Genomic DNA, 57219 nt, shown 5'->3' with positions numbered 1-57219 from the left:
GGTCACCACCTTGTCGGTGTTGTGCATATCCGCCGACAACACCGCCGCCATAAACGGCGATGGGTAGTGGGCCTTCAGCCAGGCGGTCTGGTACGACACCAGGCCATAGGCGGCGGAGTGGGATTTGTTGAAGCCGTAACCGGCGAATTTCTCTACCAGGTCGAAAATGTTACCGGCCAGGTCCGCGTCGATATTGTTCTTCGCGCAACCGTCAATAAAGCCGCCGCGTTGCTTGGCCATTTCCTCGGGCTTTTTCTTACCCATGGCGCGGCGCAGCATATCCGCCTCACCGAGGGTGTAGCCGGCCATCACCTGGGCGATCTGCATCACCTGTTCCTGGTACAGGATGATGCCGTAGGTCGGCAGCAGCACCGGCTTGAGGCCGTCGTACTGGTAGTCCGGATGCGGGTAGGCCAGCTCGGCACGACCGTGCTTACGGTTGATAAAGTCATCCACCATGCCGGACTGCAGCGGGCCCGGACGGAACAGCGCCACCAGTGCGATAAGGTCTTCCAGGCAGTCGGGCTTGAGCTTTTTGATCAGCTCTTTCATGCCGCGCGATTCGAGCTGGAATACCGCAGTGGTTTCTGCCTTCTGCAACAGCGCGTAGGTCGGCTTGTCGTCCAGCGGAATAAAGTCGATGTTCAGCGGGCCGTCGCCAACTTTGGCGCGGTCGCGGTTAATGGTTTTCAGCGCCCAGTCGATGATGGTCAGGGTGCGCAGGCCGAGGAAGTCGAACTTCACCAGGCCAGCGGCTTCCACGTCGTCTTTGTCGAACTGGGTTACCAGACCGCCGCCTTCGTCGTCGCAATAGATCGCGGCAAAGTCGGTGAGTTTGGTCGGGGCGATAACCACACCACCGGCGTGCTTGCCGACGTTACGGGTAACGCCTTCAAGCTTCTTGGCCATCTCCCAGATTTCAGCGGCCTCTTCGTCGACCTTGAGGAAGTCACGGAGGATTTCTTCCTGCTCGTAGGCTTTTTCCAGGGTCATGCCCACTTCAAAGGGAATCATCTTCGACAGGCGATCCGCCAAGCCGTAAGACTTGCCCTGCACCCGCGCCACGTCGCGCACCACCGCTTTCGCCGCCATGGTGCCGAAGGTGATGATCTGGCTAACCGCGTTGCGGCCGTACGTTTGGGCCACGTATTCGATTACGCGGTCGCGGCCGTCCATGCAGAAGTCGATATCGAAGTCGGGCATGGATACCCGTTCCGGGTTCAGGAAACGTTCGAACAGCAGGTCGTACTGCAGGGGGTCGAGGTCGGTGATCTTCTGCACGTAAGCCACCAGGGAACCGGCACCTGACCCCCGGCCCGGGCCGACCGGAATGCCGTTGCGCTTGGCCCACTGGATAAAGTCCATCACGATCAGGAAGTAACCGGGGAAGCCCATCTGGATGATGATATCCAGCTCGAAATTCAGCCGGTCGACATAGACCTGGCGTTTCTCTTCATAGTTGGGCGTGGTCTCTTTCGGCCACAGCACCGCCAGACGCTCTTCCAGCCCCTCGAAGGAGATCTTGCGGAAGAACTCGTCCATGGTCATGCCGTCCGGCACCGGGAAGTTGGGCAAGAAGCTCTTGCCCAGCAGGATTTCGATATTGCAACGCTTGGCGATTTCGACGGTGTTTTCCAGCGCCTCGGGGATATCGCTGAACAGCTCCCACATTTCTTCCGGCGATTTCAGGTACTGCTGGTCGCTGTAGCTGCGAGCGCGGCGCGGATCATCGAGGGCACGACCCTCACCGATGCACACGCGGGTTTCGTGAGCTTCGAAGTCGCCCTGCTTGATAAAACGCACGTCGTTGGTGGCCACCAGCATGGCGTCACAACGGCCAGCCAGTTCGACCGCCAGGTGCAGGTATTCTTCGTCGTTGACGCGGCTGGTGCGTTGCAGCTCGAGGTAGAAACGGTCGGGGAACACGTCCTGCCACTCACGCAGCGAGGCTTCGGCTTCCTGGATATTGCCGGCCAGCAGATTGAGGCCAATTTCGCCTTCTTTGGCACCGGACAGGGCAATCAGCCCCTCGGACGCTTCCTTGACCCACTCACGCTCAATGATCACTTCGCCATTGCGCTGACCTTCGGTGAAGCCGCGGGAGATCAATTCAGTGAGGTTGCGGTAACCCTTGGCATTCATTACCAGCAGGGTCATGCGGCTGAGCTGGCCGTCTTCGTCTTTGCTCGCCAGCCACAGGTCGGCACCGCAGATCGGCTTGATGCCAGCGCCCATCGCCGCTTTATAGAACTTCACCAGGGAGCACAGGTTGCGCTGATCGGTAACCGCCACCGCTGGCATACCTGAACCGGCGGCCGCCTTGACCAGCGGTTTGACCCGCACCAGGCCGTCGATCAGGGAGAACTCGGTATGCAAACGCAGGTGAACAAAGGTGGCCGGCATGCTGATCCTATAAAGCGCAAAAACGACAAGGCCCGGATTGTACCGGGCCTTGGCGCAAACATCAGCTCAGAGCTTTAAACGTCTTCCAATAAGCGCCGCACGGGGGCGAAGGAGCGCCGGTGGATCGGCGTCGGACCCAGACGCTGCAACGCTTCCAGGTGTACTGGTGTTGGATAACCTTTATGCCCACCAATGCCGTAACCCGGATACAGCGCTTCCATTTCCTGCATCTCGCGGTCACGGCTGACCTTGGCCAGAATCGAGGCCGCAGCAATGGCCGGCACCTTGCTGTCGCCCTGCACCACCGAGGCGCTGGGCACCTGCAGTTTTGGGCAGCGGTTGCCGTCGATCAGCGCCAGGCGCGGTGTCACGCTCAAACCTTCGACCGCACGCTGCATGGCCAGCATGGTGGCGTGCAGAATATTCAGCTGGTCGATTTCTTCGACCTCGGCGCGAGCGATGCACCAGGCCAGGGCTTTCTCTTTGATTTCGTCGAAGAGCTTTTCGCGCTTGGCTTCGGTGAGCTTTTTCGAGTCATTGAGGCCGAGGATCGGCCGCGCAGGGTCGAGAATCACCGCCGCCGTCACCACCGCACCACAGAGCGGGCCGCGACCCACCTCGTCAACGCCGGCAACCAGCTCCTCCACCAGAGTGAAATCCAGACCCAACTGCATCAGCGCGCTCCCACCAGTTCAAGCACGGCCTTGGCCGCTTCGGTGGATGCGTCGCGACGCAAGGTGCGGTGGATCTGATCGAAAAATTCGGTTTGCGCCTGGCCGCCAGTCAGAAGCGGTGCCAGTGTTTGCGCCAAGGCTTCCGGGGTGGCGGCGTCCTGCAATAGCTCAGGCACCAACAGGCGGCCGGCAAGCAGGTTGGGCAGCGACACATAGGGGCTTTTCAGCATGCGCTTGAGAATGCAGTAGGTCATCGGCGCTACGCGGTACGCCACCACCATCGGCCGCTTGTACAGCAGCGCCTCCAGCGTGGCGGTACCCGAGGCGATCAGCACGGCGTCGCACGCCGCAAGGGCGGTGTGCGAGTGGCCGTCGAGCAGGGTCACGGGGATATCGTGACCGACTAGCTGCGCTTCGATTTGCATACGACGCTCCGGGCTGGCGCAAGGCAGCACAAACCGCACGCCAGGGCGCAAGGCCCGCAGGCGCACCGCGGCATCGAGAAACAGACTGCCCAGACGAGACACTTCACCGCCACGGCTACCCGGCATCAAGGCCACCACCGGACCGCTCTCCGGCAGATTCAGCTCGGCACGGGCTGCTGCACGGTCGGCTTCCAGCGGGATGGCGTCTGCCAGGGTATGACCAACGAAACGTACGGGCACTTGATGCTCGTCGTAGAACTTCGCCTCGAAGGGGAACAGGGTCAGCATCAAGTCGCAGGCTTCGCGGATCTTCAGCACGCGCTTCTGCCGCCAGGCCCAGACCGAGGGGCTGACGTAGTGCACGGTCTTGATGCCGGCGCGGCGCAGCTTTAGTTCGAGGTCGAGGTTGAAGTCGGGCGCGTCGATACCAATAAACACATCGGGCTTGGCCGCGATCAGGGTCTGGAGCAGACGCTTGCGCCGCGACAGCAGCTCCGGCAGCCGGCCCAGCACTTCCACCAGGCCCATTACGGCCAGGCGCTCCATAGGGAAATAGGCGTTCATGCCTTCGGCCTGCATACGCGGGCCGCCGACACCAATGAATTCAACCTGAGGATGCTGCGCCTTGAGGGCATGCATCAGACCCGCGCCGAGGATGTCGCCTGACGCCTCACCGGCAACGATGGCGATACGCACTGGAGCGCCCATGGTTAGCGGGTAATGCCGCGCGACGAAGCTTTGATCGAGTCGATAAACACCGCGACTTCGGGGTACTGGGCCGCGGACTCTGCCAGCTCGGCCAGCGCCTTGTCGACGGTCAACCCTTGGCGATACACCACTTTATAGGCACGGCGCAGGGCCTGAATCGCCTCTTCGCTGAAGCCCCGACGGCGCATGCCCTCGAAGTTCATGCTGCGCGCTTCGGCCGGGTTGCCGAACACGGTGACATAAGCCGGTACGTCCTTGCCGATGGCAGTGCCCATGCCGGAAAAGCTGTGGGCGCCGATATGGCAGAACTGATGCACCAGGGTGAAACCGGACAGAATCGCCCAGTCATGCACATGCACATGACCGGCCAGGGCGGTGTTGTTAACCAGAATGCAGTGGTTGCCGATCACGCTGTCATGCCCGACATGGGCATAGGCCATGATCAGGTTGTGGTCGCCAATGGTGGTTTCCGCGCGATCCTGGATGGTGCCACGGTGAATGGTCACGCCTTCGCGAATGACGTTGTGATCGCCGATCACCAGGCGGGTGTCTTCGCCCTTGTACTTGAGATCAGGGGTGTCTTCGCCCACCGAGGAAAACTGGTAGATGCGGTTGTGCTTACCAATGCGCGTCGGCCCTTTGAGAATCACATGGGGGCCGATAACCGTACCCTCGCCGATTTCCACACCGGGACCGACGATCGACCAAGGACCGACTTCTACGTCGTCGGCGAGCTTGGCAGTCGGATCGATGATCGCGCGAGGGTCAATCAAACTCATAGTTTCCTTTCCGCACAGATGATTTCTGCCGAGCACACTTCTTTGCCGTCAACACTGGCGCGGCAGGCGAACTTCCAGATACTGCGCTTGGAGCTGATGAACTTGGCTTCAAGAATCAGCTGGTCGCCCGGGGTCACGGGCTGGCGAAAACGCAGCTTATCGGAGCCGACGAAGTAGTAAAGCGTGCCATCGGCCGGCTTCACGTCAAGCATCTTGAAACCCAGGATGCCGGCGGCTTGGGCCATGGCTTCGATGATCAGCACACCCGGCATGATCGGGTGTTCAGGGAAGTGACCGTTGAAAAAAGGCTCGTTGATGCTGACATTCTTGTAGGCGCGAATGGTCTTGTCTGCCACATCCAAATCGACCACACGGTCTACCAGCAGGAACGGGTAGCGGTGCGGCAAGTATTCGCGGATCTGGTTAATGTCCATCATGTTCGGAAAAGCCTGTAATAGAGGAAGGGGACTGACGAATGCCGTCAGTCACGCATCAGATGAAGCATCGTCGGCCGGGGTCACGGCGGCCAGACGCTTTTCTAGCTGCTGCAGACGACGCGCCATGTCATCGAGATTACGGAAACGGGCAGCGCTCTTGCGCCATTCCGCAGCCGTTTGCATGGCGGTGCCGGAAGAATAGGAACCGGGCTCGGTAATCGAGCGGGTCACCATGGTCATGCCCGTGACGAACACGCCATCACAGATATCAATATGCCCCACCAGGCCCACGCCGCCGGCAAGCATACAGTGCTTACCGATCTTGGTGCTGCCGGAAATCCCGACACAGGCGGCCATGGCAGTGTGATCACCGACCTGAACGTTGTGCGCGATCATGATCTGGTTATCCAGCTTCACCCCGTTACCAATGATGGTATCGGCCAGCGCGCCACGGTCGATGGTGGTGTTGGAACCCACTTCGACGTCATCACCCAGGGTGACGCCGCCGATCTGGGCGATCTTCTGCCACACGCCTTTTTCATTGGCAAAGCCGAAGCCTTCGCCGCCGATCACGGCACCCGACTGAATCACCACCCGCTTGCCGATCTGCACGTCGTGGTACAGCGTGACGCGTGGTGCCAACCAGCCGCCCTCGCCGATCACGGTACGCGCGCCGATAAAGCACTGCGCACCGATGGTCACCCCGGCACCGATCTGCGCACCACTCTCGATCACTGCATAAGCACCGATACTGGCAGTGGCATCGACCACAGCATCCGCCGCAACGATGGCAGTGGCGTGAACGCCTGCTGTCGCGCGGGGTTTGCGATCGAACAGATGGGAAAGCTCGGCATAGGCCAGGTAGGGATTGGCTACCACCAAGGCCGCGCCGGCATAACCTTCGGCATCTGCCGCGGTCAGCAACACCGCGCCGGCTTTGCAGTCGGCGAGGAATTTGCGGTATTGGGGGTTGGCCAGAAAACTCAGCTGATCCGGACCTGCCTCATGCAAGGTGGCCAGCCCGCTGATGCGGGTGTCCGCAGCGCCACGCAGGGTGGCACCTAGACGCTCGGCCAACTGGCCGAGGGAGAAAACCGAAGCCGTCATGATTAACGCGACTGGTTCATGCGCTCGATGACTTGGCGAGTGATGTCGTACTGAGGTTTGACATCGATCACCGCACCACGCTCGAGCACCAGGTCGAAGGCGCCGTTCTTGATGACGTCTTCAACAGCCTTGTCCAGAGTCGGCTTCAGCTTCTTCAGCATTTCACGGTCAGCAGCGGCTTTGGCTTCGTTCAGCTCTTTGGACTGGAACTGGAAGTCGCGGGCCTTTTGCTTGAATTCAAGCTCCAGACGCTCACGCTCGCCTTGCTGCAGTTTGTCGCCTTCTTTGACCAGGCGGTCCTGAATGCCTTTGGCGCTGGTTTCCAGGGCCTTGAGCTTGGTCAGTTGCGGACCGAATTTCTTCTCGGCATCGACTGCGTACTTCTTCGCAGCGTCCGACTCGAGCAGTGCCTGCTGATAGTTCAGCACGGCAATTTTCATGTCGGCGAAGGCCGGGCCTGCCAGAACGGCAGCGCTTAACAGTACCAATTGGATCAACTTGCGCACGATGTACTCCTGCAAAACTGTTGTTTGATCAGGTAATTAGAAAGTCTGACCGAGAGAGAACTGGAACACTTGGGTGTCGGCGTCGTCCGGCTTCTTGATTGGCATGGCCAAGCTGAAGCTGAGCGGGCCCAACGCGGTAATCCAGGTCACGCCAACACCTACGGAGCTGGCCAGACTGTTCAGGTCGAGATCACAACCGCTGTCGCCACGTTTTTTCTGCGTGGAGCTGCAGTTGGTATCGAACACATTACCCACATCCCAGAACAACGAGGTACGCAGGGAACGCTGGTCTTTCACGAAAGGCAGCGGGAACAGGTATTCCGCACCACCCTGGATCAACACGTTACCGCCGAATGGCAGCGGATCTTGGTCCGGGTCAGTGTAACGACCGTATTTGTCCTGACCGCCACCGGCTACATAACTCGGGGTACTGCGTGGGCCGAGACTGCTGTCTTCGAAACCGCGCACCGAGTTGAAACCACCGGCGTAGTAGTTCTCATAGAACGGCAGGCCGGAGGTGGAGCCGTAACCGTCGCCATAACCGAGTTCGGTATGGAAACGCATGGTGGTATTGGTGGTCAGCGGCGCGAAGATCTGCGCGCGGTAGTCCAGCTTGTAGAAGGACAGGTCGCTACCTGGAATGGTGCTTTCCAGAACCAGGCTTTGCGAGTGACCACGGTTGGCCAGTACGCCACGGTTGAGGGTGGACTCGGACCAGCCGATGGAGCCTTTGAAGTTGAGGAAGTTATCCCCTTCCTGATCGAGGAAGTTGATGATCTCGTCAACGGTGTAGTCACCGGTCTTGATTTCGTCTTCCTGAACAGTCAGGCCGAAGGTCAGACGCGAGGTTTCGCTGATCGGGTAGCCGATGCTCACACCACCACCGTAGCTGTCTACCGCGTAGCTGGAAACGTCGGTGTCCAGTTCGTCGTAGTCAGTGGTGCGGTAGAAGGCGTTGTAACCCAGGCTCACGCCGTCAACTGTCCAGTAGGGGTCAACGAAGCCGAAGTTGTAGCGGGTTTGGTATTCGCTGCGGGTCAGGCCGATGCTGACCTTGTTACCGGTACCGAGGAAGTTGTTCTGGCTGATCGAACCACCAAGAATCAGACCGGCGTTCTGGGCGAAACCGACGCTGGCGGTGATCGAACCGGACGCTTGCTCTTCTACGCTGTAGTTCACGTCAACCTGGTCGTCGGTGCCCGGCACTTGCGGAGTTTCGACGTTCACTTCCTTGAAGAAGCCCAGACGTTCCAGACGGGTTTTCGACTGATCGATCAGGTAGGTCGATGCCCAGCCGCCTTCCATCTGACGCATTTCGCGGCGCAGCACTTCGTCTTCGGACTTGGTGTTGCCTCGGAAGTTGATGCGGTTGACGTAGGCACGCTTGCCCGGGTTAACGGCAAAGGTGATGGAAACGGTGTGATCGTCGTCATGTGCTTCTGGCACGCCGTTGACGTTAGCAAAGGTGTAACCCTCGTTACCCAGACGGCGGGTGATCAGCTCGGAGGTCGTGGTCATCAGCTTGCGCGAAAACACCTGGCCTTTCTTCACCAGCAGCAGGGCTTTGACTTCTTCTTCCGGAACCTTGAGGTCACCGCTCAGCTTCACTTCACGAACGCTGTACTTCTGGCCTTCATCTACGTTGACAGTGATGTAGACGTGCTTCTTGTCCGGGGTGATGGATACCTGGGTGGAGGAGATATCCATGTTGATGTAGCCGCGGTCCAGGTAGTAGGAACGCAGACGCTCAAGGTCACCGGAGAGTTTTTCGCGGGCGTACTTGTCGTCGTTCTTGAAGAAGGACAGCCAGTTGGTGGTCTTCAGTTCGAACAGATCAACCAAGTCTTCATCCGGGAATACGGTGTTACCCACTACGTTGATGTGCTCGATGGCCGCTACTGTGCCTTCGTTGATGTTGATCTTCAGGGCTACGCGGTTGCGTGGCTGAGGAATCACTTCAGCTTCGATCTCGGCCGAGTAGCGACCCTGGGCCACGTACTGGCGTTGCAGCTCGTTACGCACACCTTCGAGGGTGGCCCGCTGGAAGATCTCGCCTTCGGACAGACCGGACTGGTTCAGACCCTTGAGCAGGTCCTCACTGGTGATGGCCTTGTTGCCTTCGATCTCGATGCTGGAGATCGACGGACGCTCAACCACGGTCACGACCAGCACGTTGCCGTCACGACCCAGATTGATGTCCTGGAAGAAACCGGTTTTGAACAGCGCGCGGGTCGCTTCGACCAATTGGCGGTCATCGGCCGTCTCGCCCACGTTCAGGGGCAAGGCGCCGAACACGCTGCCGGCGGAAACCCGCTGCAGGCCGTTGACGCGGATATCGGAGATGGTGAAGGACTCGGCGTGAACTTCGGCGATCATCAGTGCGAAGAGCACCACAGGTAGCAGCAGCAGACGTTTCATGAAGTCCTTTCTTATTCCAACTGACGATAAAAAATCTGCCGCAGGTTGCGGCACTTTTTGTAATTCGGTGAACAGTACTGCGATGAAACTCAGAACCGGCTCAGGTCATTGACCAGCGCCAGCAACATCACCCCAACCACCAGACTGATGCCGATTTGCATCCCCCACCCCTGCACTCGCTCCGATACAGGGCGACCACGCACCCATTCGATCAGATAGAAAAGCAGGTGACCCCCATCAAGCACGGGAATCGGCAAAAGATTGAGAACCCCCAAACTGATGCTCAGATAGGCCAGGAAATTCAGAAAATCCCCTACCCCGGACTGGGCTGAAGCGCCCGCCACTTTAGCAATGGTTATCGGCCCGCTCAAGTTTTTTACCGACAGCTCGCCAAAGAGCATTTTCTTCAGCGAATCAAGGGTCAAGAGGCTCATCGTCCAGGTGCGCTTCAGCGCTTCAGAGACCGATTCCAGCGGCCCGAAACTCACCTCGCGGAGCATATCGGCCGGCCATTCGCCAACCAGCGGCCCCGCGCCAAGGTAGCCGGAATGGGCCTTGTCATTACCTTTGGAGACCAGCGTGACCGGAATCTCGACCTGTTTGCCGTCACGCTGCACCGCCAACAGCACGCGCTGCCCGGCACGCGGACGCACGTAATCGATCAATTGCTGCCAATCGGCCAATGCCACACCATCCAGACTCAGCACGCGGTCACCGACCTTCAGCCCTGCCGCCTGCCCTGGGCCTTCCGGATCAAGGGTGGTCAGCACCGGCTCTACAGCAGGGCGCCACGGACGAATCCCCAGGGAAGCAATGGGATCGGGCTCTTCGGCACCCTTGAGCCAATCCTGCAGTTGTACTTGATAGGTGGACTCGGTACTGGAGCCCGGCTCACGCACCTGCACCGCAACCTGCCCGCTTTCACCCAGGCGGCGTACCAGTTGTAGACCGATACCACTCCAACCGGTGGTCTTCTCGCCATCGACAGCAATGATTTCCTGCCCGGCAGCCAGCCCCGCCTGCGCGGCGAGGCCCTGCGGCTCGACCGCACCAATCACCGGACGCACCTGCTGGCCGCCCATCATGGCGAGAATCCAGAAGAAGAAGATGGCGAGCAGGAAGTTGGCGATAGGGCCAGCAGCAACAATGGCGATACGTTGCAGCACCGGCTTGCGATTGAATGCGAAAGGGAGGTCTTCGTGGGCGATCTGCACGTCGGTTTCGCGCTCGTCGAGCATCTTCACGTAGCCGCCCAGGGGAATGGCGGCGACCACAAACTCAGTGCCATGACGGTCCGACCAGCGCACCAGCGGGGTGCCAAAGCCGACAGAGAAGCGCAGCACCTTCACACCGCAGCGGCGAGCGACCCAGAAATGGCCGAACTCATGGAAGGTAACCAGCACGCCCAGGGCGACCAGCAGGCCGCACACCATATACAGCATATTCATTTGCATCCTCCGAGCTAGCGCCCGTGGTGACTCAACCAGTGTTCAGCCTGGGCTCGCGCACTGGCATCGGCCGCCAGCACGGCATCGAGACTGTCTACCGGCTGGGCCGGCTGAGCATTCAAGACCGCGTCAATCATACTCGCGATCTCGGGGAAACGAATGCGCCGCTCGAGAAACGCCGCCACTGCAATCTCATTGGCCGCATTGAGCATCGCGGGTGCCGTACCACTCACCTCGACAGCCTGCCGCGCCAGGCGTAGACAAGGGAAGCGCTGCTCATCGGGTGGCAGAAAATCCAGACGGGCAATGGCGAACAGATCCAGCGGCAACACCCCGGAGTCGATCCGCTCCGGCCAGGCCAGGGCGTGACTGATGGGTGTACGCATATCCGGGTTACCCAACTGCGCCAACACCGAGCCATCGACATAGTCGACCAGCGAGTGAATAACGCTTTGCGGATGAATCACCACTTCGACCTTGGAGGGTGGCGCGTCGAACAACCAGCAGGCCTCGATCAGCTCCAGGCCTTTGTTCATCATGCTCGCCGAGTCGACGGAGATCTTGCGGCCCATGGACCAGTTGGGGTGCGCGCAGGCCTGCTCCGGCGTCACATGCTGCAGATCACCCAGCGGCGTTTGCCGGAAGGGACCGCCAGAGGCGGTCAGCAGAATGCGCCGCACGCCCACGGCATTGAGGCCGCGGGAATAGTCGGTGGGCAGGCATTGGAAAATCGCGTTGTGTTCACTGTCGATTGGCAGCAGCACCGCGCCGCTTTTGCGCACCGCCTGCATAAACAGCGCACCAGACATCACCAGCGCTTCTTTATTGGCCAGCAACACCTTCTTGCCAGCCTCGACCGCCGCCAGAGTCGGCTTCAAGCCGGCCGCACCGACAATGGCCGCCATCACTGCGTCCACTTGCGGATGGGCTGCGACCTCGCAGAGACCGCCCTCCCCTTCCAGCACCCGGGTCGCCAGACCAGCAGCCCGCAAGGCATCACGCAGCTTGCCGGCAGCCGCCGCATCGGCGACTACCGCATAGCGCGGACGATGCAGCAGACAGAGCGCTTCCAGCTCGGCCAGACGCGAGAAACCACTAAGGGCGAATACCTGATAACGCTGGGGATGACGGGCAATTACATCCAGAGTACTGAGACCGATGGAGCCGGTAGCCCCCAGTACGGTGATCTGTTGCGGCTGACTCACAGCGAACCCCAGCCTGCGCCCCAGAGCAACACGGTGAACATTGGAATGGCAGCGGTAAGGCTGTCGATACGGTCGAGCACGCCGCCATGCCCCGGCAGCAGATTGCTGCTGTCTTTGAGCCCGGCTTGGCGCTTGAACATGCTCTCAGTCAGATCACCCACCACCGACACCGCGACGATCAGCGCGACGCCAGCCAAGCCGAGTACGAACTCACCGGCACTCCAGCCACGGAACAGACCCACACCGACAGCGATCAGCAGACAGGTGAGCAAACCACCAATCACGCCTTCCCAGCTTTTGCCCGGACTGACCTTGGGTGCCAGCTTGCGCTTGCCAAAGGCTCGACCAGAGAAATAGGCACCGATATCCGCGCCCCAGACCAGAATCATCACGGCAAAAATCAGCCAGTTGGCCAACGGCCATTGCTTGATCAGCACCAGGCCTTGCCAGGCCGGCAGCAGAATCAGCAAACCGATCACCAGCTTGACCGGCGTAGCCACCCAGTAGCGGCTGCTCTCAGGAAAGTTGATAACCAGAAAGGTAGCTGCCAACCACCAGACAATGCCGACCAGCAACACAACCGGCACCAGCGCTGGCACCTGATACAGCACGAACAGCAACACGGCGACGGCCGCAGCATACGCCACACGCACAGGCTGCGCTTCAAAGCCCGCCAGACGCGCCCACTCCCACGCCCCCAGGGTTACCACCGCACCGATAAACAGGGCGAAGGCCGCACCGCTGAGCAGAAAAAAACCACCAAGGGCGATGGGTGCCAGAATCAGGGCGGTGATGATGCGTTGCTTCAACATTGTGCGCGAGCCTCAGCCGCCACCTGCTCGCTGGTCTTACCAAAGCGACGCTGGCGGGTAGCGTAATCGGCCAGCGCTTTGCGCATGGCGTCGTGTTTGAAGTCCGGCCAGAACAGGTCGGAGAAATACAGCTCGGAATACGCCAGCTGCCACAGCAGGAAGTTGCTGATGCGATGCTCGCCACCGGTACGGATGCACAGGTCCGGCAACGGCTGATCGCCAGTGGCCAGGTGTCCCTGGAGCAAACGCGGAGTGATGTCTTCCGGACGCAAATGACCAGCCTGCACCTGATGCGCCAACTGTTGCGCAGCCTGGGCGATATCCCACTGGCCGCCATAGTTGGCCGCCACTTGCAGGACAAAGCGGTCGTTGCCGGCAGTCAACGCCTCGGCTTCACGCATGGCGCTTTGCAGCTCCGGGTGAAAGCGCGAGCGGTCACCAATGATGCGCAGGCTGATGCCGTTGGCATTGAGCCGTTTCGCTTCGCGCCGCAGGGCGGAGAGAAACAGCTCCATCAAAGCGCCCACTTCGTCTGCCGGCCGATCCCAGTTCTCACTGGAAAAGGCGAACAGGGTCAGCACTTCGACGCCTTCCTCGGCACACACCTCGATCACCGCGCGAACCGCATCGACGCCCGCCTTGTGCCCAGCAACACCAGGCAGCAGGCGTTTCTTGGCCCAGCGGTTATTGCCATCCATGATGATCGCCACATGTCGTGGCACGCCCGGCGAGCCGGTCTTGACGGTCTTTTCCATGACGAGACCGGCCGTTAAACGGCCATCAGATCCGCTTCTTTCTGCTTCACAGCCACTTCAATCTCACCAACGAACTTGTCCGTCAGTTTCTGGATATCGTCGGCCGCACGGCGTTCTTCGTCTTCGCTGATCTCTTTCTCTTTGACCAGGTCTTTGAGCTGGCTGAGCGCGTCACGGCGGATGTTGCGCACAGCGACACGACCGTCTTCAGCGGCATCACGGGCCTGCTTGGTGAAGCCCTTGCGGGTTTCTTCGGTAAGTGCCGGCATGGTCACCAGCAGCAGCTCGCCGAGGTTGGTCGGGTTCAGACCCAGGCCGGAGCTCTGGATAGCCTTGTCGACGGCGCTGAGCATGTTGCGCTCGAACGCGACGATCTGCAGTGTGCGGGAATCTTTAACGGTGACGTTGGCGACCTGGTTCAGCGGGGTATCAGCGCCGTAGTAAGGCACCATCACGCCGCCGAGCACGCTTGGGTGCGCCTGACCGGTGCGAATGCGACTGAAGGCGTGGACAAGCGATTCCAGGCTCTTCTGCATACGTTCTTGGGCATCTTTCTTGATTTCGTTGATCATTGCTCGCCTTCCTCGATCAGGGTTCCTTCCGCGCCGCCCACTACGATATTCAGCAGTGCGCCGGGCTTGTTCATATTGAAGACCCGCAGCGGCATCTTGTGATCGCGGCACAGACAGATGGCCGTAAGGTCCATCACGCCGAGCTTGCGATCCAATACTTCGTCATAGGTCAAACGGTCGAATTTTTCGGCATTCGGGTCTTTGAACGGGTCGGCGGTGTAGACGCCATCCACCTTGGTCGCCTTCAGCACCACATCGGCATCGATTTCGATGGCACGCAGGCAGGCTGCGGAGTCGGTGGTGAAGAACGGGTTACCGGTACCGGCGGCGAAAATCACCACATCCCCGGAGTTCAAATGACGGATGCCTTTGCGGCGATCGTAATGATCGGTGACACCGACCATGGAAATCGCCGACATCACGATAGCGGGGATATTCGAGCGCTCCAGCGCATCGCGCATGGCCAGGGCGTTCATTACCGTAGCCAGCATACCCATATGGTCACCGGTGACACGATCCATGCCGGCAGCGCTCAAGGCGGCACCACGGAACAGGTTACCGCCACCAATCACCAGGCCTACCTGCACGCCAATGCCAACCAGTTGGCCGACTTCAAGGGCCATGCGGTCGAGCACTTTAGGGTCGATACCGAAGTCTTCCGAGCCCATCAAGGCTTCGCCGCTAAGTTTGAGCAGAATGCGTTTGTAGCGAGGTTGGCGACCACTCACCTGCTGAGCCATGCGTATCTCTCCTGCGGCGTTTGAATTCTGAACAGGCGATATGCCCGTATTGATCGAGCGCTTGGACAGCGCTCATGGCATTTGGTGCAGCACAGTGCACCAATACCTCTTACACATGCAATTGTCGGCCCCATTTCGACAAAGAGGCTGCGCGCGTGAGCGGGCAGCCTCTTCGGGGCGACAGGTAAAAACCCGTCTTTTACTGCTTGCTGGCAGCCAGCTGAGCCGCTACTTCGTCTGCGAAGTTCGATTCAACTTTCTCGATGCCTTCACCAACGCCGTAACGTACGAAGGAAACGATTTCAGCGCCGGCTTTCTTGGCCAGAGCACCAACGGTGACTTCTGGATCCTTAACGAAAGACTGCTCTACCAGGCTGGCTTCGGCCAGGAACTTGGAGATACGGCCTGCAACCATCTTCTCGACGATCTCGGCTGGCTTGCCTTTGATCTTGTCTTCGTTCAGGGACAGGAAAACGCCCTTCTCGCGCTCGATGGCTTCAGCAGAAACTTCCGATGGCAGCAGGAACTCAGGGTTGCTGGCAGCAACGTGCATAGCGATGTCACGAGCCAGCTCCGGAGTACCGCCTTTCAGCGAAACGATCACGCCGATTTTGTTGCCGTGAACGTAAGCACCCAGCACGTCGCCTTCAACAGCGGTCAGACGGCGAATGTTGACGTTCTCACCAACCTTGGCAACCAGCTCAACGCGAGCGGTTTCACGAGCAGCGATCAGCGGCTCAACGGTGGTCAGGTTTTCGGCCAGGGCCTGGTCGATGCTGTCCGCTACGAATTTCTTGAAGTCGTCTTGCAGAGCCAGGAAGTCGGTCTGCGAGTTCACTTCCATGATCACGGCACGCTTGTTGTCAGCAGTAACCTTGACCGCGATGGCGCCTTCGGCAGCCACGTTACCGGCTTTCTTGGCGGCCTTGATGGCACCCGAAGCACGCATATCGTCGATGGCTTTCTCGATGTCGCCGCCAGCCTTGGTCAAGGCCTTTTTGCAATCCATCATGCCTTCGCCAGTACGCTCACGCAGTTCTTTAACCAGCGCTGCAGTAATCTCTGCCATTTCGAAATCCTCTTGGATAAGTCCCACCCGGCGAGCCGGATGACGATCAATTCTAAGGTGGCAAAAAGGGGGCCTAGCCCCCTTTTTGCTAACCGAGAGACGCTAGACGCAGTCTACTCAGCCTTCAGCTTGTTCAGCAGCAACAGGAGCTTCGACGAATTCGTCGGTGCCGCCGTTGGCGTTGCTGCGGCCACGCACTACTGCGTCAGCCATTGCACCCATGTACAGCTGGATGGCGCGGATGGCGTCATCGTTGCCTGGGATGATGAAATCAACACCTTCCGGGCTGCTGTTGGTATCGACTACGCCGATAACCGGGATGCCGAGCTTGTTAGCTTCGGTGATAGCAATGCGCTCGTGATCAACGTCGATTACGAACAGGGCATCAGGCAGGCCGCCCATGTCCTTGATACCACCCAGGCTGCGATCCAGTTTTTCCAGATCACGAGTACGCATCAAAGCTTCTTTTTTGGTCAGTTTGGTGAAAGTGCCGTCTTGCGACTGAACTTCCAACTCACGCAGACGCTTGATCGACTGGCGGATGGTTTTGTAGTTGGTCAGCATGCCGCCCAACCAGCGGTGATCGACGAACGGCGAACCGCAACGTGCTGCTTCTTCAGCAACGATCTTGCCAGCGGAACGCTTGGTGCCGACGAACAGAATCTTGTTTTTGCCCGAAGCCAGTTTCTCAACGAACGACAGAGCGTCGTTGAACATCGGCAGGGTTTTTTCCAGGTTGATGATGTGGATCTTGTTGCGCGCGCCGAAAATGTACTTGCCCATTTTCGGGTTCCAGTAACGGGTCTGGTGGCCGAAGTGCACACCGGCCTTCAGCATATCGCGCATATTGACTTGGGACATGATAGTTCCTTGATAAGTCGGGTTAGGCCTCCACGTATCCCAATGACCAACCCCCAGCTGTTCTTGTTAGAGAGAACTACTGAGAGGCACCCAGGCCATCGTGTCGATACGTGTGTGGGGTTTAGGCTTTCAGGCTAGTGCCCGGAAAGCGGCGCATTTTATACCACAGCAGGCAGGGAAACGGAACCCAAAAGTACGCTGCAAGCTACCCACCGATCAGACGCAAATCTCCCTCTACTATAAGGAAAGGACCATGAGCCCGTAGGAATCACCCCTTAACTGGCTAGTTAGCCCCCTTGGAATGCTAGAATCGCGCTTTCCGTATTTTTGCCGAGCGCCGAACGGGCGCTGAGAGAGTTCGTATGACCGTCACTATCAAGACGCCCGAGGAAATCGAAAAAATGCGCATCGCCGGCCGTCTGGCCAGTGAAGTGCTGGAAATGATCGGCGAATACGTCAAACCCGGCGTCACCACCGAAGAACTCGACCGCATTTGCCACGACTACATCGTCAACGTTCAGCAGGCCATTCCCGCGCCGCTGAACTACAAGGGCTACCCCAAGTCGATCTGCACCTCGATCAACCATGTGGTGTGCCACGGCATTCCGAACGAGAAGCCGCTGAAAGATGGCGACACGCTGAACATCGACGTCACCGTAATCAAAGACGGCTACCACGGCGACACCAGCCGCATGTTCCACGTCGGCAGCGTGCCGGTGTGGGCCGAGCGCTTGTCGCAAGTCACTCAAGAGTGCATGTACAAGGCCATTGAGCTGGTCAAGCCCGGTTGCCGCCTGGGCGACATCGGCGAAGTGATTCAGAAGCACGCGGAAAAGAACGGCTTCTCGGTGGTGCGCGAGTTCTGCGGCCACGGCATCGGCAAGGTCTTCCACGAAGAGCCACAGATTCTGCATTACGGTCGCGCCGGCACCGGCATGGAGCTGAAAGAAGGCATGACCTTCACCATCGAGCCGATGATCAACCAGGGCCGCGCCGACACCAAGGTGCTGGGCGATGGCTGGACCGCTATCACCAAGGACCGCAAGCTGTCGGCGCAGTGGGAGCACACCCTGGCGGTAACCGCCACCGGCTACGAGATCTTCACCCTGCGCAAAGACGACACCATTGCGCGCACCTCGGCCTGAGTGAATTCCGTCTCTCGTCCTCGTATATAAATAGAAAGGAAAGCTGCTGAATGCCGCAGGTGGACCCCGAGTTGTTCGACCGCGGCCAGTTCCAGGCGGAACTGGCGCTGAAAGCCAGCCCCATCGCGGCGTTCAAAAAAGCCATCCGCCGCGCCCATGAGGTGCTCGATGCGCGCTTCAAGGAAGGCCGCGATGTGCGGCGCCTGGTTGAAGACCGCGCCTGGTGCATCGACCAGATCCTGCGCGAAGCCTGGGCCCAGTTCGACTGGAGCGAAGACGCCGATATCGCCCTGCTGGCCGTCGGCGGCTACGGCCGTGGCGAGCTGCACCCCTACTCGGACATCGACCTGCTGCTGTTGCTCGACAGCGCCGACCACGAAATCTTCCGCGATTCCATCGAACGTTTCCTCACCCTGCTGTGGGACATCGGCCTGGAAGTGGGGCAAAGCGTGCGCTCGGTGGATGAATGCGCCTCCGAAGCCCGCGCGGACCTGACGGTGGTCACCAACCTGATGGAAAGCCGCACCATTGCCGGCCCCGAGCGTTTGCGCCAACGCATGATCGAGGTCACCAGCACCAGCAAGATGTGGCCAAGCAAGGAATTCTTTCTGGCCAAGCGCGACGAGCAAATCGCCCGCCACGCCAAGTACAACGACACCGAATACAACCTGGAGCCCAACGTCAAAGGCTCGCCCGGGGGCCTGCGCGATATCCAGACCATTCTCTGGGTGGCCCGCCGGCATTTCGGCACGCTGAATCTGCACGCCATGGTCGGCCAGGGCTTTTTGCTGGAAAGCGAGTATTCGCTGCTGGCCTCGTCCCAGGAATTTCTCTGGAAGGTGCGTTACGCGCTACATATGCTCGCCGGCCGCGCCGAAGACCGCCTGCTGTTCGATCACCAGCGCGCCATCGCCAAGCTGCTGGGTTTCGAGGACAGCAACGGCAAGCTGGCCATCGAACACTTTATGCAGAACTACTACCGCGTGGTGATGAGCATCTCCGAGCTGAGCGAGCTGGTGGTGCAGCACTTCGAAGAGGTGATTCTGCGCAGCGGCGAAGAAAGCCAGGTGTCGCCGATCAACAGCCGCTTCCAATTGCGCGACGGCTATATCGAAGTCACCGCTTCCAACGTATTCAAACGCACGCCGTTCGCCATTCTCGAAGTGTTCGTGCTGATGGCGCAGAACCCCGAGATCAAAGGTGTACGCGCCGACACCGTGCGCCTGTTGCGCGAACACCGGCACCTGATCGACGACGAGTTCCGCAAGGACATTCGCAATACCAGCCTGTTTATCGAGTTGTTCAAGTGCGAGATCGGCATTCACCGCAACCTGCGGCGGATGAACCGCTACGGCATTCTCGGCCGTTACCTGCCGGAATTCGGCGATATCGTCGGGCAGATGCAGCATGACCTGTTTCATATCTACACCGTCGATGCGCACACGCTGAACCTGATCAAGCATCTGCGCAAACTGCAGTACACGCCGATTTCCGAGAAATTCCCGCTGGCCAGCAAGTTGATGGGCACCCTGCCCAAGCCGGAACTGATCTACCTGGCCGGCCTGTATCACGACATCGGCAAAGGCCGTGGTGGCGACCATTCCGAGCTCGGCGCGGTGGACGCCCAGGCCTTCTGCGAACGCCACCAACTGCCAGCCTGGGATTCCCGCCTGATCGTCTGGCTGGTACAGAACCACCTGGTGATGTCGACCACCGCGCAGCGCAAGGACTTGTCCGACCCGCAGGTGATCCACGACTTCGCCCAGATGGTCGGCGACCAGGTGCACCTGGATTACCTCTACGTGCTCACCGTGGCCGACATCAACGCCACCAACCCGACGCTGTGGAACTCCTGGCGCGCCAGCCTGCTGCGCCAGCTCTACAGCGAGACCAAACGCGCCCTGCGCCGTGGTCTGGAGCACCCGGTGGACCGCGAAGAGCAGATCCGCCAGACGCAGAACGCCGCCCTCGACATTCTGGTGCGCAGCGGCACCGATCCGGACGATGCCGAACAACTGTGGTCGCAACTCGGTGATGACTACTTCCTGCGCCACACCGCTGGCGACGTGGCCTGGCACACCGACGCGATCCTGCAGCACAGCTCGGCCCACGATCCGCTGGTGCTGATCAAGGAAACCACCCAGCGCGAATTCGAAGGCGGCACGCAGATTTTTATCTACGCCCCCGACCAGCACGATTTCTTCGCGGTAACCGTGGCCGCCATGGACCAGCTCAACCTGAACATCCATGACGCCCGGGTGATCACTTCCAGCAGCCAGTTCACCCTCGATACCTATATCGTGCTCGACGCCGACGGCGGCTCGATTGGCGACAACCCGGCGCGTATCAAGGAAATCCGTGAAGGCCTGGTCAATGCCCTGAGCCACCCGGACGACTACCCGGCCATCATCCAGCGCCGGGTGCCGCGCCAGCTCAAGCACTTCGCTTTTGCTCCGCAGGTGGTGATTTCCAACGACGCCGGCCGCCCGGTTACCGTACTCGAACTCACCTCCCCGGACCGCCCCGGCCTGTTGGCGCGGATTGGCAAGATCTTCCTCGATTTCGACCTGTCGCTGCAGAACGCCAAGATCGCCACCCTGGGCGAGCGCGTGGAAGACATATTCTTCGTCACCGATGCGCACAACCAGCCGCTGTCCGATCCCGATCTGTGTGCCCGGTTGCAGGACGCGATCATCCAACAGCTCTCCGATGCCGACGGCAACCGGGTCGAACTCTCCCGTATCAGTATTTGAATAGCGACGCCCGAACATGAATGACGCCCTGAACCACCTGCAGCCCTACCCGTTCGAGAAGCTCCGCGCCCTGTTGGCCAGCGCCCAGCCACCGGCTGAGAAGAAGGCGATTGCGCTGTCGATTGGCGAACCCAAACATCGCTCGCCGGACTTCGTCGCCAAGGCCCTGAGCGATAACCTCGACCAGCTCGCCGTGTACCCGACCACCTTGGGTATTCCAGCCCTGCGCGAGTCGATTGCGAAATGGTGCGAACGCCGCTTCAACGTCCCAGCCGGCTGGCTGGATGCCGCCCGCCATGTGCTGCCGGTGAATGGCACCCGCGAAGCACTGTTCGCCTTTACCCAGACCGTGGTGCAGCGTAGCGACGACGGCCTGGTGGTCAGCCCCAACCCGTTCTACCAGATCTACGAAGGTGCCGCCCTGCTCGCCGGTGCCAAGCCGCACTACCTGCCGTGCCTGGAAGAAAACGGCTTCAACCCGGACTTCGACGCCGTCTCGGCTGACGTCTGGCAGCGCTGCCAGATCCTGTTTTTGTGCTCCCCCGGCAACCCCACCGGTGCGCTGATTCCGCAAGACACCCTGCAAAAGCTGATCAAGCTGGCCGACCAATACGACTTCGTGATCGCTGCCGACGAGTGCTACAGCGAGCTGTACTTCGACGAAGCCAACCCACCGGCCGGCCTGCTCAGTGCCTGCGCCGCCATGGGCCGCAGCGACTTTGCCCGCTGCGTGGTATTCCACAGCCTGTCCAAACGCTCCAACCTGCCGGGCCTGCGCTCCGGGTTCGTGGCCGGTGATGCCGCAATCCTGAAATCATTCCTGCTGTACCGTACCTACCACGGCTGCGCCATGCCGGTACAAACCCAGCTGGCCAGTGTGGCCGCCTGGAATGACGAAGCCCATGTACGCGCCAACCGCGACCTGTACCGGGAAAAATACGCCGCCGTGCTGGATATCCTTGAGCCAGTCATGGACGTAAAACGTCCGGACGGCGGCTTCTACCTGTGGGCGAAAACTCCAGGTGACGATGCGGAATTCACCCGTGATCTGTTCGCCCAGGAGCACGTCACCGTGGTGCCGGGCTCGTATCTTTCGCGCCAAGTCGATGGTTTCAACCCTGGCGCCGGCCGTGTACGCATGGCCCTGGTCGCGCCGCTGGCCGAATGCGTGGAAGCCGCCACGCGGATTCGCGCCTTTATTCAGAACAAGGCAAACGCATGAGCATCACCCTGTACGGCATCAAAGCCTGTGACACGATGAAAAAAGCCCGCACCTGGCTGGAAGAGCACAAGATCGACTACGTCTTTCACGACTACAAAGCCGTGGGCATCGACCGTGAGCACCTGCAGCAGTGGTGCAGCGAACATGGCTGGGAAAGCGTGTTGAACCGCGCCGGCACCACCTTTCGCAAGTTGAGCGACGCTGACAAAAGCGACCTCGACCAGGCCAAGGCGATTGAACTGATGATGGCCCAACCATCGATGATCAAGCGGCCGGTACTGGATCTGGGCAGCCAGACGCTGCTGGGTTTCAAACCCGAGCGCTACGAAGCCGCCTTCAAATAAATCGCGGCCCGGCAACGCCCGGGCACGCGGATAAAACACCGTGACAGCCGCCGCCAACCGGCGCGAGTCAACCTAATTCAGCAAGAGGAAACACCATGTCCAATTCCCTGTTCAGCCTGGCCTTCGGCGTCGGCACCCAAAACCGCGAAGGCAACTGGCTGGAAGTGTTCTACGCCCTGCCCCTGCTTAACCCAGGCGCCGATCTGGTAGCCAAGGTCAGCGAAAAGCTCGGCTACAGCGGCGGCAATCAGGCCATCAGCTTCACCAGCAACCAGGCCACCGAACTGGCCGACCTGCTGAAGAACGTCGATAGCGCCCAAGCCGCCCTGCTCACCCGCCTGGCGGAAAGCCACCGCCCGCTGGTGGCTACCCTGCTGGCTGAAGACGCGGCGCTGACCTCCACCCCAGAGGCCTACCTGAAGCTGCACCTGCTCTCCCATCGCCTGGTCAAACCGCACGGCCTGAGCCTGGCCGGCATCTTCCCGTTGCTGCCGAACGTGGCCTGGACCAGCCAGGGTGCCGTCGACCTCAGTGAACTGGCCGAGCGTCAGCTGGAAGCCCGCCTGAAAGGCGAGCTGCTGGAAGTGTTCTCGGTGGACAAGTTCCCGAAAATGACCGACTACGTGGTCCCGGCTGGCGTGCGTCTGGCCGACAGCTCGCGCATCCGCCTGGGTGCCTACGTCGGCGAAGGCACCACAGTCATGCACGAAGGTTTTATCAACTTCAACGCCGGCACCGCTGGCCCGGGCATGATCGAAGGCCGCGTATCGGCAGGCGTGTTTGTCGGCAAGGGCTCGGACCTGGGCGGCGGTTGCTCGACCATGGGCACCCTGTCCGGCGGCGGCAATATCGTCATCAGCGTTGGCGAGGGCTGCCTGATCGGTGCCAACGCCGGTATCGGCATTCCGTTGGGCGACCGCAACACCGTGGAGTCCGGCCTGTACATCACCGCCGGCACCAAAGTGGCACTGCTGGATGATCAGAACCAACTGGTAAAAGTGCTCAAGGCCCGCGACCTGGCAGGCCAGCCAGACCTGCTGTTCCGCCGCAACTCGCAGACCGGCGCGGTTGAAGCCAAATCGCACAAGACCGCGATCGAGCTGAACGCAGCCCTGCACGCCCATAACTGATAGCGCCATCACGCCGGACGCTGCTCCGTAGGAGCGGCTTTAGCCGCGATGCTTCTAAAATCACAAGCATCGCGGCTAAAGCCGCTCCTACAACAAGCACGCCTCCCAGGGTTCCCCGATGTCTATCCAATCCCCCTGGCGCAACGACTTCCCTGCCCTCGCCGCTCTCGCCGCCGAAGGCCAGACCTATCTCGACAGCGCCGCCACCTCGCAGAAACCCCAGGCCATGCTCGATGCCCTGCTGGGTTACTACAGCGCCGGCGCTGCCAATGTGCACCGCGCCCAGCACCTGCCTGGCGAGCGCGCCACCCGGGCGTTCGAAGACGCTCGCAGTAAAGTTGCCACCTGGCTGAATGCCGCCAGCCGCGATGAAATCATCTTCACCCGCGGTGCCACCGAAGCGCTGAACCTGCTCGCCTATGGCCTGGAAGAACACTTCCACCCTGGCGACGCGATCGTCATCAGCGCCCTCGAACACCACGCCAACCTGCTGCCCTGGCAACAGCTGGCGCAGCGCCGCGACCTGGCGTTGATCGTGTTGCCGATCACCGCCGCTGGCCAGGTCGACCTGGTGGCCGCCCAACATCTGATCGGCCCACGCACCCGCCTGCTGGCGGTCAGTCAGCTGTCCAACGTGCTGGGTACCTGGCAGCCCGTGGCCGAACTACTGGCCATGGCCCAGGCCCACGGTGCGATGACTGTGGTCGATGGTGCCCAGGGCGTGGTCCATGGACGTCACGATATGCAGCAATTGGGCTGCGACTTCTATGTCTGCTCCAGCCACAAGCTCTATGGACCGGATGGCGTCGGCGTGCTCTATGGCCGCGCCGCCACCTTGCAGCGCTTACTGCCCTGGCAGTTTGGCGGCGAGATGCTGCTGCAAACCGACTACCACACCGCCAAATTTCGCCCGGCACCGCTGGGTTTCGAGGCCGGCACCCCAGCGGTATCCGCAGTCATCGCGTTGGGCGCGACGCTGAGCTATCTGGCGGGCCTGGACCTGGCGGCCGTGCAGCGCCATGAAACGGCCTTGCATCAGGAACTGCTCGCAGGCCTTAACGCCCGCGCCGGGGTGAGGGTGCTCGGTGCACCACACACGGCCCTGGCCAGCTTTGTGGTGGACAACGTGCACAGCGCCGACCTCGCCCATTTGCTCACCGAGCAAGGCATCGCCGTGCGCGCCGGGCATCACTGCGCCATGCCGCTGTTGCGTGGCCTGGGGTTGCCGGGAGCGATTCGGGTGTCGCTGGCTATGTACAACGACAGCAGTGATCTGCAGCGTTTCTTTGCCGCGCTGGATCAAGCCCTGGAGATTCTCCAGTGAGCCTGCCCGTCGCCGCCGAAGCGGCCCTGCAAGCCTTCGCCGCGCCATCCAGCTGGGAGCAACGGGCACGCCTGCTGATGAGCTGGGGTGAGCAGCTTGAAGCCCTGAGCGAGGACGAGCGCTGCGAAGCCAACAAGGTCAGCGGGTGTGAAAGTCAGGTGTGGCTGGTGGGCGACCAGCAAGATGGCCGCTGGCAGTATCGCGCCACCAGCGATGCCCGCCTGATTCGCGGGCTGCTGGCGCTGCTGCTGGTCCGGGTCAATGGCCTGCCCGCCGCCGAGTTGCAGGCGCTGGACCTGAGCAACTGGTTTACCCAGCTGGGCCTGGCCCGCCACCTCTCACCGTCGCGCAGCAACGGCCTGCAGGCCGTGCTGACGCGAATGGCCGAGTTGACCGCTTAACGCGCTTCCAGCGATGCGGCCGGGCCGATGGCCTGGGCGGCGTCCTGGCCAAGCCAGGTTCTGGCCTCAGCGGAGCGCCGCACAGTGGCATCCAGAAACGCGGTGCTGACCGTCTGCACATTGGCGATCTGCCGGGCATCGAACCAGTTCAGGCTGTCCTGACCGTGACCCATGGTGTCCGGATGCGGCCGCCGTTTCGGCGCTTCGCCGCCATCGGCACCCGGAATGCCACTGGTGCCGTCCCTGCCGCCCGCACCCGGGGACAAATCGGCATCCCGTTGCGGACGGGGATGGCCGCCCTCATCCGGCCCTGGCAACTCATCCAGCGAGCCGCTGAACATCTGATGCTGGGCATTCTTGGAAATCAACTGATAGCTGCCCGGGTTCGGGTTGCCGCGCCACATGGCCAGGCGCCGCTCGGGGGAGTCCACCCAACTGAACGGGTCTTCGTCATGGGGGCCCGTCACACTCAACAGCGGAACATCCAGGCGCGCCACCGGGCTGCCGGGGCCGACATAAGGGCTGAGCAGCAGCACCGCTTTCGGTTGCCAGCCCTTGAGCATGCTGTCCCCCGCCAGGGCGGCGGCGGTCTGCGCACCCAGGTCAAAGCCGGCGATGACCAGGTTGTTCCAATCGACGCCCGCCACTTGCGGATCGCTGGCCTGCCCGCGCACCCGCAGTTGGTTGAGCACCTGCTGAACCACCGCGATGCGCTCGCTCAGCGCCTTATCGGAGTAGGCACGCTGGGCGATGCCACGGAAGGTACCCGCTTTCGCCTCACTGCTGGAGTAGACGGCACGACCATATTCCTGCGGCTGGATCGACACCACCGCGTAGCCTGCATCGGCCCAGGTGCGGCGCCATTGCAGACCGGCACTGGCTCCCTCGCCCAGCCCCGGCAGATACACCACCAACGGTGCGCTCTGGGCCTGCGCGGGGGCCAGCCAACTGACTTCCACCGGCTGCTCGGCCACGCTGAACTCAGCGTCCCAGCCCTGGCTCGGGCCCTGTTGCGGTGCCTGGTAAGACTTCTCGGCAAAGGCCGCGATGGCTTCATGGGGATTGCGCAAATCGTTGGGTTTGCTGGCGCAGGCACCTAACAGCGCACTGCTCAGCAGCAGGGCCAGCGGCAGACGGCCGGCCTGAAAAGGACGTTTGGACATGCAGGGTATCCGCAAAGAAATCCGGCGCACCGGAGACCCGCGCAGTGTGCCTCAAGTGCCGGGAAAAACGGGTAATGACTGGGTAATCGACAGGTAAATTTCCGGATACATAGGCCTATTGATCGGTAGCAGCGGCTTCAGCCGCGATGCTTTTGACCTTGGAACCATCTGCGACTTTAAAAGCATCGCGGCTGAAGCCGCTTCTACGGGGATGATCGTAGAGGTCAGCCCGGCATGCGCTCCGACGGCCTGCGAATGCCGGCCAGCAACTTATCCACTGCCTTGGCCGCCGCCACCATACCGAAGGTGGCGGTCACCATCATCACCGCGCCAAAGCCGCCGGCGCAGTCGAGCTTGACCCCGTCGCCAACGAACTTTTTCTCCAGGCAAATGCTGCCATCAGGTTTCGGGTAGCGCAGTTGCTCGCGCGAATACACGCAGGGCACGCTGTAGTGACGGCCCGGCGTGCGGGAAAAGCCGTAATCGCGACGCAGCGCCGAGCGCACGCTGGAAGCCAGAGGGTCGTTGGTGGTTTTGTTCAGATCGCCGACCTGGATCAGCAATGGATCGATCTGCCCGCCAGCACCGCCGGTGGTGATGATCTGGATCTTGCGCCGCTTGCACCAGGCGATCAGCGCCGCCTTGGCGTTGACGCTGTCGATGCAGTCGATCACGCAGTCCAACTGCACGGTGATGTACTCGGCCATGGTCTCGCGGGTGACGAAGTCGCTGACCGCATGCACCACGCAGGCGGGGTTGATGGCGCGGATGCGCTCGGCCATCACCTCGACCTTGGACTGGCCAATGGAACCCTGCAAAGCGTGAATCTGCCGGTTGGTATTGGTTACGCAGACATCGTCCAGATCGAACAGCGAAATCTCGCCGACGCCACTGCGCGCCAACGCCTCGGCGGTCCACGAACCGACACCACCAATGCCGACCACCGCCACATGGGCGGCCGCCAGGCGGGCCAGGCCGTCGCGGCCGTACAGGCGGGCTATGCCGCCAAAGCGTTGTTCATCTGTACTCATCACACACCTCTATACGGCACCCTCTGTCAGGGGAGCACCCGGCAAATCGGCGCGCATTATATGAAGCGCCGTCGCCAGGCCCAAGCCTTGTCTCACGCGTACCTCAGTTTGCTACTGGCAAGTATGGTCCAGAGCGTGCGCAGCGGTGCCTGCCTATGCTTAACTGCCACCGGTATCGGCAACTCGTCGATGCCAGTAAAACGCCAGCGCACCCTGGCCATGACCGAACTAAAAACAGGCGGTGATGACCAAGGTTGGCGGGCAATAAAACCGGGCAAATCGCTGGAGCTATACAGCTATTTGACGCCGGAGTAGGATGCGCGCCGACCGGCGCTCGCCGGCATCTCTCCGTTCCACCCTTTGGAACCTGAAACGTCTATGTCATCGCGTAAATTTGGACTCAACCTGGTGGTATTCGTGGCAATCGCCGCGCTCTTCACCGGCATATGGGCGCTGTACAACCGTCCGGTGACTGCACCTGACTGGCCCGAACAGATCTCCGGTTTCTCCTTCTCGCCGTTCCGGCTCGACCAGAACCCGCAGAAGGATCAATACCCCACCGACGAACAGATTCGAGAAGACCTCGAACTGCTGAGCAAACACACCGACAACATCCGCACCTACTCGGTGGATGGCACCCTCGGCGACATCCCGAAAATCGCCGAAGAATTCGGCCTGCGGGTGACCCTGGGTATCTGGATCAGCCCGGACGAGGAGCGCAACGAGCGCGAAATCGCCCGCGGTATCGAGATTGCCAACTCCTCGCGCAGTGTTGTCCGGGTAGTGGTAGGTAACGAGGCGCTGTTCCGCCGCGAAGTCACCACCAAGCAACTGATCACCTTCCTTGACCGCGTCCGCGCGCAAGTGAAAGTGCCGGTGACCACCTCCGAGCAATGGCACATCTGGGAAAAATACCCGCAGTTGGCCAAGCACACTGACCTGGTGGCCGCGCACATCCTGCCGTACTGGGAATTCATTCCCATGGAAGACTCCACCCAGTTCGTGCTCGACCGCGCGCGCGACCTGAAACGCATCTTCCCGAAAAAGCCGCTGCTGCTCTCCGAAGTGGGCTGGCCGAGCAACGGCCGTATGCGCGGTGGTGCAGACGCCACCCAGGCGGACCAGGCGATCTACCTGCGTACGCTGGTCAATACGCTGAACGCCAAAGGCTACAACTACTTCGTCATCGAAGCCTTCGACCAACCGTGGAAGGCCAGTGACGAAGGCTCGGTAGGCGCTTACTGGGGCGTGTTCAACGCCGCCCGGCAACAGAAATTCGCCTTCGAAGGCCCGGTAGTGGCCATTCCGCAATGGCGCGTGCTGGCCATCGGCTCGGTGGTGCTGGCCATGCTCGCCCTGGCCTTGCTGCTGATTGACGGCAGCGCCCTGCGTCAACGCGGCCGTACCTTCCTGACTTTCGTCGCGTTTGCCGGCGGTTCGGTGCTGGTATGGATCGGCTACGACTACAGCCAGCAATACAGCACCTGGTTCAGCCTGACAGTGGGCCTGTTGCTCGGTGTCGGTGCCATCGGCGTGTTTATCGTGCTGCTTACCGAAGCCCATGAACTGGCCGAGGCCGTCTGGGTACACAAACGTCGCCGGCCTTTTATCCCGGTCAGCGGCGACAGCAACTACCGGCCGAAAGTGTCGATCCACGTGCCCTGCTACAACGAGCCGCCGGAGATGGTCAAACAGACCCTCGACGCGCTGGCAGCACTGGATTACCCGGACTTCGAAGTGCTGATCATCGACAACAACACCAAAGACCCGGCCGTGTGGGAACCAGTGCAGGCCTACTGCGAAAACGTACTCGGGCCGCGCTTCCGTTTCTTCCACGTGGCCCCGTTGCATGGTTTCAAGGGCGGCGCGCTGAACTACATCCTGCCGCACACCGCGCCGGATGCTGAAGTGGTGGCAGTGATCGACTCGGACTACTGCGTCGACCCGAACTGGCTCAAGCACATGGTGCCGCACTTCGCCGACCCGAAAATCGCCGTGGTGCAATCGCCGCAGGACTACCGCGACCAGGACGGCAGCGCCTTCAAAAAGCTCTGCTACGCCGAATACAAAGGCTTCTTCCACATCGGCATGGTGACCCGCAACGACCGCGACGCGATCATTCAGCACGGCACCATGACCATGATTCGCCGTACCGTGATGGACGAGCTGAAGTGGGCCGACTGGACCATCTGCGAAGACGCCGAGCTGGGTCTGCGGGTGTTCGAGAAAGGTTATTCCGCCGCCTACGCCTACGACAGCTTCGGCAAGGGTCTGATGCCAGACACCTTTATCGACTACAAGAAGCAGCGTTTCCGTTGGGCCTATGGCGCCATTCAGATCATGAAGGGCCACGCCCGCGAGCTGTTCCGCGGCAAGGACACCGAGCTCAAGCGCGGTCAGCGTTACCACTTCGTGGCCGGTTGGCTGCCGTGGGTGGCGGACGGTCTGAATATCTTCTTCACCGCCGGTGCCCTGCTGTGGTCGGCGGCGATGATCATCGTGCCGCAACGGGTCGACCCGCCGCTGCTGATTTTCGCCATCCCGCCACTGGCGCTGTTTTTCTTCAAGTTCGGCAAGATCGTGTTCCTTTACCAGCGCGCCGTCGGCGTCAACCTGAAGGATGCGTTCTGCGCGGCACTGGCAGGCCTGGCGTTGTCGCACACCATCGCCAAGGCGGTGCTGTACGGCTTCTTCACCACCAGCATCCCGTTCTTCCGTACGCCGAAAATGCGTTCCAGCCACGGCTTTATGGTGGCCATGGCCGAGGCGCGGGAAGAGGTGTTCATCATGCTGCTGCTGTGGGGCGCGGCGGTGGGCATCGGCATCGTCCAGGGCTTCCCGAGCAATGACGTGAAGTTCTGGGTAGCAATGCTGCTGGTGCAGTCCCTGCCCTACCTCGCAGCGCTGATCATGGCGTTGCTGTCGTCCTTGCCCAAGCCGCCGGAAACCCCGGAAGTGGCCTTGGCCGAGTGATCCGCCGGAAATGAACAAGCCCCGCCCAGTGCGGGGCTTTTTATTGGCCGAGGGGTGGCGCTGCCAGCGCGTGGTTTTCTACCTCATCTCGCTGCCGACTCAAGAGCCAACTGACAGTGGGCAAAGATCGGCGCTGCATTCCCCGCATTTGCTGTCCTTTAGCCTTATCCATCGTTCACCCGCGAAGGAGCAGGGCCATGGATCGTCACAGGCTTTTGGCAAATCAACGCAACATGCGAAGGTGCTCTTACCTTGCACCGTTACTGCTTGCCGCCAGCTTCCCAGGGCTGGCAGCAGCGGAAATTCAGGTAGATACCAACGCCGCACCCAACCAGCAGGCCACGGTACTGGTAGCCCCCTCCGGGGTACCGGTGATCAATATTGCCGCACCCGACAGCAAGGGGCTGTCCCGTAACCAGTTCAGCCTGTTCAACGTCGACCAGCCCGGGGCGGTGTTCAACAACAGCCTGACGGGCGGACGCAGCCAGCTGGCTGGCAATCTGGACGCCAACCCCAACCTCAGTCAGCGAGCCCTGGTGATCCTCACCGAGGTCACCGGCAATCAGCCCAGCAGCCTGGCGGGCACCCTGGAGGTGTTTGGCGGCAAGGCAGACCTGATTGTCGCCAACCCCAATGGCATTACCCTCAACGGTGTCAGCACGCGCAATGTGCATGGCTTTGTCGCCAGCACCGGGCGCGCCGAACTGGCCGACGGTCTGTACCTGCGCCAGGAGGATGGCAATGGCCGGGTGCTGGTGGGCGAACAAGGCGTCGACACCCAGGGCCTCAGCTACTTCGATATCGTCGCCCGGGTGGTGACGCTCAATGGCCGCATCGGAGCGCCGGGCTCCGATGCCGACGTGCAGCTGATCACCGGGCTGAATCGCTACGACAGCAAGCAACGCACTGCCAATGTGCTGGCCAGCAACGCTGCCAACACCCCGAGCGTCGCCATCGAGGGCTCGGTCGCCGGTGCCATGTATGGCCGCAATATCACCCTGATCAGCAGTGAAAATTCCGTGGGCGTGCGCACCGCCGGATTGATTCAGGCAGCTCAGGACATCCAGGTTCAGGCCAATGGCGATATCGACCTGGCCCGCGCCAAGGCCGGCCAGCGGATCACCCTGAGCAGTGCCAGCAAGGTTCTGCTCAACGGGAGCGCTGCCGGGTCAGGTATCCAGGCCGGCGGCACCCTGCAGATCACTGCCGGTGACAGCATCAGCCTGAACGCCGATGTACTGAGCAGCCGCTTTATTGCCCAGGCCAAAACCCTGCAGATCAACGCGGCCAACCTGACGACCAGCAGCACGGACGCCAGCGCCCCTGCCCTGTCCATTCAGGTCGACGACTTTATCCTGAACGGCACACTACAGGCCTACGACAGCCTTTTTGGCGGGCTGCTGGGCCGCGATCAGCCGCTGCTGATGAAAAATGGCAGGTTGCAGGTGGCCCGCCGTCCCGGGCAATACGATGAATATTTCAAGCTGACCAGCAACGCCAACATCACCTCGGCCGGCGGCATCGTGATCAACGCCAAACGCTTCAGCAATAACCAGGGTGCCATAGTCGACAGCAGCGCACGCGGTATCCAGATCAGCGCCGGCACCTTGAACAATCTGGGCATTGTCCGTAGCGCCGGCGATATGCGGGTAAACGCCGGGCAATTGAATAACCTCTGCACCGACGCCCTGGCAATCCAAAGCCTATGCGGCGGATTGTTCAGCGATGCAGCGGCCACTATCGTCGCCACCACCCTGAACAATCAGGCCGGGCTGACAGCCCAGACCGACCTCAGCCTCCTGCTGGGTAACGGCCCGCACAGCAACGCCGAAACTGCCTCGATAAGCGCCGGACGCGACCTGCTGATTCGCCCGAGCGAAGGCGCAATCAGCCAGCTGCTGAACGCCGGGGAGCTATTGGCCAAACGCAACCTGCAGGTCACCCTCGACGGCCTCAGCAACAGCCTGACGGGTTCGCTCACCACATTCGGCAATCTCGACCTGGATATCGCCGCGACCTTTACCAGCGCCGGTCGGCTGGCATCCGCCGGGCTGCTCGATATCGTCGCCCAGGACCTGCGCTTCAACAGTGGCTCCCAGGTGGTTTCGCTGGGCAACGCTACCCTATCGGCGAGAAACAGCTGGATCAGCGAAGAGCGAAGCCTGATCCACAGCCAGGCGGACCTGAACATCAATGCCGAGAACAACCTGAACACGGCTGGCGATATCTCCAGTCGGGGCAATCTGCTGATGTCCAGCCTGGGTGCCTTGACCAATACCGGCACCATCATTGCTGATCAGGATATGGAGATGCGCAGTGGCTCGACGTTACTCAACGACAATGGCGGCCTGATCTATGCGGGAAACAACCTGAAAATCACCAGCGCGGCCAATATGACCAACTCCAACCAGTCGATGATGGCGAGCGGGCAGGACGCCACCTTCGACGTGACGGGCACCTTCCTCAATGACCAGGGTGCCACCATCGAGGCCGGCAACGAGCTGATGATCCGCGCGCAGATAATGCGCAACCGCCATGACTCGCTGATCCATGGCGTGGACCATCTGAACATTGTCGTGGGTAACTACCAGGACACCAGCGAGGGCTCGATCCTGATGGTCAACTACCGGGTCATCGTCAAAGCCGATATGGAGGAAAAAGGCGACTGAGGACTCACGCATTCAATCCAGATGAAACGGATCGGCATCCAGATTGGCCGGGAAGCGCTCGCGGTAGGCAGCCAGATCGGCGGCCTTGAGGGTCACGCTGAACACGCCATCGGCGGCATGCGCCTCCAGCAGGGCGTCACCCTGGAAATCCAGCACCTGGCTGTCACCGCTATAGGGATGGCCTTTGCCGTCGCTGCCCACGCGGTTCACCGCGGCCACGTAGCAGAGGTTTTCAATCGCCCGCGCCGGCAACAGCCGGTTCCAGTGCAAACGCCGCGCTGCTGGCCAGTTGGCGGTGTATAGCAGCAGGTCCGTGTCGTGGGGGTCGCGGCTCCACACGGGGAAGCGCAGGTCGTAGCAGATCAGCGGGCGAATGCGCCAACCGCGCAGCTCTACCTGCACTTGGCGTTCGCCGGGGCTGTAGTGTTTGTGCTCGCCAGCCATGCGGAACAGGTGGCGCTTGTCGTAGTGCAGCACCGTACCGTCAGGGCGCGCCCACAGCAGACGGTTGCGGTGGCTGCCGTCGGCGGCCTGAATGATCACACTGCCGGTGACCACGGCGTTCAGGCGTTTGGCTTGGGCGCGCAGCCAGGCGTAGCTGGCCCCCTCCTCCGGTTCGGCCAGGGTCTCGGAATCCATGGAGAAGCCGGTGGTAAACATCTCCGGCAGCACGATCAGATCGGCACCACGGGCCTGTTCCAGCAGCGCTTCAAAGTGGGTGAAGTTAGCCACCGCGTCGTGCCAGGCCAGCGTGGTTTGCACCAGGGCCAGCTTGAGGTCGGGCAGGTCTTTTATGGCGCGCCCAGGGTTCAGATCTGACATAGCTTCTCCGCCGCCTGGATCAGGGTCGATTCACGCTTGGCAAAGCAGAAGCGCACCAGACGCAGGTCTTTCGGGGGTTCTTGGTAGAACACTGAAATCGGAATGACCGCTACGCCGTGCTCGCGGGTCAGCCATTCGGCCATGGCAACGTCGTCGAGGTCGGCACGGATGGCCGAGTAATCAGCCAACTGGAAAAAGGTGCCGGCGGCGCGGGTAAAGCGAAAACGCGAATTTTCCAGGCGGTCGCAGAACAGGTCGCGCTTGGCCTGGTAGAACGCCGGCAGCTCGCTGACGTGCTGCGGATTGGCGGCCATAAACTCAGCCAGGCCCCATTGCAGCGGCGTTACGCCGCAGAAGCTGACGTACTGGTGCACTTTGCGCAGCTCGGCACTCAGCGCCGGCGGTGCCACCACATAGCCGGTTTTCCAGCCGGTGACGTGGTAGCTCTTGCCGAACGAGCTGACCACAAAGGCACGTTGATACAACTCGTCATGGGCCAGCACGCTGTCATGTTGCGCGCCGTCGAACACCAGGTGCTCGTAGACCTCATCGCTGATCAGGTAGATATCGCGGTCGTGGATCAGCGCCGCCAGTTGATCCAGCTCGCTGCGGGTGATCAGCGCGCCGCTAGGGTTATGTGGGCTATTGAGAATGATCAGACGCGTACGCGGGCTGATGGCATCGCCCAGGCGCTGCCAGTCGATGGCGAAGTCCGGCTGGCTGAGGGGCACATGCACGCAGCGGCCGCCGGCGAGATCCACCGACGGCTCGTAGCTGTCATAGCTGGGGTCGAAGACGATCACCTCATCGCCAGCGCGGATCACGGTCTGGATCGCACAGAAAATCGCCTGGGTGGCACCGGGGGTGATGGTGATCTCGCTATCGGCACTGACGGTGCGGCCATAGCAACGCTCGACCTTCGCCGCCACCTGCTCACGCAGCGCGGGCAGACCGGTCATCGGCGCGTATTGGTTGTGGCCGCTGTGCACATGGCGGGCAACCGCATCGAGCAATGCCTGCGGGCCATCGAAATCGGGGAAACCTTGAGAGAGATTGAGCGCGCCGACCTCGTTGGCCAACTGCGACATGCGGGTGAAGATGGTGGTGCCGATATTGGGCAACTTGCTGGTGATCATCACGCTTTCCTGTTCGACCGGTACTGGCGCTGGCGCGGCCATGACGGGCGAGGATAACGGATCGACCGGCGACGAAAAAGGGCACCCGGAGGTGCCCTTTGGCATATCGCTAGAACCAGTTTGAACGCGTTCCGTAGGAGCCGCTTTGGCCACGATGCCTTTGATTCAAGAGCACCGCGGCTAAAACCGCTCCTACAGGATCGAATTCACTTTTTATCTCTACGTTTCTTGTCGGCCTTCTTGTGGTGCGACATCAGGCGGCGTTTCTTGTTGACCTGGCGATCGGTCAGGGTGTTTTTCTTGCCTTCGTACGGGTTCTCGCCGCCTTTGAACTCGATGCGAATCGGCGTACCCACCAGCTTCAGCACGCGGCGGTAGGTGTTTTCCAGGTAACGCACATAGGATTTGGGCACCGCTTCCACTTGGTTACCGTGGATCACGATCAGCGGCGGGTTGGCGCCCCCCAGGTGGGCGTAGCGCAGCTTGATACGGCGGCTGCCGACCATGGGCGGGGCGTGCTCGCTGACGGCGTCTTCGAGAATCTGCGTCAGGCGGCTGGTCGGCCAGCGGGTAACGGCGGATTTGAAGGCGTTCTGTACCGACTGATACAGGTTGCCGACGCCCGTACCGTGCAGGGCGGAAATAAAGTGGATATCGGCGAAGTCGACGAAGAACAACCGGCGTTGCAGCTCGGTCTTCACGTAGTCGCGTTCGCTCGGCTCCATGCCGTCCCATTTGTTCAGGGCGATCACTAGGGCGCGACCCGACTCCAGGGCAAAACCCAGCAGGTTGAGGTCGTGGTCGACCACCCCTTCGCGGGCGTCCATGACGAAGATCACCACGTTGGCGTCTTTGATCGCCTGCAGGGTTTTCACCACCGAGAACTTCTCGACTTCCTCGTGGATCTTGCCGCGCTTACGTACACCAGCGGTGTCGATCAGGGTGTACTTCTCTTCGTTACGTTCGAAGGGAATGTAGATGCTGTCGCGGGTGGTGCCCGGTTGGTCGTACACGATGACCCGGTCTTCACCGAGCATGCGGTTGACCAGGGTCGATTTACCCACGTTAGGGCGACCGATGATGGCGATTTTGATGCCGTCTTTTTCGCTCGGGCCGGGAATGCGCTTGGCTTCCTGACCTTCGGCAACCACTTCCTCTTCTTCACCTTCGGCCAGTTCTTCCACATCTTTCGGGAAGCCGCCCAGGGCGATTTCCATCATCTGCGCGAGACCGCGACCGTGGGCACCGGCAATCGGAATGGCATCGCCCATGCCCAGCGGCGAGAACTCGGCGCGGGCCAGGTCCGGGTCGATGTTGTCGACCTTGTTGGCCACCACGTACGAGGTCTTGTTGCGCTTGCGCAGGTGCTCGCCAATCATCTGGTCGGCGGCGGTGAAGCCAGCCCGCGAATCCACCAGAAACAGCACCACGTCGGCTTCTTCGATGGCCAGCAGCGACTGCTCGGCCATCTTTTCGTCCATGCCGTGCTCGTCACCGGAAATACCGCCGGTGTCGATGAGGATGTAGGTTCGCCCTTGCCATTTGGCCTCACCGTACTGGCGATCACGGGTCAGACCAGCCAGGTCGCCGACAATGGCGTCGCGACTTCTGGTCAGGCGGTTAAACAGGGTGGACTTGCCGACGTTAGGACGGCCCACCAGGGCGATTACGGGAACCATACGGCCCCTCCACTCAATTACTGAAAATACAAAGGCCGCTACCGTCAAACGGCAGCGGCCGAACTCATTGTTGCGCAGGCCTCACTGCCCGACGCAGGCCCGTAAGCCTGCGTCAGCGCGGCGAGTCCTACTTCTTGATGGTCAGGGCAACCAGCTCACCGCTGTTACCGAAAGCATAGAGCCAATCGGCGACCACCAATGGCCGGGCACGCAGACCATCGCTGTCGATGCGCGTACGCCCGACAAAACGACCATCTACCTGGCTGACCAGATGCAGGTAACCTTCGAAATCACCAAAGGCCACGTAGCTGGAGAACACTTCCGGTGCCGACAGCTGACGGCGGGCCAGGGAATCGTTGCTCCACAGCGACGAAGCGGAACGCTCATCGACGCTTTCCACCGTGCCATTGGCCAGGCACAGGTAAACGCTACCGATGCTTTCTGCCAGGCCGACGTTACTGGAGGCTTCTTTCTGCCAGATGATGCGACCGTTGCTGGCATCCAGACCGGCAACGCGACCGTTGTAGCTCACAGCGTAGAGGGTATTGCCCGACAGCAGCAGGCCGCCGTCGATATCCACCACGCGATCCAGCTCGGAGCGGCCTTGCGGCACGGCAACGCGTTGTTCCCAGGCCGGCAGACCACGTTGGGTATCGAGGGCGACAACCTTGCCAGTGGACAGGCCGGCATACGCCAGACGGTCATTCACCAGCGGTGCACCGGTACCACGCAGGGTCAGTACCGCCGGGGTATTTTCGTAGATCCAGCGCTGCGCACCGGTGCTGGCTTCAAGGCCGATCACGCGGTCGTCCTGGGTCTGCACAACCACAACGTCGCCGTTGGTGGCCGGTGCTGCCAGCACTTCGCTGGTGACCTTGGCACGCCATTTTTCTTCGCCGGTGGCACCGTTCAGGGCAACCACTTCGCCCTTCAGGGTACCTACCAGAACCAGACCGTTACCGGCGCCAACGGCACCCGAAACAGGCAGGTCGAGATCGGTTTCCCACAGCTTGTCGCCGGAGAAGCGGTTGATCGCCATGACTTCGCCGTTTACATCGGCGGCAAAGATGGTGTCGCCATCAACTGCTGGAACCAGCATGTTGAAGGTGTCGCCCTGGCCGTCGCCAACCGAGCGGCTCCATTCTTTGTGCAGCTCGACTTCTTCGGTGAAGTCCGGCAGTTCCGCCGGTGGCAACTCTTTCTTGCTAGTGCTGCTGCAACCCGTGGCAAGTACGGCCAGGGCCAACAGTGCGGCATATTTCCAGCGCATCACTTCACGCATCCCCTTTGGCCAGATCGTCGAGCTTCATTTGCAAGCCACCCACTGCCGCTTCATCGGACAGGGCTGCCTTGGCCTTCTCGTAGGCGCTGCGGGCATCGTCGGCACGGCCGACTTTCACCAGCAGATCACCCTTCAGCTCTTCGCGGCTGGCAATGAACGCTTTCTCGGCGTCGCCATCCAGCAGCTTGAGACCTTCTTCAGCCTTGTTCTGTGCAGCCAGAACACGGGCCAGACGCTGACGCGCCAGCTCGCCGACGGTGGCATCCACCGGCTTGGCGATCACGCTTTGCAGCTCGACAACCGCGTCGTCGAGTTTGCCGGTATCCACCGCAGTTTTGGCGGCGAACAGGCTGGCGTACTGAGCGTAGTAAGTGCCGGCGAATTCGCTTTTCAGCTTGCTGGACAGGTCCGCCACTTTGGCCACATCCGGTTTGCCGGACGGATCAAAGGTGGTTTCCAGCAATTGCTGGTAGAGCACCGAGGCAGTCTGCGCCTGGGTGGCCTGGTACTTGTGCCAGGTGTTCCAGCCCACCACGACGGCCAGGGCCAGTACGCCACCGGTCAACAGCGGTTTGCCGTTGCGGTTCCACCAGTCCTTGATGTCCGCCAGTTGTTCGTCTTCGGTACTCGACACGCCAATGCTCCTTAAAACTCGCTGAATGCTCGAACCTGTTTGATTGAATCTGACTGATCAAATCTGTTGCAAACAGGCTTCCAGGTGCTCGGCCAGAGCATCCCAGGCAATGTTTTGTTGTTCGCCCTGACCACGGAGCGGTTTGAAACCTACCACTTGCTGAGCCAGTTCGTCTTCGCCCAGTACCACAGCGAACAGCGCACCACTCTTGTCGGCTTTCTTCAGCTGGCTTTTGAAGCTGCCAGCCCCGGCGTTGACCACCAGGCGCACGCCCGGTACCTGGTCACGCAGACGCTCCGCCAGTTGCAGCCCGGCGAGTTCGGCGGCATCGCCAAACGCACAGAGGTACACATCCACCTGACGGGCGATTTCTTCCGGTACTTTTTCCAGGGTTTCCAGGAGCAGGATCAAGCGCTCGATGCCCATGGCAAAACCCACGCCGGCAGTAGGCTTGCCGCCCATCTGCTCGACCAGCCCATCGTAACGGCCACCGGCGCATACGGTGCCCTGGGCACCGAGCTTGTCGGTGACCCATTCGAATACGGTTTTGCTGTAGTAATCCAGACCACGCACCAGCTTGGGGTTGAGCACGTAAGGAATGCCGGCGGCATCCAGACGCGCTTTCAGACCTTCGAAGTGCAGGCGCGAGGCTTCGTCCAGGTAATCCTGCAGCTTTGGTGCGTCGCTCAGCAGCGCCTGGGTTTCCGGCACTTTGCTGTCGAGCACACGCAGCGGATTGCTGTGCAGACGGCGTTTGCTGTCTTCGTCGAGTTGGTCGGCACGGGCCGACAGATACTGCACCAGCGCATCACGGTAGGTGGCACGGGCTTCGCTGGTACCCAGGCTGTTGAGCTCGAGCTTTACCGCATCGCGGATGCCCAGCAGACCCCAGAGGCGCCAAGTGAGCACGATCAGCTCGGCATCGATATCCGGACCATCGAGGTTGAACACTTCCACACCGATCTGGTGGAACTGGCGATAGCGGCCTTTCTGCGGACGCTCGTGGCGAAACATCGGGCCGATGTACCAGAGTTTCTGCACCTGGCCGCCGCCGGAAATACCGTGTTCCAGCACCGCGCGCACGCAGCTGGCAGTGCCTTCGGGGCGCAGGGTCAGTGAGTCGCCATTGCGGTCGTCGAAGGTGTACATCTCTTTTTCGACGATGTCGGTCACTTCACCGATCGAGCGTTTGAACAGCTCGGTGGCTTCAACGATAGGCATGCGGATCTGCCGATAGCCGTAACCATCGAGCAGGCGTGCCACGCTGTTTTCGAAATAACGCCAGAGCGGGGTTTGCTCCGGCAGGATGTCGTTCATGCCACGGATGGCTTGCAGGGACTTACTCACACAAAATCCTTAATGATCTTTTTAGCCACGGGCGATCAGCGCTGCGTCGGCTTCGACCTTTTCGGCCGCTTTCTGCCGGATCAGCTGTTCAAGCTCATCCACCAGATTGTCATTGGTCAGCTTGGAAGCTGGCTTGCCATCGATATACACCAGGTTGTTCGGTGTACCGCCGGTGAGGCCGATATGGGCCTCTTTGGCTTCGCCGGGGCCGTTGACGATACAGCCGATTACGGCCACGTCCAGCGGAACCAGCAAGTCTTCCAGGCGCCCTTCCAGTTCGTTCATGGTTTTCACCACGTCGAAGTTCTGCCGCGAGCAGCTCGGGCAGGCAATGAAGTTGATGCCACGGGAACGCAAACGCAGGGATTTGAGGATGTCGTAGCCGACTTTGACCTCTTCCACCGGGTCTGCCGCCAGGGAGATGCGGATGGTATCGCCAATTCCGTCGGCAAGCAGCATGCCCAGGCCCACGGCGGACTTCACCGTACCGGAACGCAGGCCACCGGCCTCGGTAATCCCCAGGTGCAGCGGTTGTTCGATTTGCTTGGCGAGCAGGCGGTAAGCGGCGACGGCCATAAACACGTCGGAGGCTTTTACGCTGACTTTGAAGTCGGGGAAGTTCAGCCGGTCGAGATGCTCGACATGGCGCAAGGCCGATTCAACCAGGGCTTCAGGGGTCGGTTCGCCATATTTTTTCTGCAGGTCTTTTTCCAGCGAACCGGCGTTGACGCCGATACGGATTGGAATACCGCGGTCGCGGGCGGCTTCAACCACTGCTTTAACCCGGTCTTCGCGACCGATGTTGCCCGGGTTGATACGCAGGCAATCGACACCAAGCTCAGCCACGCGCAGGGCAATCTTGTAATCGAAGTGAATGTCGGCAACCAGCGGCACCTTGACCTGCTGTTTGATCTTGCCGAAGGCTTCGGCCGCGTCCATGTCCGGCACGGAGACGCGCACGATATCGGCGCCAGCGTCTTCCAGGCGGCGGATCTGCGCCACGGTGGCGGCAACATCGCAGGTGTCGCTGTTGGTCATGCTCTGCACAGCAATCGGTGCATCACCACCGACCGGTACGGAACCAACCCAGATCTTGCGCGAGACGCGACGGATGATTGGCGATTCAGCGTGCATGCTTATTGTCCCAACTTGATACGGGCAGTTTCGCCACTGGTGAACGGTGCCACGTCGACCAGCTGGCCGTTGTAGCGAACTTGCACACCACGGGCAAAGCCCAGGCGCAGCTCGAGCGGTGCCTTGCCAGAAACCTCGAGTTTCTCACCCGCGCGTTTCAAGCCACTGACCACCACTTTACCGTTGCCATCGGTGAGCTGAATCCAGCAGTTGGCGTTGAAATCCATGGCCACTACACCTTCGCCGACGCCGGCTACCACGGGCACCGCCGGGGCTGCTGGAGCGGCAGCAGGTGCAGCGGGTGTGGTTGGCGCTGGCGCGACAGGAGTGGCGGCCACCGGTGCCGCCGGTGGCGGGACACTGGCAACCGGTGCGGCAGGCGCAGCAGGAGTAGCAGCAGGAGCTTCAGCAGCCGGATTTTCCGGTTGCGCGGCCAACTCGGGCGAGACTTCGGCCGGCGAGCCTTCCTGCAAGCCTTCAGCGTCAGCGACTGCCTGGTCCTCAGGTTCGTCCAGCGGGTGGATTTCGGTGGTGCCATCGGCACCATCGACTTCCACATGGCCCAGGCTGATACCTGCAGTTTCACCACCACGGCTGGCCGATTGATCCTGCCACCAGAAGAAGCCGCCGCCGGCCAGGGCCAGCAACAACAGGAAGCAGACCAGACGCAGTAGATTTTGCGACAGGCGCATTGGCTCTTCGATCCGACCCAGCTCATGCACGGCGCTGCCAGAGGCATTGGTGCCGGTGTACTGGTCGAACTCCTGAACGATCAGGGTCTGATCCATGCCCAGCAACTTGGCGTAGGCGCGGACATAACCACGGGCAAAGGTGTGCCCTGGCAGCTGGTCGAACTGACCGGCTTCCAGCTGGCTGAGGCGCTGAGCGGTCAGATTGAGCTGGGCGGCAACGTCAGCCAGCGACCAGTTTTTGTTCTCGCGGGCCTTACGCAGTGTCTCGCCAGGATTGCTGCGAGAAACAGCTAGAGCTTCGGGATGCACCGCTTTCATCATTGCTCCGACATGTATTGCTTGTATTCCGGCGTACCGGGATAGAGGCGTTTGAGCTGCAGACCGAGGGTTGCCGCTTTGTCCCGGTCATCAAAGATTTTTGCCAAACGCGCGCCCAGCAACAGGCTTTCAGCGTTCTGTTCGGAGAGCTTACTGAAGGAGTCGTAGTACTTGCGCGCCAGCACGTAGTCCTTCTCTTCATAAGCCATCTTGGCCAGTTCCAGTTGCGGACGGGCCTGGCGTTTGTTCAGACGGATAGAGCGTTCGAAATACTGTTTGGCTTCAGCACGGTCGTTGAGTTTCAGCGACACCAGGCCGAGGTTCTGGAACACCCGCGAACGCTCGGGGTACATATTGTCTTTGACTGCTTGCAGGTAGCGTTCCTTGGCCTCGGCGTAGCGACCTTGTTCATACAGGAAGGCACCATAGTTGTTCAGGAAACGCGAATCGGGACGGCTGGAGATAGCTTTGCGAAAGTGTTCGTCAGCCAGATCGGGTTCCATTTCAGTCTGGAACAGAATGGCAAGCGCACCGTTGGCGTCCGCGTTGCTGGGATCGAGTTCAAGGGCCTTCTTCAACGGCACCTTGGCTTGTTCAGTGTTGCCCTGGTTGAGGTAGCCGATACCCAGCTGAATGTACGCATCACGCGCTTCATCACGCCCTTTGTCGGTTTTCATCGGATCGACATGACCCGTTGATACACAGCCAAACAGTAAGCCAGTGAACAGAAGCAGCAGCGCAGCGCGCAATGTCATAGGTGTTCTACCTTAGGTTCGGTTTACAGCGGTACGTGGGGCGTCAGCCTCGTTGCTCAGTTGGCGCACCGCGATGTAGCGCTCACTACGGCGGGTACGGTCCATAACCTGGCCAACCAGTTGCCCGCAGGCGGCGTCAATGTCTTCGCCGCGCGTGGTGCGCACGGTGACGTTGTGCCCTGCTTTATACAGCAGGTCCTGGAAGCGACGAATACTGTTGTTGCTCGGCCGCTCGTAACCGGAATGGGGGAAAGGGTTGAACGGGATCAGGTTGATCTTGCAAGGAATGTCCTTGAGCAACTCGATCATTTCCTCGGCGTGCTCGGTGCGGTCGTTGACGTCCTTGAGCAGGGTGTACTCGATGGTCAACACGCGTTTCTCGCCGAGGCGCGCCACATAACGCTTGCAGGCAGCCAACAACACCGCCAGAGGATACTTCTTATTGATCGGCACAAGCGTGTTGCGCAGCGCATCGTTGGGCGCGTGCAGCGACAAGGCCAGGGACACGTCGATGACTTCGCCGAGTTTGTCGATCATCGGCACCACGCCGGAGGTGGACAGGGTCACCTTGCGCTTGGAGATGCCGTAGCCGAGGTCATCCATCATCAGTTTCATGGCGGCGACCACGTTGTCGAAGTTCAACAACGGCTCGCCCATGCCCATCATCACCACGTTGGTGATGGCGCGATCAATCTTCGCCGGCACACTGCCGAACGATTTGTTGGCGATCCACACCTGGCCGATGATCTCGGCCGCCGTCAGATCGCTATTGAAACCTTGTTTACCGGTAGAGCAGAAACTGCAATCCAGCGCGCAACCAGCCTGCGACGAAACGCAGAGAGTGCCGCGATTGCCCTGGGGAATGTACACGGTCTCGACACAGCTGCCGGACGCCACGCGCACTACCCATTTGCGGGTTCCGTCGGTGGATATGTCTTCACTCACCACCTCCGGTCCACGAATGTAGGCACGGGCCTCGAGCTTTTCGCGCAAGACCTTGCCCACATTGGTCATGGCGGCGAAATCATCGACGCCAAAGTGGTGAATCCACTTCATCACCTGACCGGCACGGAAACGCTTCTCCCCGATAGAGTCGAAGAATTCTTCCATCTCAGGCTGGGTCAGACCCAGGAGATTGATTTTGCCGGTAGCTTCAGTCATGTCTTCACCCTCGCCCGTTCGCTAATTAGCGAGTACGTGCAGTTACTTCGGTAGCAGCGAAGAAGTACGAGATTTCGCGAGCGGCAGCGGCTTCGGAGTCCGAACCGTGAACGGCGTTGGCGTCGATGGAGTCGGCGAAGTCAGCACGGATGGTGCCGGCAGCAGCTTCTTTAGGGTTGGTAGCGCCCATCAGTTCGCGGTTTTTGGCAATGGCGTCTTCGCCTTCCAGAACCTGAACAACAACCGGGCCGGAGATCATGAAGGCAACCAGTTCGCCGAAGAAGCCACGGGCGCTGTGCTCAGCGTAGAAGCCTTCGGCTTCGGCTTTGGACAGTTGCTTCATTTTCGAAGCTACGACGCGCAGGCCGGCTTTTTCGAAACGGGTAACGATCTCGCCAATTACGTTTTTAGCAACGGCGTCGGGCTTGATGATGGAGAAAGTGCGTTGAACAGCCATGTGAAGCTCCAGAAACTAAGAGTTAAGCCAAAAATTAAACCCGCGAATTATACGCGGGTTCCGGGTAAATGCGTAGGGCTCGCGCCCAGCCGTGGTGCGGCCGAATGCGACGAATTCAGTCGACTTCTTCGATCCAGGCCGATTGAATAGCCTCCAACACCTTCTCACCACCACGTTGCGGATCGTCGTCGAACTCTGGCAGGGCGATCACCCAGCGCTGCAGGTCGACGAAGTTGACGTAGCGCGGATCCACGTCTGGCTTGCTATCGGCCAGTTGAATGGCAATTTCCAGTACATCAGTCCACTTCAGACTCATGTCAGTTCCTTGAATCAGTGCGGCGCTTCGGCGGCGTGGTTGAGCGAGTATTTGGGGATTTCGACGGTGATATCTTCGGTGCCGACAATCGCCTGACACGCCAGGCGCGACTGCGCTTCCAGGCCCCAGGCGCGATCGAGGAAGTCTTCTTCCAGTTCGTCCGCCTCTTCCAGCGATTCGAACCCTTCACGCACGATGCAATGGCATGTCGTGCAGGCGCAAACGCCGCCACAGGCACTTTCCATCTCGATATGGTGCTCGTGAGCCAGATCGAGAATCGACGTACCAGGCTCAGCCTCTACAACCATGCCCTCCGGACAGAACTTCGGGTGGGGCAGAAAAATGACCTGCGGCATCAGATATCCTCGATTTCATTCAGATTGCGCCCCGCCAGCGCGGCTTTCACCGTCGAGTCCAGGCGGCGGGCGGCAAACGCATCGGTCACTTGCGACAGACGCTTGGTCTGCTGCTCGATGGCGTAACCATCAGTACCTTTCATCAATTCGGTCAGCTCCTGCACCTGCAGGTCGATCACCAGGCGCTCTTCGGCGTCGAGCAAACGCTCGCCATCCGCCAGCAAGGCCGCCTGCACCGCCTCGATCAGGCGCTCGGCATCCACCTGCTGCTCACGCAACACACGGGCAACCTTGTCACCACCGGCGTTCTGGAACGAGTCCTGAAGCATGCGGGCGATTTCGCCGTCGGTCAGGCCGTAGGACGGCTTTACCTGGATGCTGGCTTCCACGCCGGAGGCCAGTTCACGTGCGGCAACGCTGAGCAGGCCATCGGCATCCACCTGGAAGGTCACGCGAATTTTCGCCGCGCCCGCCACCATCGCCGGAATACCGCGCAATTCGAAGCGCGCCAGGGAGCGGCAGTCGCTGATCAGCTCGCGCTCGCCCTGCAGCACATGAATCATCATGGCCGTCTGGCCATCTTTGTAGGTGGTGAAGTCCTGCGCGCGGGCCACGGGAATCGTGGTGTTGCGCGGAATAACCTTCTCCATCAGGCCGCCCATGGTTTCCAGCCCCAGGGACAGCGGAATCACGTCGAGCAGCAACAGCTCTTCGCCGTCGCGCTTGTTGCCAGCCAGTGTGTCGGCCTGGATCGCGGCACCGATGGCCACCACTTGATCCGGATCGATATCGGTCAGCGGCTGACGGGCAAACAGCTCACCCACAGCGGCGCGTACACGCGGCACACGGGTCGAACCGCCGACCATCACCACGGCTTCCACTTCTTCGATCTCGATGCCGGCGTCGCGCACCGCGCGGCGGCACGACTTGAGGCTGCGTTGCAGCATCGGCTCGATCAGGCTATCGAAGTGGGCGCGGGTCAGTTCACCGCGCCACTCGCCGTAGCTGACAGCTACGGCATCAGCGTTGGTCAGCGCTTCTTTCGCCGCGCAGGCGGCCTGCAACAGACTGCGCTGCTCGCCCGGGGCGATATCAGCGGAGATACCGGCTTGCTCAACGATCCAGCCGGCAATCGCGTGATCGAAATCATCACCGCCGAGAGCGCTATCACCGCCGGTGGCCAGCACTTCGAACACACCGCCAGTCAGGCGCAGAATCGAGATATCGAAGGTGCCGCCGCCCAGGTCATAAATGGCAACGACGCCTTCGGCTTTCTGGTCAAGACCGTAGGCCACCGCTGCAGCCGTGGGCTCATTGAGCAGGCGCAGCACGTTGAGACCAGCCAAACGCGCAGCGTCTTTGGTGGCCTGGCGCTGGGAGTCGTCGAAATAGGCCGGAACGGTGATCACCGCGCCTACCAATTCGCCACCCAGGGCCGCTTCGGCGCGCACACGCAGCACTTTAAGGATATCGGCCGACACTTCCACCGGGCTTTTCGGACCCTGCACCGTGTCGATAAAGGGCATATGCGATTCGCCACCGACAAAGCGGTAAGGCAGCTGCTCGCCCAGCTGCTTGACGTCAGCCAGGCCACGGCCCATCAGGCGCTTGACCGACAGCACGGTGTTGAACGGATCGCTGGCGGCCGCCGCTTTTGCCGACTGACCGACCTCGACGCGATCACTGTGGTAGCGCACCGCCGACGGCAGGATAACTGCACCCTCGGCATCGGCCAGCGGCGCCGAAATGCCACTGCGCAGCGCGGCTACCAGCGAGTTGGTGGTGCCCAGGTCGATACCAACGGCCAGGCGGCGTTGGTGCGGTTGCGGGCTTTGCCCGGGTTCAGCGATCTGCAGTAATGCCATGCTTGTCTGCGCATCAGGCGCGCCGCGTGAGCGGCGCGGAAGTTAATCGTCGAGGCGCTCTTCCAGCTGGCGCACTTCGTAGCTGAGCTTGTCGAGGAACTGCATGCGACGAACCAGGCGCTCGGCCTCTTCATGGCGTGCAGTCACATCCCAACAGGCTGCGAAACTGTCATTGAGCTCGTCCTGAGCAACCTTCAGGCGTCGCTTGAAGGTGGCGACACCGGCCAGATCGGCGCTGTCCTGCAGGTCTTCCAGCTCCTCGCGCCACTGCATTTGCTGCATGAGGAACTCGGGATCCTGCACCGTAACTTCGAGCGGCAACTCATGGCCACGCAACCCGAGCAGATAACGCGCCCGTTTGGGTGCGCTTTTCAACGTCTGGTAGGCCTCGTTGAGGCTAGCGGAATGCTCCAGCGCCAGACGCTGTTCGCGCTCGGAGGCGTCGGCAAAACGGTCAGGGTGCACGGTCCGCGCCAGCTCGCGATAACGCGCAGCCAATTGGTCGAGGTCCAGGCGAAAACTGGGTTGCAGCTCAAATAACGCAAAGTGACAAGGGGTACCCACAGCCAGCCTCAGATGTTGAAGCTCTCGCCGCAGCCACATTCACCGCGCACGTTAGGGTTATTGAACTTGAAGCCTTCGTTCAGGCCTTCCTTGACGAAGTCCAGCTCAGTGCCGTCGAGGTACACCAGGCTTTTCGGGTCGATGATCACTTTCACGCCATGACTCTCGAACACCTGATCTTCGCTCTGTGCTTCGTCGACGAACTCCAGGACATAGGCCAGGCCCGAGCAACCGGTGGTGCGAACACCCAGACGAATGCCGTCACCTTTGCCACGCCCGTCGAGGGAGCGGCGAACGTGTTGGGCCGCCGCTTCGGTCATGCTGATAGCCATGAGAACTCCTTGGTCGCAAACGACTGCTAGTTAAAGCAGGCCTTTCTTCTGCTTGTAGTCGCGAACGGCCGCCTTGATGGCGTCTTCAGCGAGTACCGAGCAGTGGATTTTCACCGGCGGCAAGGCCAGTTCTTCGGCCAGCTGGGTGTTCTTGATGGTTTCCGCTTCGTCCAGGGTCTTGCCCTTCATCCACTCGGTAGCGAGGGAGCTGGAAGCGATTGCCGAACCGCAGCCATAGGTTTTGAACTTGGCGTCTTCAATCACGCCCTGATCGTTAACCTTGATCTGCAGACGCATCACGTCGCCGCACGCCGGTGCGCCGACCATGCCGGTGCCGACGTCAGGGTCTTCCGCGTCCATCTTGCCGACGTTGCGCGGGTTCTCGTAGTGGTCGATGACCTTTTCGCTGTAAGCCATGATTCAGTTCTCTCTCATCAGGAGCAGGTGCCGCTCTGGTGGCAGCTAATTAGTGTGCCGCCCATTCCACCTTGGAAATGTCGACGCCTTCTTTAAACATGTCCCAAAGCGGCGACAGTTCGCGCAGCTTGGTAACCGCTTCGCGGACTTTCGCCGCGGCGTAATCGACTTCTTCTTCGGTGGTGAAACGGCCGAAGGTGAAGCGGATGGAACTGTGTGCCAGTTCGTCGTTGCGGCCCAGGGCGCGCAGTACATACGAAGGCTCAAGCGATGCCGAGGTGCAGGCCGAGCCGGACGAAACAGCCAGATCCTTGAGCGCCATGATCAGCGACTCGCCTTCCACATAGTTGAAGCTGAGGTTCAGGTTGTGCGGTACGCGGGCAGTAATGCTGCCGTTTACGTACAGTTCTTCGAGACCATCAACCTGCTTGAAGAAACGCTCGCTCAGGGCTGCAATGCGCTGGTTTTCCTGGGCCATTTCTTCTTTGGCAATGCGGAACGCTTCGCCCATGCCAACGATCTGGTGAGTCGCCAGGGTGCCCGAACGCATACCGCGCTCATGGCCACCGCCGTGGGTCTGGGCTTCCAGACGTACACGTGGCTTACGGCTGACGTACAGCGCGCCAATGCCTTTAGGACCGTAGGTTTTGTGCGCCGAGAACGACATCAGATCGACTTTCAGCTTGCTCAGGTCGATCTCGACCTTGCCGGTGGACTGCGCCGCATCGACATGCAACAACACGCCACGCGAGCGGGTCAGCTCGCCGATTGCAGCGATGTCGTTGATAACGCCGATTTCGTTGTTCACGTGCATGATCGAAACCAGAATGGTGTCGTCACGCAGCGCCGCTTCGATCATGGCCGGAGTGATCAGGCCATCTTCTTGCGGGTCGAGATAGGTGACTTCGAAGCCTTCGCGCTCAAGTTGGCGCGTGGTATCCAGCACGGCTTTGTGCTCGATCTTCGAGGTAATGATGTGTTTGCCCTTGGTCGAATAGAAGTGTGCAACACCCTTGATCGCCAGGTTGTCGGACTCGGTGGCACCGGAAGTCCAGACGATTTCACGTGGATCGGCATTAACCAGCTCAGCCACCTGACGGCGACCGTTTTCCACCGCTTCTTCGGCTTTCCAGCCGAATACGTGGGAACGCGAGGCCGGGTTACCGAAGTTACCGTCGACCAGCAGGCATTCACTCATTTTCTGCGCAACACGCGGGTCAATCGGCGTGGTGGCGGAGTAATCGAGATAAATCGGCAATTTCATTGATGTCTCCTAATCAGGTGTAGGCCAATCAGCCTGGCGCCCTACTCAATCGATGGCGGACGCTTCAATTTTATCCATGCGTGGCGTTCTGCTTGAGCAGTGACGCTGGTCCTGGCGTCTGGCGATGTCCTGCACCTCATGGCGCATGACCAGGTCGGCCAGACTGATACCGCTAAGAAATTCGTGAATCTGCTGACTGAGGTCGGACCACAGGTGATGGGTCAGACAAGTGTCGCCGTCATGGCAACCGCTCAGCCCTTGGCAGCGAGTGGCATCCACCGACTCATTGACGGCGTCGATCACTTGGACGACCTGGATGCCGCGCATATCACGCGACAACTGATATCCACCACCCGGACCGCGCACGCTGGAAACCAGATTGCCGCGACGCAGTTTGGCGAACAGCTGCTCGAGATAGGACAGGGAAATACCCTGACGCTCGGAAATATCCGCCAGGGATACCGGACCGTGTTGGGCGTGAAGCGCCAGATCAAGCATGGCGGTCACGGCGTAACGGCCCTTGGTAGTCAGTCGCATGGCTTGTACCGCAAGATCACTGAATATGCTGCAAGTATGCTATTCCCGAGTATTTAGGTCAACTATAAGACCTACATAAATACTCGGGATTGCGCAGAATGAAGGGCGCGAATCATAGCAAAAAACGCACTTCAGGGTGCATCAGGCGGCCGGCTTGTCGTCCAGACCTTTGCACACGTCGGTAAAGTCTTCATCACGCAGGGCTGGCAGCTCTTTGGCGCAGTAGTCACTCCCCAGCGCACTGAGGGCCGAGCACATGCCTTCCAGACGACCGTCCACCGCATGGAGATGGTCAAGCAACTGGCCGATGGCCTTGGCCACGGGGTCAGGCATGTCCTGACTGACCCCGTAGGCATCGAAGCCGAGCTTCTCAGCGATAGCCTGACGCTTGGCCTCTACTTCATCGTCCGACTTGACGATGATCCGCCCTGGAATCCCCACCACCGTGGCACCTGCCGGCACCGCCTTGGTGACTACGGCGTTGGAACCGACCTTGGCATTAGCACCAACGGTGAACGGACCGAGCACCTTGGCACCCGCCCCCACCACTACGCCGCTTTCCAGCGTCGGATGGCGCTTGCCCTTGTTCCAACTGGTGCCGCCGAGGGTCACGCCCTGGTAAAGGGTGACGTCGTCACCGATCTCGGCGGTTTCACCAATGACGATGCCCATGCCATGGTCGATAAAGAAGCGCTTGCCGATCTTGGCACCCGGGTGAATTTCGATGCCAGTCAACCAGCGGCCGAAGTTCGATACCATGCGCGCCAGCCATTTCCAGCCCGCCAACCACAACCAGCCGGACAGCCGATGCAGCCAGATGGCATGCAGCCCCGGGTAGCACGTCAGGACTTCAAAAGCGTTACGCGCCGCTGGGTCACGATGGAATACGCTTTGAATGTCTTCTCTTACGCGCTCAAACATCTTCACTTCTCCGCTTGTGGGGCTCTCCGCGAGCGGCCTTTTGAGTTTCGGTCAAAATGCCACGCAGAATATTCATTTCCGACTGACTTACCGCGCTGCGGGCGAACAGCCGGCGCAGGCGCGACATCAAATGCCGGGGGTTTTCCGGATCGAGAAAACCGATTTGCACCAGGGTGCTTTCCAAGTGCCCGTAGAACAGTTCCAGCTCATCCATGGTCGACAGCTGCTCGCTACGCGGCGATGCCACTTCGACCTTGTCCGCGCGCTTGCTCTGCCCTTGGCTCGCCAGCCAGCCCATGCGCACTTCGTAGGCAAGCACCTGGACGGCGGCAGCGAGATTCAGCGAGCTGAAGTCCGGATCGGATGGGATATGGACGTGGTAATGACAGCGTTGCAGCTCGTCATTGGTAAGACCTGCGTATTCGCGACCAAATACCAGCGCCACCTCGCCGCCCTCCGCCGCCCGCTCTACTGCCTGCACGCCACACTCGCGCGGATCGAGCATCGGCCAGGGCATGCGACGATCACGGGCACTGGTGCCGAGCACCAGAGTGCAACCGACCAGGGCCTCTTCAAGGGTGGCGACCACCTGAGCGGATTCGAGAATGCCATCGGCACCAGAGGCACGCGCGCTGGCTTCATGACTGGGGAAATCCTGCGGATCGACCAACACCAGGCGCGACAGCCCCATGTTTTTCATCGCCCGCGCGGCACCACCGATATTGCCGGGATGACTGGTATTGACCAAAACCACGCGGATATTTTCCAGCAACGCAGGCGCTCACACAGACGATAAAGGGAGGCAAATCTTACAGAAGCACCCCAGCAAACACCATGTGAAGTACAGGCGGCTCTTCTTCATCTAAGGTTTTCTGATAGACTGCCCGGCTTTCTTTAACGACCCAGGTGACCCTCCATGCAGCCAATGCTGAATATCGCGCTGCGCGCCGCCCGCAGCGCCAGTGAACTGATCTTCCGCTCCATCGAGCGCCTGGACACCATCAAGGTCGATGAGAAAGACGCCAAGGACTACGTGTCCGAAGTCGACCGCGCCGCTGAAACCAGCATTATCACCGCGCTGCGCAAAGCCTACCCAACCCACGCCATCCTCGGCGAAGAAACCGGCCTGCACCCAGGCAGCGGTGACGGCGAAGACTATCTGTGGATCATCGACCCACTGGACGGCACCACCAACTTCCTGCGCGGCATTCCGCACTTCGCCGTGAGCATCGCCTGCAAATACCGCGGCCGCCTCGAACACGCCGTCGTTCTCGACCCGGTTCGCCAGGAAGAATTCACCGCCAGCCGTGGCCGTGGTGCCCAACTGAATGGCCGTCGCCTGCGTGTTAGCGGCCGCACCAGCCTGGAAGGTGCCCTGCTCGGCACCGGCTTCCCGTTCCGTGACGACCAGATGGACGGCCTGGATAACTACCTGGGCATGTTCCGCAGCCTGGTTGGCCAGACCGCAGGTATCCGCCGCGCTGGCGCTGCCAGCCTGGATCTGGCTTACGTCGCTGCCGGCCGTTTCGATGCGTTCTGGGAAGCGGGTTTGTCGGAGTGGGACATGGCTGCGGGCGTACTGCTGATTCAAGAAGCAGGCGGCCTGGTCAGCGACTTCACCGGCGGTCACGAATTCCTGGAAAAAGGTCACGTGGTTGCCGGCAACACCAAATGCTTCAAGGCGGTGCTCACCGCGATCCAACCGCACCTGTCGGCTCAGCAAAAACGCTAAGTTTTTCAGGAATAAAAAAGCGCCCCAAGGGGCGCTTTTTTATGGCCGGGTTATTGAGCCGGCTGGTTCTGACCGAGGATCAACTGACCAGTCTTCTCATCCACCGGAATCTTGCTGCCGGGATCACGGTCCATCCGCACCTGGCCAACCTTGTCTTTCAATTGGTACTTCACGTTGTAGCCGACCAGCTTGTCGCTGGTGTCGGTGACCGTGTTGCACTTGGTTTCGGTGGTGGTGTAGGTGTCGTTTTCCTGCATATTTTCCTGCACCTTGTTGCCGGCGTAACCACCGCCAACTGCACCGGCCACGGTGGCGATCTTCTTGCCGTTACCGCCGCCCACCTGGTTGCCGAGCAGGCCACCGGCCACGGCACCCAGCACGCTACCGACGATTTGATGTTGATCTTTGACCGGCTTCTGCCGGGTCACGGTGACATCTTTGCAAACCTGCCGCGGAGTCTTGATGGTTTCGTTGATCGGCTCTACCGCCAATACCTGCGCGTATTCTGGACCGCCACCCACCAAGCTGTAAGTTGCAACAGCACCTCCGGCGGTAACACCTACCGCACCCAGCACCGCACCAACTAGCATCGACTTGTTCACTTGAAACCTCCTGGTTGCCACAGAAGCGCCGTAGCGCCTTTCTCCTAGCCTTGGAGTCCTTTTCCTACGGTCAGTTCAAAAACAAACGCCCATAAAAAACCGCGGTGCGCCAAAGGCGACCGCGGTCACAGTATTGCAACGAAGCTTACGGACGCTCGTCCACCGTCTCGGTAGTCGCCGGGGGGATAAGGTCTTCAACATTCAGGTTGAGCCAGATCAGCACCACGTTGGCGATATAGATCGACGAATAGGTACCCGCCAATACACCGATAAACAGGGTGATGGAGAAGCCGTGCAGGTTGTCACCACCCCAGAACAGCAGTGCGGCAATTGCCAGCAAGGTCGAAATCGACGTGGCCATGGTACGCAGCAGGGTCTGGGTAGTGGAGATGTCGATGTTCTCGATCAGCGTGGCTTTACGCAGTACGCGGAAGTTTTCCCGCACACGGTCGAAGACCACGATGGTGTCGTTCAGCGAGTAACCGATGATCGCCAGCACCGCCGCAAGCACCGTCAGGTCGAAGGTGATCTGGAAGTAGGAAATAACCCCGACGGCCACGATCACGTCGTGAATCAGGGAAACGATGGCACCCACTGCAAACTTCCACTGAAAGCGGAACGCCAGGTACAGCATGATGCCGCCCAGAGCCAGCAGCATGCCCAGACCACCCTGGTCGCGCAGCTCTTCACCCACCTGTGGGCCGACAAACTCAACACGTTTCACGGTGGCCGGGTTATCGGCATCCACTTTACGCAGCGCGTCAGCTACGCGACTGCCCAGTTGCGGATCGTCGCCAGGCATGCGCACCAGCAATTCGTTGGTGGCACCAAAGCTCTGCACTACAGCATCGGCGAAACCGGCTTTCTGCAGCTCTTCCCGCACCTGCAAGAGGTTCGCGTCGCGCTCATAGGTCAGCTCGATCAGCGTACCGCCGGTGAAGTCCAGGCCGTAGTTGAGGCCTTTGTGGAACATGCTGAACAGCGCAATGGCGGTGAGCAGCAAGGTGAAGCCGAACGCGATGTTGCGCACGGCCATAAACTTAATCGTACGTTTCATAGCGGCCCCTTAGATCCACAACTTCTTGAAGTCACGACCACCGAAAATCAGGTTAACCATGCCGCGGGTAACCATGATGGCGGTGAACATCGAAGTGACGATACCCAGCGACATGGTCACGGCGAAGCCTTTGATCGGCCCGGTGCCCATGGCGAACAGGATGCCGCCGACCAGCAAGGTAGTCAGGTTGGCATCGAGAATCGCCGCGTAAGCACGGTCGAAACCTTCGTGAATGGCGCGCTGCACCGACATGCCATTGGCTATTTCCTCACGTATCCGCGAGAAGATCAGCACGTTGGCGTCCACCGCCATACCCATGGTCAAGACGATACCGGCAATACCCGGCAGGGTCAGGGTTGCGCCCAGCAGCGACATCAGCGCCAGCAGCATGACCATGTTGAAGGCCAATGCCACAGTCGCAAGCACGCCGAAGAAGCGGTAGATGGCCATGATAAACAGCGACACCAGCAGCATGCCCCACAGCGACGCATCGATACCTTTGGTGATGTTGTCCGCACCCAGGCTCGGGCCAATGGTGCGTTCTTCGGCGAAGTACATCGGCGCCGCCAGACCACCGGCACGCAGCAGCAGAGCCAGTTCTGACGACTCGCCCTTGCCTTCCAGACCGGTGATACGGAACGAGCTACCCAGCGGCGACTGGATGGTCGCCAGGCTGATGATCTTCTTCTCTTCTTTGAAGGTCTGCAGCGCGACGTCTTTTTCGACGCCGTTGACCACTTGCTTGGTGTAGGTGGTGGTCGGCTTCTGCTCGATGAAGATCACCGCCATGCTGCGGCCGACGTTGCTGCGCGTGGCACGGCTCATCAGCTCGCCGCCATGACCATCAAGGGTGATGTTCACTTGCGGACGACCGTTTTCGTCGAAGCTGGCCTTGGCGTCAGTCACCTGGTCACCGGTGATGATCAAACCGCGCTCCAGCGGCACGGGGCGACGGCCCGGCTCGCGGAACTCGAACGATTCGGTAGTAGCCTTGGTGGCATCCGGGCCTGCGGCCAGACGGAATTCCAGGTTGGCGGTTTTGCCGAGAATACGTTTGGCTTCAGCAGTGTCCTGCACGCCTGGCAGTTCAACCACGATGCGGTTGGCACCCTGACGCTGAACCAGCGGCTCAGCCACACCCAGTTCGTTGACGCGGTTACGTACAGTGGTCAAGTTCTGCTTGATCGAGTACTCGCGGATCTCGGCCAGCTTGGCCGCGGTCATCGCCAGACGCAGCACTTGCATGCCGTTACGCTCGACAGCAGTCACCTGGAAATCGGTGAAGTCCTTGCGGATCAGCGCCTGGGCTTTGCTCAGCGAATCTTCATCACTGAACCCCAACTGAATGGCGCCATCCTGATCAGGCAGGCTGCGATACTTCACGCGCTCTTTGCGCAGCAGGCTCTTCACATCGCCTTCGTAGACTTTGCGACGGGCATCCAGGGCTTTTTCCATGTCCACTTCCAGCAGGAAGTGCACACCACCGGACAAGTCCAGACCCAGCTTCATCGGGCTGGCGCCCAGACTACGCAGCCAGTTCGGGGTGGTTTGCGCCAGGTTCAGGGCGACCACGTAGTCGTCGCCCATGGCCTTGCGCACAACGTCCTTGGCCGGCAGTTGCTGTTCTTTTTTCAGCAGACGGATCAGACCGCCTTTCCCCTGCGCAGCCAGAGTGGCCGCTTTGACCTCGATACCTGCGTCGGTCAGTGCCTTGCTCGCACGATCCAGATCAGCCTGACTGACCTGCAACGCCGTGCTGGCACCGCTGATCTGTACAGCCGGATCGTCCGGGTACAAGTTCGGCGCAGAGTAAATGAAGCCGATCACCAGAACCGCAGCGATCAGCAGGTATTTCCACAGAGGGTATTTGTTCAGCATGACGCCGCCCGCTTATGACGCGGGGCGCCTTTAGCGCCCCGTCGAATGGTAAAAATGGTGAAGTTAGATGGCTTTCAGAGTGCCCTTGGGCAGCGTGGCACCAATGGCACCTTTCTGAATTTTCAGTTCGACAGTGTCGGATACTTCGATGACCACGAAGTCGTCGGTCACTTTGGTGATCTTGCCGGCGATGCCACCGGAGGTCACCACTTCGTCGCCCTTGGCCAGGTTGCTCAAGAGGTTCTTCTGCTCTTTCGCGCGCTTGGCCTGTGGACGCCAGATCATCAGGTAGAAGATGACCATAAAGCCGACCAGGAAGATGATCGACATGCTGTCGCCGCCCATAGGGCCGGCAGCAGCGGCTGGCGCTGCGCCGTCAGCGAGAGCGTCGGAAATGAAAAAGCCCATGTAAAACTCCTGTTAGAGATTCTTTATAAGGTGGTCAATCAGTCCAGCGGCGGTGTCGTGAGCCCGCGCCGGGCATAGAAGGAATCGACGAAGGCGGCCAATGTACCCTGTTGAATAGCCTCGCGCAAACCAGCCATAAGGCGCTGGTAATGACGCAAATTGTGGATGGTATTCAACATGCTACCGAGCATTTCGTCGCACTTGTCCAAGTGGTGCAGATAGGCCCGGGAGAAGTTCTGACAGGTGTAGCAATCGCAGGTCGGATCCAGCGTGCTGTTGTCTTGCTTATGAGCCGAATTGCGGATCTTCAGAACCCCGGTATCGACGAACAGATGACCGTTGCGGGCGTTACGCGTAGGCATCACGCAGTCGAACATATCCACACCACGGCGCACACCTTCGACCAGGTCTTCCGGCTTGCCAACCCCCATCAGGTAACGCGGTTTGTCCGCCGGCATCTGCCCCGGCAGGTAGTCGAG

55 protein-coding genes (2 of these 55 cut by a window edge) are annotated in these 57219 nt (G+C 60.5%); 11 read left to right on the top strand and 44 right to left on the bottom strand.

Features of this window, described 5'->3' with window-relative positions:
- The 16 genes from dnaE to rpsB all read right to left on the bottom strand — a co-directional run.
- Positions 1–2403: the 5' portion of a DNA polymerase III subunit alpha gene (dnaE, locus tag ACVW0Y_RS16930; protein WP_457439729.1), read on the bottom strand. The gene continues 1119 nt to the left of window position 1, outside the view; only the first 2403 of its 3522 coding nucleotides appear in the window; it begins with the start codon at positions 2401–2403; the stop codon falls past the left edge of the window.
- A 74-nt stretch (positions 2404–2477) separates the two neighbouring features.
- Positions 2478–3077, bottom strand: coding sequence for a ribonuclease HII (rnhB, locus tag ACVW0Y_RS16925; protein WP_457439728.1), 600 nt, complete (start codon positions 3075–3077; stop codon positions 2478–2480).
- Positions 3077–4210: a lipid-A-disaccharide synthase gene (lpxB, locus tag ACVW0Y_RS16920; RefSeq protein WP_457439726.1), complete on the bottom strand. Its 1134-nt coding sequence runs from the start codon at positions 4208–4210 to the stop codon at positions 3077–3079. The genes rnhB and lpxB overlap by 1 nt, the downstream gene beginning before the upstream one ends.
- Positions 4211–4212: 2 nt before the next feature.
- A complete protein-coding gene (lpxA, locus tag ACVW0Y_RS16915) occupies positions 4213–4989 on the bottom strand; it encodes an acyl-ACP--UDP-N-acetylglucosamine O-acyltransferase (RefSeq protein WP_457439725.1) in 777 nt (258 codons plus the stop codon).
- The gene (gene fabZ, locus ACVW0Y_RS16910) at positions 4986–5426 is read right to left on the bottom strand and encodes a 3-hydroxyacyl-ACP dehydratase FabZ (protein ID WP_457439723.1); all 441 of its coding nucleotides are present in this window, start codon (positions 5424–5426) and stop codon (positions 4986–4988) included. Before fabZ ends, lpxA begins: the two co-directional genes overlap by 4 nt.
- A gap of 48 nt (positions 5427–5474) precedes the next feature.
- Positions 5475–6533 carry a UDP-3-O-(3-hydroxymyristoyl)glucosamine N-acyltransferase gene (lpxD, locus tag ACVW0Y_RS16905; protein WP_457439721.1) on the bottom strand — a complete coding sequence of 353 codons (1059 nt, stop codon included), beginning with the start codon at positions 6531–6533 and terminating at the stop codon, positions 5475–5477.
- A gap of 2 nt (positions 6534–6535) precedes the next feature.
- Positions 6536–7039, bottom strand: coding sequence for an OmpH family outer membrane protein (locus tag ACVW0Y_RS16900; RefSeq protein WP_457439719.1), 504 nt, complete (start codon positions 7037–7039; stop codon positions 6536–6538).
- A gap of 36 nt (positions 7040–7075) precedes the next feature.
- Complete coding sequence (gene bamA, locus ACVW0Y_RS16895) at positions 7076–9457, bottom strand: outer membrane protein assembly factor BamA (protein ID WP_457439717.1); 2382 nt, start codon at positions 9455–9457, stop codon at positions 7076–7078.
- Positions 9458–9546: 89 nt separating this feature from the next.
- Positions 9547–10905 carry a sigma E protease regulator RseP gene (gene rseP, locus ACVW0Y_RS16890; RefSeq protein ID WP_457439715.1) on the bottom strand — a complete coding sequence of 453 codons (1359 nt, stop codon included), beginning with the start codon at positions 10903–10905 and terminating at the stop codon, positions 9547–9549.
- Between the two features lie 14 nt (positions 10906–10919).
- Positions 10920–12110 carry a 1-deoxy-D-xylulose-5-phosphate reductoisomerase gene (gene ispC / locus ACVW0Y_RS16885; protein WP_457439714.1) on the bottom strand — a complete coding sequence of 397 codons (1191 nt, stop codon included), beginning with the start codon at positions 12108–12110 and terminating at the stop codon, positions 10920–10922.
- Entirely contained in the window at positions 12107–12922 is an 816-nt protein-coding gene (locus ACVW0Y_RS16880) for a phosphatidate cytidylyltransferase (protein ID WP_457439712.1), read from the bottom strand. The genes ispC and ACVW0Y_RS16880 overlap by 4 nt, the downstream gene beginning before the upstream one ends.
- Positions 12916–13677, bottom strand: a complete 762-nt coding sequence (uppS, locus tag ACVW0Y_RS16875; RefSeq protein ID WP_457439710.1) for a polyprenyl diphosphate synthase — start codon at positions 13675–13677, stop codon at positions 12916–12918. The genes ACVW0Y_RS16880 and uppS overlap by 7 nt, the downstream gene beginning before the upstream one ends.
- Before the next feature lie 14 nt (positions 13678–13691).
- Entirely contained in the window at positions 13692–14249 is a 558-nt protein-coding gene (gene frr, locus ACVW0Y_RS16870; RefSeq protein ID WP_108095942.1) for a ribosome recycling factor, read from the bottom strand.
- The gene (gene pyrH / locus ACVW0Y_RS16865) at positions 14246–14989 is read right to left on the bottom strand and encodes a UMP kinase (protein ID WP_108095943.1); all 744 of its coding nucleotides are present in this window, start codon (positions 14987–14989) and stop codon (positions 14246–14248) included. The genes frr and pyrH overlap by 4 nt, the downstream gene beginning before the upstream one ends.
- A 199-nt stretch (positions 14990–15188) precedes the next feature.
- A complete protein-coding gene (gene tsf, locus ACVW0Y_RS16860; protein WP_108095944.1) occupies positions 15189–16058 on the bottom strand; it encodes a translation elongation factor Ts in 870 nt (289 codons plus the stop codon).
- A 117-nt stretch (positions 16059–16175) separates the two neighbouring features.
- Positions 16176–16919: a 30S ribosomal protein S2 gene (gene rpsB / locus ACVW0Y_RS16855; protein ID WP_108095945.1), complete on the bottom strand. Its 744-nt coding sequence runs from the start codon at positions 16917–16919 to the stop codon at positions 16176–16178.
- A gap of 362 nt (positions 16920–17281) precedes the next feature.
- Between rpsB and map the strand changes: the two genes are divergently transcribed.
- The 7 genes from map (at position 17282) to ACVW0Y_RS16820 (ending at position 25238) form a co-directional block, all read left to right on the top strand.
- A complete protein-coding gene (map, locus tag ACVW0Y_RS16850) occupies positions 17282–18064 on the top strand; it encodes a type I methionyl aminopeptidase (RefSeq protein WP_457439707.1) in 783 nt (260 codons plus the stop codon).
- A gap of 50 nt (positions 18065–18114) precedes the next feature.
- Complete coding sequence (locus ACVW0Y_RS16845; protein ID WP_457439706.1) at positions 18115–20817, top strand: [protein-PII] uridylyltransferase; 2703 nt, start codon at positions 18115–18117, stop codon at positions 20815–20817.
- Positions 20818–20833: 16 nt separating this feature from the next.
- Entirely contained in the window at positions 20834–22039 is a 1206-nt protein-coding gene (dapC, locus tag ACVW0Y_RS16840) for a succinyldiaminopimelate transaminase (RefSeq protein WP_457439704.1), read from the top strand.
- Positions 22036–22383, top strand: a complete 348-nt coding sequence (locus ACVW0Y_RS16835; protein ID WP_457439702.1) for an ArsC family reductase — start codon at positions 22036–22038, stop codon at positions 22381–22383. The genes dapC and ACVW0Y_RS16835 overlap by 4 nt, the downstream gene beginning before the upstream one ends.
- A 95-nt stretch (positions 22384–22478) precedes the next feature.
- Positions 22479–23513: a 2,3,4,5-tetrahydropyridine-2,6-dicarboxylate N-succinyltransferase gene (gene dapD / locus ACVW0Y_RS16830; RefSeq protein WP_457439700.1), complete on the top strand. Its 1035-nt coding sequence runs from the start codon at positions 22479–22481 to the stop codon at positions 23511–23513.
- 118 nt (positions 23514–23631) lie between these two features.
- Positions 23632–24837: an aminotransferase class V-fold PLP-dependent enzyme gene (locus ACVW0Y_RS16825; protein ID WP_457439698.1), complete on the top strand. Its 1206-nt coding sequence runs from the start codon at positions 23632–23634 to the stop codon at positions 24835–24837.
- Entirely contained in the window at positions 24834–25238 is a 405-nt protein-coding gene (locus ACVW0Y_RS16820) for a SufE family protein (RefSeq protein WP_457439696.1), read from the top strand. The genes ACVW0Y_RS16825 and ACVW0Y_RS16820 overlap by 4 nt, the downstream gene beginning before the upstream one ends.
- Here ACVW0Y_RS16820 and ACVW0Y_RS16815 read toward each other — a convergent pair.
- The gene (locus ACVW0Y_RS16815; RefSeq protein WP_457439694.1) at positions 25235–26401 is read right to left on the bottom strand and encodes an alpha/beta hydrolase; all 1167 of its coding nucleotides are present in this window, start codon (positions 26399–26401) and stop codon (positions 25235–25237) included. The two genes, ACVW0Y_RS16820 and ACVW0Y_RS16815, sit on opposite strands and share 4 nt — an antisense overlap.
- Positions 26402–26625: 224 nt before the next feature.
- The gene (gene tcdA, locus ACVW0Y_RS16810; protein WP_457439693.1) at positions 26626–27432 is read right to left on the bottom strand and encodes a tRNA cyclic N6-threonylcarbamoyladenosine(37) synthase TcdA; all 807 of its coding nucleotides are present in this window, start codon (positions 27430–27432) and stop codon (positions 26626–26628) included.
- 60 nt (positions 27433–27492) lie between these two features.
- Between tcdA and ACVW0Y_RS16805 the strand changes: the two genes are divergently transcribed.
- The 3 genes from ACVW0Y_RS16805 to ACVW0Y_RS16795 all read left to right on the top strand — a co-directional run bounded on the left by ACVW0Y_RS16805 (position 27493) and on the right by ACVW0Y_RS16795 (position 33074).
- A complete protein-coding gene (locus ACVW0Y_RS16805) occupies positions 27493–27747 on the top strand; it encodes a hypothetical protein (protein ID WP_457439691.1) in 255 nt (84 codons plus the stop codon).
- 63 nt (positions 27748–27810) lie between these two features.
- Positions 27811–30405 (top strand): glycosyltransferase, encoded by a 2595-nt coding sequence (locus ACVW0Y_RS16800; RefSeq protein ID WP_457439689.1) that lies wholly within the window; start codon positions 27811–27813, stop codon positions 30403–30405.
- A 233-nt stretch (positions 30406–30638) separates the two neighbouring features.
- Positions 30639–33074, top strand: coding sequence for a filamentous hemagglutinin N-terminal domain-containing protein (locus tag ACVW0Y_RS16795; RefSeq protein WP_457439687.1), 2436 nt, complete (start codon positions 30639–30641; stop codon positions 33072–33074).
- A gap of 12 nt (positions 33075–33086) precedes the next feature.
- On the opposite strand, the gene ACVW0Y_RS16790 is transcribed toward ACVW0Y_RS16795, so the two are convergent.
- From ACVW0Y_RS16790 to trmJ, 21 genes are all read right to left on the bottom strand, one after another.
- Positions 33087–33896 (bottom strand): amidohydrolase, encoded by an 810-nt coding sequence (locus ACVW0Y_RS16790; protein ID WP_457439685.1) that lies wholly within the window; start codon positions 33894–33896, stop codon positions 33087–33089.
- The gene (locus ACVW0Y_RS16785; protein WP_457439683.1) at positions 33884–35032 is read right to left on the bottom strand and encodes a pyridoxal phosphate-dependent aminotransferase; all 1149 of its coding nucleotides are present in this window, start codon (positions 35030–35032) and stop codon (positions 33884–33886) included. The genes ACVW0Y_RS16790 and ACVW0Y_RS16785 overlap by 13 nt, the downstream gene beginning before the upstream one ends.
- Positions 35033–35238: 206 nt before the next feature.
- Positions 35239–36711, bottom strand: a complete 1473-nt coding sequence (gene der, locus ACVW0Y_RS16780) for a ribosome biogenesis GTPase Der (RefSeq protein WP_457439681.1) — start codon at positions 36709–36711, stop codon at positions 35239–35241.
- Between the two features lie 127 nt (positions 36712–36838).
- The gene (gene bamB / locus ACVW0Y_RS16775) at positions 36839–37993 is read right to left on the bottom strand and encodes an outer membrane protein assembly factor BamB (RefSeq protein ID WP_457439679.1); all 1155 of its coding nucleotides are present in this window, start codon (positions 37991–37993) and stop codon (positions 36839–36841) included.
- Complete coding sequence (locus ACVW0Y_RS16770; protein WP_457439678.1) at positions 37986–38627, bottom strand: tetratricopeptide repeat protein; 642 nt, start codon at positions 38625–38627, stop codon at positions 37986–37988. Before ACVW0Y_RS16770 ends, bamB begins: the two co-directional genes overlap by 8 nt.
- A gap of 57 nt (positions 38628–38684) precedes the next feature.
- A complete protein-coding gene (hisS, locus tag ACVW0Y_RS16765) occupies positions 38685–39974 on the bottom strand; it encodes a histidine--tRNA ligase (RefSeq protein ID WP_457439676.1) in 1290 nt (429 codons plus the stop codon).
- A 21-nt stretch (positions 39975–39995) separates the two neighbouring features.
- Complete coding sequence (gene ispG / locus ACVW0Y_RS16760; RefSeq protein WP_457439674.1) at positions 39996–41108, bottom strand: flavodoxin-dependent (E)-4-hydroxy-3-methylbut-2-enyl-diphosphate synthase; 1113 nt, start codon at positions 41106–41108, stop codon at positions 39996–39998.
- A 2-nt stretch (positions 41109–41110) separates the two neighbouring features.
- A complete protein-coding gene (locus ACVW0Y_RS16755) occupies positions 41111–42118 on the bottom strand; it encodes a helix-turn-helix domain-containing protein (protein WP_457439672.1) in 1008 nt (335 codons plus the stop codon).
- Complete coding sequence (pilW, locus tag ACVW0Y_RS16750) at positions 42118–42873, bottom strand: type IV pilus biogenesis/stability protein PilW (protein ID WP_457439670.1); 756 nt, start codon at positions 42871–42873, stop codon at positions 42118–42120. The genes ACVW0Y_RS16755 and pilW overlap by 1 nt, the downstream gene beginning before the upstream one ends.
- Before the next feature lie 12 nt (positions 42874–42885).
- Positions 42886–44034, bottom strand: coding sequence for a 23S rRNA (adenine(2503)-C(2))-methyltransferase RlmN (gene rlmN, locus ACVW0Y_RS16745; protein ID WP_457439668.1), 1149 nt, complete (start codon positions 44032–44034; stop codon positions 42886–42888).
- A gap of 25 nt (positions 44035–44059) precedes the next feature.
- The gene (gene ndk, locus ACVW0Y_RS16740; RefSeq protein WP_108095966.1) at positions 44060–44491 is read right to left on the bottom strand and encodes a nucleoside-diphosphate kinase; all 432 of its coding nucleotides are present in this window, start codon (positions 44489–44491) and stop codon (positions 44060–44062) included.
- Between the two features lie 115 nt (positions 44492–44606).
- Entirely contained in the window at positions 44607–44807 is a 201-nt protein-coding gene (gene iscX / locus ACVW0Y_RS16735) for a Fe-S cluster assembly protein IscX (protein WP_457439666.1), read from the bottom strand.
- A 14-nt stretch (positions 44808–44821) separates the two neighbouring features.
- Positions 44822–45163 (bottom strand): ISC system 2Fe-2S type ferredoxin, encoded by a 342-nt coding sequence (gene fdx / locus ACVW0Y_RS16730; RefSeq protein ID WP_457439664.1) that lies wholly within the window; start codon positions 45161–45163, stop codon positions 44822–44824.
- The gene (gene hscA / locus ACVW0Y_RS16725; protein ID WP_457439662.1) at positions 45163–47028 is read right to left on the bottom strand and encodes a Fe-S protein assembly chaperone HscA; all 1866 of its coding nucleotides are present in this window, start codon (positions 47026–47028) and stop codon (positions 45163–45165) included. Before hscA ends, fdx begins: the two co-directional genes overlap by 1 nt.
- Positions 47029–47070: 42 nt before the next feature.
- Positions 47071–47592, bottom strand: coding sequence for a co-chaperone HscB (gene hscB / locus ACVW0Y_RS16720; RefSeq protein ID WP_457439660.1), 522 nt, complete (start codon positions 47590–47592; stop codon positions 47071–47073).
- An 8-nt stretch (positions 47593–47600) separates the two neighbouring features.
- Complete coding sequence (gene iscA, locus ACVW0Y_RS16715) at positions 47601–47924, bottom strand: iron-sulfur cluster assembly protein IscA (protein ID WP_110616475.1); 324 nt, start codon at positions 47922–47924, stop codon at positions 47601–47603.
- Between the two features lie 30 nt (positions 47925–47954).
- Positions 47955–48341, bottom strand: coding sequence for a Fe-S cluster assembly scaffold IscU (iscU, locus tag ACVW0Y_RS16710; protein WP_108095972.1), 387 nt, complete (start codon positions 48339–48341; stop codon positions 47955–47957).
- A gap of 49 nt (positions 48342–48390) precedes the next feature.
- Positions 48391–49605: an IscS subfamily cysteine desulfurase gene (locus tag ACVW0Y_RS16705; protein ID WP_457439657.1), complete on the bottom strand. Its 1215-nt coding sequence runs from the start codon at positions 49603–49605 to the stop codon at positions 48391–48393.
- 45 nt (positions 49606–49650) lie between these two features.
- Positions 49651–50142, bottom strand: coding sequence for a Fe-S cluster assembly transcriptional regulator IscR (iscR, locus tag ACVW0Y_RS16700; protein ID WP_457439656.1), 492 nt, complete (start codon positions 50140–50142; stop codon positions 49651–49653).
- A 141-nt stretch (positions 50143–50283) separates the two neighbouring features.
- On the bottom strand, positions 50284–51063 hold the full coding sequence (cysE, locus tag ACVW0Y_RS16695) for a serine O-acetyltransferase (protein ID WP_457439654.1): 780 nt from the start codon (positions 51061–51063) through the stop codon (positions 50284–50286).
- On the bottom strand, positions 51056–51835 hold the full coding sequence (gene trmJ / locus ACVW0Y_RS16690; protein WP_457439652.1) for a tRNA (cytosine(32)/uridine(32)-2'-O)-methyltransferase TrmJ: 780 nt from the start codon (positions 51833–51835) through the stop codon (positions 51056–51058). Before trmJ ends, cysE begins: the two co-directional genes overlap by 8 nt.
- 144 nt (positions 51836–51979) lie before the next feature.
- Between trmJ and suhB the strand changes: the two genes are divergently transcribed.
- Positions 51980–52795, top strand: a complete 816-nt coding sequence (suhB, locus tag ACVW0Y_RS16685; protein WP_108095977.1) for a type III secretion system regulator SuhB — start codon at positions 51980–51982, stop codon at positions 52793–52795.
- A gap of 50 nt (positions 52796–52845) precedes the next feature.
- Here the strand turns inward: suhB and ACVW0Y_RS16680 are convergent, their stop codons facing one another.
- The 5 genes from ACVW0Y_RS16680 to tgt all read right to left on the bottom strand — a co-directional run.
- The gene (locus ACVW0Y_RS16680) at positions 52846–53397 is read right to left on the bottom strand and encodes a glycine zipper 2TM domain-containing protein (RefSeq protein ID WP_457439650.1); all 552 of its coding nucleotides are present in this window, start codon (positions 53395–53397) and stop codon (positions 52846–52848) included.
- Positions 53398–53542: 145 nt separating this feature from the next.
- On the bottom strand, positions 53543–54454 hold the full coding sequence (gene secF, locus ACVW0Y_RS16675) for a protein translocase subunit SecF (RefSeq protein ID WP_457439648.1): 912 nt from the start codon (positions 54452–54454) through the stop codon (positions 53543–53545).
- A gap of 9 nt (positions 54455–54463) precedes the next feature.
- Complete coding sequence (gene secD, locus ACVW0Y_RS16670; RefSeq protein WP_457439646.1) at positions 54464–56332, bottom strand: protein translocase subunit SecD; 1869 nt, start codon at positions 56330–56332, stop codon at positions 54464–54466.
- A 63-nt stretch (positions 56333–56395) separates the two neighbouring features.
- Positions 56396–56740 (bottom strand): preprotein translocase subunit YajC, encoded by a 345-nt coding sequence (gene yajC, locus ACVW0Y_RS16665; protein ID WP_108095981.1) that lies wholly within the window; start codon positions 56738–56740, stop codon positions 56396–56398.
- Between the two features lie 38 nt (positions 56741–56778).
- Positions 56779–57219 carry the 3' portion of a tRNA guanosine(34) transglycosylase Tgt gene (gene tgt, locus ACVW0Y_RS16660; RefSeq protein WP_457439782.1) on the bottom strand. It continues 675 nt past the right edge of the window, so the window shows 441 of its 1116 coding nt (coding positions 676–1116); its start codon lies beyond the right edge, outside the window; its stop codon occupies positions 56779–56781.

The sequence above is a fragment of the Pseudomonas sp. TE3786 genome (assembly GCF_054057335.1).
Note: the sequence above shows the minus strand (reverse complement) of the source record. Positions and strands in the feature narration are given on the sequence as shown.

What these genes read in the sequence shown, in the direction of transcription:
- iscU (WP_108095972.1), bottom strand. Translation starts at nt 48,341, where the DNA reads ATGGCTTACAGCGAAAAGGTCATCGACCACTACGAGAACCCGCGCAAC.
- ACVW0Y_RS16755 (WP_457439672.1), bottom strand. Translation starts at nt 42,118, where the DNA reads ATGAAAGCGGTGCATCCCGAAGCTCTAGCTGTTTCTCGCAGCAATCCT.
- map (WP_457439707.1), top strand. Translation starts at nt 17,282, where the DNA reads ATGACCGTCACTATCAAGACGCCCGAGGAAATCGAAAAAATGCGCATC.
- pilW (WP_457439670.1), bottom strand. Translation starts at nt 42,873, where the DNA reads ATGACATTGCGCGCTGCGCTGCTGCTTCTGTTCACTGGCTTACTGTTT.
- rseP (WP_457439715.1), bottom strand. Translation starts at nt 10,905, where the DNA reads ATGAATATGCTGTATATGGTGTGCGGCCTGCTGGTCGCCCTGGGCGTG.
- iscX (WP_457439666.1), bottom strand. Translation starts at nt 44,807, where the DNA reads ATGAGTCTGAAGTGGACTGATGTACTGGAAATTGCCATTCAACTGGCC.
- rlmN (WP_457439668.1), bottom strand. Translation starts at nt 44,034, where the DNA reads ATGACTGAAGCTACCGGCAAAATCAATCTCCTGGGTCTGACCCAGCCT.
- lpxA (WP_457439725.1), bottom strand. Translation starts at nt 4,989, where the DNA reads ATGAGTTTGATTGACCCTCGCGCGATCATCGATCCGACTGCCAAGCTC.
- secD (WP_457439646.1), bottom strand. Translation starts at nt 56,332, where the DNA reads ATGCTGAACAAATACCCTCTGTGGAAATACCTGCTGATCGCTGCGGTT.
- rpsB (WP_108095945.1), bottom strand. Translation starts at nt 16,919, where the DNA reads ATGTCCCAAGTCAATATGCGCGATATGCTGAAGGCCGGTGTGCACTTC.
- cysE (WP_457439654.1), bottom strand. Translation starts at nt 51,063, where the DNA reads ATGTTTGAGCGCGTAAGAGAAGACATTCAAAGCGTATTCCATCGTGAC.
- ACVW0Y_RS16805 (WP_457439691.1), top strand. Translation starts at nt 27,493, where the DNA reads ATGAAGCGCCGTCGCCAGGCCCAAGCCTTGTCTCACGCGTACCTCAGT.
- yajC (WP_108095981.1), bottom strand. Translation starts at nt 56,740, where the DNA reads ATGGGCTTTTTCATTTCCGACGCTCTCGCTGACGGCGCAGCGCCAGCC.
- ACVW0Y_RS16845 (WP_457439706.1), top strand. Translation starts at nt 18,115, where the DNA reads ATGCCGCAGGTGGACCCCGAGTTGTTCGACCGCGGCCAGTTCCAGGCG.
- fabZ (WP_457439723.1), bottom strand. Translation starts at nt 5,426, where the DNA reads ATGATGGACATTAACCAGATCCGCGAATACTTGCCGCACCGCTACCCG.
- ACVW0Y_RS16835 (WP_457439702.1), top strand. Translation starts at nt 22,036, where the DNA reads ATGAGCATCACCCTGTACGGCATCAAAGCCTGTGACACGATGAAAAAA.
- tsf (WP_108095944.1), bottom strand. Translation starts at nt 16,058, where the DNA reads ATGGCAGAGATTACTGCAGCGCTGGTTAAAGAACTGCGTGAGCGTACT.
- ACVW0Y_RS16800 (WP_457439689.1), top strand. Translation starts at nt 27,811, where the DNA reads ATGTCATCGCGTAAATTTGGACTCAACCTGGTGGTATTCGTGGCAATC.
- lpxD (WP_457439721.1), bottom strand. Translation starts at nt 6,533, where the DNA reads ATGACGGCTTCGGTTTTCTCCCTCGGCCAGTTGGCCGAGCGTCTAGGT.
- ACVW0Y_RS16785 (WP_457439683.1), bottom strand. Translation starts at nt 35,032, where the DNA reads ATGATCACCAGCAAGTTGCCCAATATCGGCACCACCATCTTCACCCGC.
- dapD (WP_457439700.1), top strand. Translation starts at nt 22,479, where the DNA reads ATGTCCAATTCCCTGTTCAGCCTGGCCTTCGGCGTCGGCACCCAAAAC.
- ACVW0Y_RS16790 (WP_457439685.1), bottom strand. Translation starts at nt 33,896, where the DNA reads ATGTCAGATCTGAACCCTGGGCGCGCCATAAAAGACCTGCCCGACCTC.
- ispG (WP_457439674.1), bottom strand. Translation starts at nt 41,108, where the DNA reads ATGCACGCTGAATCGCCAATCATCCGTCGCGTCTCGCGCAAGATCTGG.
- iscR (WP_457439656.1), bottom strand. Translation starts at nt 50,142, where the DNA reads ATGCGACTGACTACCAAGGGCCGTTACGCCGTGACCGCCATGCTTGAT.
- iscA (WP_110616475.1), bottom strand. Translation starts at nt 47,924, where the DNA reads ATGGCTATCAGCATGACCGAAGCGGCGGCCCAACACGTTCGCCGCTCC.
- uppS (WP_457439710.1), bottom strand. Translation starts at nt 13,677, where the DNA reads ATGGAAAAGACCGTCAAGACCGGCTCGCCGGGCGTGCCACGACATGTG.
- ACVW0Y_RS16795 (WP_457439687.1), top strand. Translation starts at nt 30,639, where the DNA reads ATGCGAAGGTGCTCTTACCTTGCACCGTTACTGCTTGCCGCCAGCTTC.
- ACVW0Y_RS16815 (WP_457439694.1), bottom strand. Translation starts at nt 26,401, where the DNA reads ATGTCCAAACGTCCTTTTCAGGCCGGCCGTCTGCCGCTGGCCCTGCTG.
- ACVW0Y_RS16880 (WP_457439712.1), bottom strand. Translation starts at nt 12,922, where the DNA reads ATGTTGAAGCAACGCATCATCACCGCCCTGATTCTGGCACCCATCGCC.
- rnhB (WP_457439728.1), bottom strand. Translation starts at nt 3,077, where the DNA reads ATGCAGTTGGGTCTGGATTTCACTCTGGTGGAGGAGCTGGTTGCCGGC.
- frr (WP_108095942.1), bottom strand. Translation starts at nt 14,249, where the DNA reads ATGATCAACGAAATCAAGAAAGATGCCCAAGAACGTATGCAGAAGAGC.
- tcdA (WP_457439693.1), bottom strand. Translation starts at nt 27,432, where the DNA reads ATGAGTACAGATGAACAACGCTTTGGCGGCATAGCCCGCCTGTACGGC.
- bamB (WP_457439679.1), bottom strand. Translation starts at nt 37,993, where the DNA reads ATGCGTGAAGTGATGCGCTGGAAATATGCCGCACTGTTGGCCCTGGCC.
- hscA (WP_457439662.1), bottom strand. Translation starts at nt 47,028, where the DNA reads ATGGCATTACTGCAGATCGCTGAACCCGGGCAAAGCCCGCAACCGCAC.
- ndk (WP_108095966.1), bottom strand. Translation starts at nt 44,491, where the DNA reads ATGGCTGTTCAACGCACTTTCTCCATCATCAAGCCCGACGCCGTTGCT.
- fdx (WP_457439664.1), bottom strand. Translation starts at nt 45,163, where the DNA reads ATGCCGCAGGTCATTTTTCTGCCCCACCCGAAGTTCTGTCCGGAGGGC.
- ACVW0Y_RS16705 (WP_457439657.1), bottom strand. Translation starts at nt 49,605, where the DNA reads ATGAAATTGCCGATTTATCTCGATTACTCCGCCACCACGCCGATTGAC.
- bamA (WP_457439717.1), bottom strand. Translation starts at nt 9,457, where the DNA reads ATGAAACGTCTGCTGCTGCTACCTGTGGTGCTCTTCGCACTGATGATC.
- ACVW0Y_RS16825 (WP_457439698.1), top strand. Translation starts at nt 23,632, where the DNA reads ATGTCTATCCAATCCCCCTGGCGCAACGACTTCCCTGCCCTCGCCGCT.
- pyrH (WP_108095943.1), bottom strand. Translation starts at nt 14,989, where the DNA reads ATGGCTCAGCAGGTGAGTGGTCGCCAACCTCGCTACAAACGCATTCTG.
- dapC (WP_457439704.1), top strand. Translation starts at nt 20,834, where the DNA reads ATGAATGACGCCCTGAACCACCTGCAGCCCTACCCGTTCGAGAAGCTC.
- secF (WP_457439648.1), bottom strand. Translation starts at nt 54,454, where the DNA reads ATGAAACGTACGATTAAGTTTATGGCCGTGCGCAACATCGCGTTCGGC.
- lpxB (WP_457439726.1), bottom strand. Translation starts at nt 4,210, where the DNA reads ATGGGCGCTCCAGTGCGTATCGCCATCGTTGCCGGTGAGGCGTCAGGC.
- der (WP_457439681.1), bottom strand. Translation starts at nt 36,711, where the DNA reads ATGGTTCCCGTAATCGCCCTGGTGGGCCGTCCTAACGTCGGCAAGTCC.
- suhB (WP_108095977.1), top strand. Translation starts at nt 51,980, where the DNA reads ATGCAGCCAATGCTGAATATCGCGCTGCGCGCCGCCCGCAGCGCCAGT.